At 62.7% G+C, this 57671-nt stretch carries 53 protein-coding genes and 1 pseudogene (1 of these 54 running past the window's edge); 28 read left to right on the top strand and 26 right to left on the bottom strand.

Annotation, left to right across the window (positions count from 1 at the left end; translation table 11 throughout):
* The 15 genes from WA237_RS18160 to WA237_RS18090 all read right to left on the bottom strand — a co-directional run.
* Positions 1-115 carry the start of an alpha/beta fold hydrolase gene (locus tag WA237_RS18160; RefSeq protein WP_336099381.1) on the bottom strand. It extends 701 nt beyond the left edge of the window, so 115 of the gene's 816 nt are visible here — the first part of the coding sequence; it begins with the start codon at positions 113-115; its stop codon lies off the left edge, out of view.
* Positions 108-1184 (bottom strand): ABC transporter ATP-binding protein, encoded by a 1077-nt coding sequence (locus WA237_RS18155; protein ID WP_336099380.1) that lies wholly within the window; start codon positions 1182-1184, stop codon positions 108-110. Before WA237_RS18155 ends, WA237_RS18160 begins: the two co-directional genes overlap by 8 nt.
* Before the next feature lie 11 nt (positions 1185-1195).
* Positions 1196-1999, bottom strand: coding sequence for an ABC transporter permease (locus tag WA237_RS18150; protein ID WP_336099378.1), 804 nt, complete (start codon positions 1997-1999; stop codon positions 1196-1198).
* Positions 1999-2823, bottom strand: coding sequence for an ABC transporter permease (locus tag WA237_RS18145; protein WP_336099376.1), 825 nt, complete (start codon positions 2821-2823; stop codon positions 1999-2001). The genes WA237_RS18150 and WA237_RS18145 overlap by 1 nt, the downstream gene beginning before the upstream one ends.
* A gap of 22 nt (positions 2824-2845) precedes the next feature.
* Positions 2846-3925: an ABC transporter substrate-binding protein gene (locus tag WA237_RS18140; protein ID WP_336099375.1), complete on the bottom strand. Its 1080-nt coding sequence runs from the start codon at positions 3923-3925 to the stop codon at positions 2846-2848.
* Positions 3926-3973: 48 nt separating this feature from the next.
* On the bottom strand, positions 3974-5026 hold the full coding sequence (locus WA237_RS18135) for an LLM class flavin-dependent oxidoreductase (protein ID WP_336099373.1): 1053 nt from the start codon (positions 5024-5026) through the stop codon (positions 3974-3976).
* Between the two features lie 9 nt (positions 5027-5035).
* The gene (locus tag WA237_RS18130; protein ID WP_336099372.1) at positions 5036-6544 is read right to left on the bottom strand and encodes an aldehyde dehydrogenase; all 1509 of its coding nucleotides are present in this window, start codon (positions 6542-6544) and stop codon (positions 5036-5038) included.
* On the bottom strand, positions 6544-7527 hold the full coding sequence (locus tag WA237_RS18125; protein ID WP_336099371.1) for a flavin reductase: 984 nt from the start codon (positions 7525-7527) through the stop codon (positions 6544-6546). Before WA237_RS18125 ends, WA237_RS18130 begins: the two co-directional genes overlap by 1 nt.
* 94 nt (positions 7528-7621) lie before the next feature.
* Entirely contained in the window at positions 7622-9418 is a 1797-nt protein-coding gene (locus WA237_RS18120; RefSeq protein WP_336099370.1) for a helix-turn-helix domain-containing protein, read from the bottom strand.
* A gap of 121 nt (positions 9419-9539) precedes the next feature.
* Positions 9540-10394, bottom strand: coding sequence for a phosphodiesterase (locus WA237_RS18115; protein ID WP_336099368.1), 855 nt, complete (start codon positions 10392-10394; stop codon positions 9540-9542).
* A complete protein-coding gene (locus tag WA237_RS18110) occupies positions 10391-11221 on the bottom strand; it encodes a metallophosphoesterase (protein ID WP_336099367.1) in 831 nt (276 codons plus the stop codon). The genes WA237_RS18115 and WA237_RS18110 overlap by 4 nt, the downstream gene beginning before the upstream one ends.
* 62 nt (positions 11222-11283) lie before the next feature.
* Positions 11284-12531 (bottom strand): ABC transporter substrate-binding protein, encoded by a 1248-nt coding sequence (locus tag WA237_RS18105; RefSeq protein WP_336099365.1) that lies wholly within the window; start codon positions 12529-12531, stop codon positions 11284-11286.
* A 110-nt stretch (positions 12532-12641) separates the two neighbouring features.
* Positions 12642-13604, bottom strand: a complete 963-nt coding sequence (locus WA237_RS18100) for a carbohydrate ABC transporter permease (RefSeq protein WP_336099363.1) — start codon at positions 13602-13604, stop codon at positions 12642-12644.
* On the bottom strand, positions 13604-14599 hold the full coding sequence (locus WA237_RS18095) for a carbohydrate ABC transporter permease (protein WP_442970285.1): 996 nt from the start codon (positions 14597-14599) through the stop codon (positions 13604-13606). The genes WA237_RS18100 and WA237_RS18095 overlap by 1 nt, the downstream gene beginning before the upstream one ends.
* Before the next feature lies 1 nt (position 14600).
* On the bottom strand, positions 14601-15758 hold the full coding sequence (locus tag WA237_RS18090; protein WP_336099361.1) for an ABC transporter ATP-binding protein: 1158 nt from the start codon (positions 15756-15758) through the stop codon (positions 14601-14603).
* 113 nt (positions 15759-15871) lie between these two features.
* Here WA237_RS18090 and WA237_RS18085 point away from each other — a divergent pair, with 113 nt between their 5' ends.
* Together WA237_RS18085 and WA237_RS18080 are read left to right on the top strand one after the other, a co-directional pair.
* Positions 15872-16747 (top strand): LysR family transcriptional regulator, encoded by an 876-nt coding sequence (locus tag WA237_RS18085; protein WP_336099359.1) that lies wholly within the window; start codon positions 15872-15874, stop codon positions 16745-16747.
* Between the two features lie 333 nt (positions 16748-17080).
* On the top strand, positions 17081-18682 hold the full coding sequence (locus WA237_RS18080; RefSeq protein WP_336099357.1) for an ABC transporter substrate-binding protein: 1602 nt from the start codon (positions 17081-17083) through the stop codon (positions 18680-18682).
* A gap of 57 nt (positions 18683-18739) precedes the next feature.
* On the opposite strand, the gene WA237_RS18075 is transcribed toward WA237_RS18080, so the two are convergent.
* Positions 18740-19732 carry a LysR family transcriptional regulator gene (locus tag WA237_RS18075; RefSeq protein ID WP_336099356.1) on the bottom strand — a complete coding sequence of 331 codons (993 nt, stop codon included), beginning with the start codon at positions 19730-19732 and terminating at the stop codon, positions 18740-18742.
* 28 nt (positions 19733-19760) lie between these two features.
* Here WA237_RS18075 and WA237_RS18070 point away from each other — a divergent pair, with 28 nt between their 5' ends.
* From WA237_RS18070 to WA237_RS18050, 5 genes are all read left to right on the top strand, one after another.
* The gene (locus tag WA237_RS18070) at positions 19761-21098 is read left to right on the top strand and encodes an aminotransferase (RefSeq protein ID WP_336099355.1); all 1338 of its coding nucleotides are present in this window, start codon (positions 19761-19763) and stop codon (positions 21096-21098) included.
* Positions 21095-22507, top strand: coding sequence for an amidase (locus WA237_RS18065; RefSeq protein ID WP_336099353.1), 1413 nt, complete (start codon positions 21095-21097; stop codon positions 22505-22507). Before WA237_RS18070 ends, WA237_RS18065 begins: the two co-directional genes overlap by 4 nt.
* A gap of 119 nt (positions 22508-22626) precedes the next feature.
* Complete coding sequence (locus WA237_RS18060) at positions 22627-23088, top strand: (2Fe-2S)-binding protein (RefSeq protein WP_336099351.1); 462 nt, start codon at positions 22627-22629, stop codon at positions 23086-23088.
* Positions 23089-23091: 3 nt separating this feature from the next.
* Complete coding sequence (locus WA237_RS18055) at positions 23092-25335, top strand: xanthine dehydrogenase family protein molybdopterin-binding subunit (protein ID WP_336099349.1); 2244 nt, start codon at positions 23092-23094, stop codon at positions 25333-25335.
* Between the two features lie 10 nt (positions 25336-25345).
* Entirely contained in the window at positions 25346-25981 is a 636-nt protein-coding gene (locus WA237_RS18050) for a hypothetical protein (protein ID WP_336099347.1), read from the top strand.
* 57 nt (positions 25982-26038) lie between these two features.
* On the opposite strand, the gene WA237_RS18045 is transcribed toward WA237_RS18050, so the two are convergent.
* A complete protein-coding gene (locus tag WA237_RS18045) occupies positions 26039-26722 on the bottom strand; it encodes a type 1 glutamine amidotransferase domain-containing protein (RefSeq protein ID WP_336099345.1) in 684 nt (227 codons plus the stop codon).
* Between the two features lie 131 nt (positions 26723-26853).
* On the opposite strand from WA237_RS18045, the gene WA237_RS18040 reads away from it, so the two are divergent.
* The 3 genes from WA237_RS18040 (at position 26854) to WA237_RS18030 (ending at position 29942) form a co-directional block, all read left to right on the top strand.
* On the top strand, positions 26854-27741 hold the full coding sequence (locus WA237_RS18040) for a LysR family transcriptional regulator (protein ID WP_336099343.1): 888 nt from the start codon (positions 26854-26856) through the stop codon (positions 27739-27741).
* Positions 27742-27917: 176 nt separating this feature from the next.
* Positions 27918-28907 (top strand): zinc-dependent alcohol dehydrogenase family protein, encoded by a 990-nt coding sequence (locus WA237_RS18035; RefSeq protein WP_336099341.1) that lies wholly within the window; start codon positions 27918-27920, stop codon positions 28905-28907.
* A gap of 48 nt (positions 28908-28955) precedes the next feature.
* A complete protein-coding gene (locus WA237_RS18030) occupies positions 28956-29942 on the top strand; it encodes a pyrroline-5-carboxylate reductase family protein (protein WP_336099339.1) in 987 nt (328 codons plus the stop codon).
* 16 nt (positions 29943-29958) lie between these two features.
* On the opposite strand, the gene WA237_RS18025 is transcribed toward WA237_RS18030, so the two are convergent.
* From WA237_RS18025 to ku, 4 genes are all read right to left on the bottom strand, one after another.
* On the bottom strand, positions 29959-31296 hold the full coding sequence (locus WA237_RS18025; RefSeq protein WP_336099337.1) for a sensor histidine kinase: 1338 nt from the start codon (positions 31294-31296) through the stop codon (positions 29959-29961).
* A 5-nt stretch (positions 31297-31301) separates the two neighbouring features.
* Complete coding sequence (locus tag WA237_RS18020; RefSeq protein WP_336099336.1) at positions 31302-32102, bottom strand: alpha/beta fold hydrolase; 801 nt, start codon at positions 32100-32102, stop codon at positions 31302-31304.
* Positions 32103-32261: 159 nt separating this feature from the next.
* Positions 32262-34775, bottom strand: a complete 2514-nt coding sequence (ligD, locus tag WA237_RS18015; protein ID WP_336099334.1) for a DNA ligase D — start codon at positions 34773-34775, stop codon at positions 32262-32264.
* Positions 34776-35603, bottom strand: a complete 828-nt coding sequence (ku, locus tag WA237_RS18010) for a non-homologous end joining protein Ku (protein WP_336099332.1) — start codon at positions 35601-35603, stop codon at positions 34776-34778.
* A gap of 318 nt (positions 35604-35921) precedes the next feature.
* Between ku and WA237_RS18005 the strand changes: the two genes are divergently transcribed.
* The gene (locus WA237_RS18005) at positions 35922-38033 is read left to right on the top strand and encodes a catalase (protein ID WP_336099330.1); all 2112 of its coding nucleotides are present in this window, start codon (positions 35922-35924) and stop codon (positions 38031-38033) included.
* A 138-nt stretch (positions 38034-38171) separates the two neighbouring features.
* Here WA237_RS18005 and hemN read toward each other — a convergent pair whose 3' ends face one another.
* Positions 38172-39518, bottom strand: coding sequence for an oxygen-independent coproporphyrinogen III oxidase (gene hemN, locus WA237_RS18000; RefSeq protein WP_336099328.1), 1347 nt, complete (start codon positions 39516-39518; stop codon positions 38172-38174).
* A 69-nt stretch (positions 39519-39587) separates the two neighbouring features.
* On the opposite strand from hemN, the gene fnrL reads away from it, so the two are divergent.
* The 11 genes from fnrL to WA237_RS17945 all read left to right on the top strand — a co-directional run bounded on the left by fnrL (position 39588) and on the right by WA237_RS17945 (position 49273).
* Positions 39588-40325: a transcriptional regulator FnrL gene (fnrL, locus tag WA237_RS17995; protein ID WP_442970284.1), complete on the top strand. Its 738-nt coding sequence runs from the start codon at positions 39588-39590 to the stop codon at positions 40323-40325.
* Positions 40326-40526: 201 nt separating this feature from the next.
* Positions 40527-42122: a cytochrome-c oxidase, cbb3-type subunit I gene (gene ccoN, locus WA237_RS17990; protein ID WP_336099325.1), complete on the top strand. Its 1596-nt coding sequence runs from the start codon at positions 40527-40529 to the stop codon at positions 42120-42122.
* Positions 42123-42126: 4 nt separating this feature from the next.
* On the top strand, positions 42127-42933 hold the full coding sequence (ccoO, locus tag WA237_RS17985) for a cytochrome-c oxidase, cbb3-type subunit II (protein WP_336099323.1): 807 nt from the start codon (positions 42127-42129) through the stop codon (positions 42931-42933).
* A gap of 11 nt (positions 42934-42944) precedes the next feature.
* Entirely contained in the window at positions 42945-43172 is a 228-nt protein-coding gene (locus tag WA237_RS17980) for a cbb3-type cytochrome oxidase subunit 3 (RefSeq protein WP_336099322.1), read from the top strand.
* Positions 43172-44080: a cytochrome-c oxidase, cbb3-type subunit III gene (ccoP, locus tag WA237_RS17975; protein ID WP_336099320.1), complete on the top strand. Its 909-nt coding sequence runs from the start codon at positions 43172-43174 to the stop codon at positions 44078-44080. The genes WA237_RS17980 and ccoP overlap by 1 nt, the downstream gene beginning before the upstream one ends.
* A gap of 139 nt (positions 44081-44219) precedes the next feature.
* On the top strand, positions 44220-45773 hold the full coding sequence (locus tag WA237_RS17970; RefSeq protein ID WP_336099402.1) for an RdxA/RdxB/FixG family protein: 1554 nt from the start codon (positions 44220-44222) through the stop codon (positions 45771-45773).
* On the top strand, positions 45770-46216 hold the full coding sequence (locus WA237_RS17965; protein ID WP_336099318.1) for a FixH family protein: 447 nt from the start codon (positions 45770-45772) through the stop codon (positions 46214-46216). Before WA237_RS17970 ends, WA237_RS17965 begins: the two co-directional genes overlap by 4 nt.
* Complete coding sequence (locus WA237_RS17960; RefSeq protein ID WP_336099317.1) at positions 46213-48357, top strand: heavy metal translocating P-type ATPase; 2145 nt, start codon at positions 46213-46215, stop codon at positions 48355-48357. Before WA237_RS17965 ends, WA237_RS17960 begins: the two co-directional genes overlap by 4 nt.
* Positions 48354-48512 carry a cbb3-type cytochrome oxidase assembly protein CcoS gene (gene ccoS, locus WA237_RS17955; protein ID WP_336099315.1) on the top strand — a complete coding sequence of 53 codons (159 nt, stop codon included), beginning with the start codon at positions 48354-48356 and terminating at the stop codon, positions 48510-48512. Before WA237_RS17960 ends, ccoS begins: the two co-directional genes overlap by 4 nt.
* Positions 48513-48737: 225 nt before the next feature.
* Complete coding sequence (locus WA237_RS17950) at positions 48738-48974, top strand: type II toxin-antitoxin system CcdA family antitoxin (RefSeq protein ID WP_336099313.1); 237 nt, start codon at positions 48738-48740, stop codon at positions 48972-48974.
* Complete coding sequence (locus WA237_RS17945; protein WP_336099312.1) at positions 48974-49273, top strand: CcdB family protein; 300 nt, start codon at positions 48974-48976, stop codon at positions 49271-49273. Before WA237_RS17950 ends, WA237_RS17945 begins: the two co-directional genes overlap by 1 nt.
* Before the next feature lie 185 nt (positions 49274-49458).
* Here WA237_RS17945 and WA237_RS17940 read toward each other — a convergent pair whose 3' ends face one another.
* Positions 49459-50643: a replication initiation protein gene (locus WA237_RS17940; protein ID WP_336099310.1), complete on the bottom strand. Its 1185-nt coding sequence runs from the start codon at positions 50641-50643 to the stop codon at positions 49459-49461.
* A gap of 526 nt (positions 50644-51169) precedes the next feature.
* Between WA237_RS17940 and WA237_RS17935 the strand changes: the two genes are divergently transcribed.
* From WA237_RS17935 to WA237_RS17920, 4 genes are all read left to right on the top strand, one after another.
* On the top strand, positions 51170-52582 hold the full coding sequence (locus WA237_RS17935; RefSeq protein ID WP_336099309.1) for an AAA family ATPase: 1413 nt from the start codon (positions 51170-51172) through the stop codon (positions 52580-52582).
* Positions 52575-53693 (top strand): ParB/RepB/Spo0J family partition protein, encoded by a 1119-nt coding sequence (locus tag WA237_RS17930; protein WP_336099307.1) that lies wholly within the window; start codon positions 52575-52577, stop codon positions 53691-53693. Before WA237_RS17935 ends, WA237_RS17930 begins: the two co-directional genes overlap by 8 nt.
* A gap of 115 nt (positions 53694-53808) precedes the next feature.
* Entirely contained in the window at positions 53809-54066 is a 258-nt protein-coding gene (locus WA237_RS17925; RefSeq protein ID WP_336099306.1) for a type II toxin-antitoxin system ParD family antitoxin, read from the top strand.
* On the top strand, positions 54063-54398 hold the full coding sequence (locus tag WA237_RS17920) for a type II toxin-antitoxin system RelE/ParE family toxin (protein WP_336099304.1): 336 nt from the start codon (positions 54063-54065) through the stop codon (positions 54396-54398). The genes WA237_RS17925 and WA237_RS17920 overlap by 4 nt, the downstream gene beginning before the upstream one ends.
* Before the next feature lie 9 nt (positions 54399-54407).
* Here the strand turns inward: WA237_RS17920 and WA237_RS17915 are convergent, their stop codons facing one another.
* The gene (locus WA237_RS17915; RefSeq protein ID WP_336099401.1) at positions 54408-55517 is read right to left on the bottom strand and encodes a tyrosine-type recombinase/integrase; all 1110 of its coding nucleotides are present in this window, start codon (positions 55515-55517) and stop codon (positions 54408-54410) included.
* 167 nt (positions 55518-55684) lie between these two features.
* Between WA237_RS17915 and WA237_RS17910 the strand changes: the two genes are divergently transcribed.
* Positions 55685-56578 (top strand): DUF1403 family protein, encoded by an 894-nt coding sequence (locus WA237_RS17910; RefSeq protein ID WP_336099302.1) that lies wholly within the window; start codon positions 55685-55687, stop codon positions 56576-56578.
* A gap of 3 nt (positions 56579-56581) precedes the next feature.
* Complete coding sequence (gene scpB, locus WA237_RS17905) at positions 56582-57178, top strand: SMC-Scp complex subunit ScpB (RefSeq protein WP_336099301.1); 597 nt, start codon at positions 56582-56584, stop codon at positions 57176-57178.
* A gap of 24 nt (positions 57179-57202) precedes the next feature.
* On the opposite strand, the gene WA237_RS17900 is transcribed toward scpB, so the two are convergent.
* On the bottom strand, positions 57203-57346 hold the full coding sequence (locus WA237_RS17900; RefSeq protein ID WP_336099300.1) for a hypothetical protein: 144 nt from the start codon (positions 57344-57346) through the stop codon (positions 57203-57205).
* Between the two features lie 46 nt (positions 57347-57392).
* Positions 57393-57671: pseudogene (locus WA237_RS17895) on the bottom strand (ATP-binding protein); the annotation flags it as partial.

The following is a 57671-nucleotide window of genomic DNA, read 5'->3' as shown; positions in this document are numbered from 1 at the left end:
ACAGCACACCATCCCAGCTTTCGAGATCGGCACCGACGCCGTGTATGAGCAAAACCGGCGGGCCGCTTCCTTCGTCGCGAAAGTTTAACCCCACCTCGGGTTTAGGCTCAAACATCCGCCAGAATCCTCGCGTCCTGAGTACGGAAAACGATGTCCGCTTCACTACCTATCTTAAGTTGGGTAGCCTCGGCTTGCGCGGCCTGTTCCAGAACCGTCACCTCGGTGCCATCATTCAACGCGACGATGGCTTTGCGGGATTGCCCCAGGTAGATCAACTCTTTCACCGTCCCTTGTAGTGCGTTGTCATAGGAGGTCTGGGCGTCCGCCGGCCGGACGCGCAAGCGCTCCGGGCGAATGGCTAGGACGGCTGCGGCACCGTCCGACAATCCCTCGCCAATCGCGCCCCGCAAGCCACGCACCAAAGCCGTAGCGCCGTCAGATTTTTCAATTTTTCCGCTGAGGAAGTTCGTTTCACCGATAAAGTCGGCTACAAACTTGGTCTGGGGGGCCTCATAGAGCTCGCGCGGCGTTCCGATCTGTTCGATCCGACCATTGTTGAAAACCGCGATCCGGTCGGACATCACCAAGGCTTCTTCTTGATCATGTGTGACATAGAGCACTGTCGCGCCGAGGTTCTTGTGCAGATGCATGATCTCGATTTGCATGTGCTCTCGCAATTTCTTGTCTAGTGCGCCCAGCGGCTCATCCATCAGCAAAAGCTTTGGCTTGAAAACCATCGCTCGCGCCAATGCAACACGTTGCTGTTGCCCACCGGACAGTTCCTTGGGAAGTCGCGCACCGAAACCGGCCAGGCCCACCATTTCAAGCGCCTCGTTGACCTTAGTGCGGCGGTCTGCCTTGGCGACTCCACGCATCTCGAGGGGAAAGGCCACGTTCTGTGCAACAGTCATATGAGGAAACAGAGCATAGTGTTGAAACACCATGCCAATGTCACGCTTCCACACCGGTATCGGATCAAGGGCCTTGCCCTGAAGGCTGATGTGGCCCTCGGTGGGTTCGGTAAATCCCGCCACCATCATCAGAGTCGTTGTCTTACCGGATCCAGACGGGCCGAGAAAGGTCACAAACTCGCCGGGTGCGACGTCGAGATTGATATCCTTGGCCGCATCTACGGAACCATAGGCCTTTCCGATCTGCGCAAGTTTTAGAATTGGGTCAGTCATTTAGTCAATCCTTACAGTCCGGGGGCGCGGCCGGAGCGCCGACGCGCCAAGCCATCAATCAACAGAGCCAAGAGTGAAAATGAGAACAAAACCGTTGCGATGGCAGCAATTGTCGGATCGGTATCGCCCTTGATGTTCGACCACATCTGTACGGTCACCGGTCGCACCCGCGGGGTAGACAAGAAGAGGGATACGATCAATTCGTCGAATGAAATCACCATCGCAAACAGCAATCCAGAGAGAACGGATGGTGAAATCAGCGGTAGAGTGACACGACGGAAAGCCGTCCAAGGCGGGGCACCGCAATTGGCGGCCGCATCCTCGAGCCGCTTGTCAAAAACCGCAAGGTTGGCACTGACCGTGGACAGCACGAAGGGCAGTGTCAGAATGACATGTGCGATGATGAGCCCGGGCAAGGTGCCATAAAGGCCCCAGATGCGAAACACCCCGAAGATTGCCGCAGCCGTGATGATCACCGGTATGATGAGCGGTGCCATTAGAACAGCCCGGATCGCCAACGCCCAGCGGGATTTCATTCGGCTAAGCGCGAGCGCCGCAGCTGTGCCGAAAACGGTGGCAATGATTGCAGCGGGTACAAGTATCTTGATCGAGGTCCAGAGGGCTCTTGTCCATGTTGGGTTGCTGAACATTTTCTCATACCACTGCAGCGAGAAGCCGGGGGGCGGGAACGTCAGGAAAAGAGCGGAGCTGAAGGAGATCACCAATGTCACCACCAAAGGGGCGAGCATATAGATGACCAGCAACACATTGATCACACCGCGCAGACCACCCCAGAATTTTTCAGAGTGAAACATCAGAAGCGTCCTCCGCGGAATTTGAGCAGTGCGTTGATGAAAACAAAGAGGAGCCCGGTGCCGACCAGCAGGACGATGGCAAGCGTTGAGGCCAGAGCCCAGTCGCCAAACTCGTCGATGCGTTCAAAGATCAGTTGCGCGATCATGATATCGCCCCGTCCACCCAGCAGGGCGGGTGTGATGAAATAGCCAAGCGCGATAATGAAGACGAGCATGGAGCCGGTCATGAGACCTGGCAAGCATAGCGGCAAGTACACTCGGAGGAACGCTCGGATCGGCGTTGCACCAAGGTTCGTCGCTGCGCGGAAATAAGATCCGTCAACGCGCGCCATGACAGAGAACAGCGGGAAGACCATGAAAGGCAACAGCACCTGAACCATGCCCAGCAATACCCCAAAGCGGTTATAGACAAGGTCCATGGGCTCGGCGATCAGGCCGATCCCCGTCAAAAGGTCATTGATGATACCGCCGCGTTGCAGGATCACCAGCCATGCGAAAGTGCGCACCAGAATGGAAGTCCAAAACGGGATCAGGACCGCAAAGATCAGGATCCTGCGTACGAATGGTTTAGAATGGACCATTGAATAGGCCACCGGAAAGCCGATCAATGCACAGATGATCGTTGTCGTGCCCGCGATTGCCACGGTGTTCCACAAAACCCCTAAGTAAATAGTTTTCGTAAAGATGGTCTCATAGTTCTGAAACCCCCAGACGGGTTCGGAGACGCTACGCTGTAGCAGCCAACTGACCGGATACAGAAAGCAAACCCCCACCAGAATAACTGCTGGTAGCAACAGCCAGATGTAGCGGTTTTTTAATATCATCACGCGGCGCCTCCGAAACGGTTCAGGTGAGTTTCCACTCGGTCCAGCGCTCTGTCAGCGCTTCCAGATTATCACGCCAGTAGTCGGCGCGGATCAGGAAACCCTTGGCCTGATTTTCCTCGGAAGTGGCAAGCCACGGCAAAACATCGGCGTCCACTTTGGCAAAGGCTGCGGGGTTCACCGGTGCATAGGCCAGTGTGTTGGCCATCAACGCCTGATTGTCCGCGTCGGCGGTTGCATTCATGAAATGCTGGGCGACTTCCGTGTTCGGTGCGCCCTTGGGGATCACCAGATAATCAATCGACCGGATGTTTTGGTTCCAGTTGATTTCCACCGCCGCACCTTTGCGGTTCACATCAAAGGCGCGCCCGTTGAGGATGACGCCAACCCCGACTTCTTGATCAACAAAAAGCTGCTGACTCACCGAGTTCGAGCTGTACCAGATCACGTGATCTTTGATGGTATCTAGTTTGGCGAAGGCGCGATCTATATCAAGTGGGTAGAGGTCATCAGGGGCGACGCCATCGGCCATCAGGGCGATCTCCATCATCGGATAGACCCGATCCCGTAGGGCACGTTTGCCCGGGAACTTTTCTACATCAAACACATCCGCCCAGCTTTGCGGCACGTTATCGCCGACAACCTCAGTATTGTAACCGATGTTGTAAGACCAGACGATACAACCGATCCCTTTGGGGTGCACGTAATCCTGATCCAGTTCGCTGGCATCAATGATGTCGAAGTCGAGGTCTTCAAACAGGTCCTCATTCGCAAAAAGGAAGGTGTCTGTGACATCGACAGTATCCCAGATCGGCTCGCCTGCTTCGACCATGGTACGTAGCTTTGAGCCACTCATCGGCCCGTCCTGAACAACGGTTGCGCCGGTAGCTTCCATAAACGGTGCACAATAGGCGGCCTCCTGAGCCGCCTGATAGCTGCCACCCCAGCTGGCGAAGACCATCTCACGCCCCGAAAGATCGACTGCCGCCCAGGCCGGGCGAAAACCTGCACCCAGAGCCATTAGTGAAGCAGAAGAATAAAGCCCGAATTTTAGGAAGCTGCGCCGTTTCAAGCCAGCGGTTCTATTCATGTGGTTTTTCATTTCGTTCCCCTGTTGTTATGCGTTGGATTCCTCTAGCGGCCCCTTTTATCAGGCCGCCATTTCTTTGGCCTTGAAGTGTGGAATTACCTGTTCACAGAAAAGCTCGACCGTGCGTACCGCAACGTCATGCGGCAGACCAAAGGTCGGCCCGATCATGATGTGATCAATGCCAGTTGCCTGATAGCGTTCCAGTTTTTGGATGATCTCGTCGGGGGTGCCAATCAATAGGTTTTCCTTGAGACTCTCGGCTTGATACTCGCCTCGTGCGGCCACAGTGTCGAAGTCGACCGGCTCAGGGAAACCGTCCTTAACCGTCCCCGAATTCTTGAACAGGTTTTCGAAGTTCCGCCCGAAATCCACGACAGACTTGACCGCTGTATCCAGAACTGACGGATCATCATAAACACAGCAGACCCGCAAGGTCGCATGGTGAAGGTTTCTGGGGTTTCCGGCCTCTACCTTGGCCGCCTGGAACTTGTTTTCCAGATCCTCGATCTCGGAGAAATCCTTGCGCAGTGCGGTGGACATGACATTGCAGTTGTTTTTCAATGCGAATTCGAACGTGTTCTGATCGCGCGCCGCGACCCAGATCTGCGGCGGTCTGTTCAGAGGTTTCGGGACGCAAGCGACCGAAGGAAATTGCCATATCTCGCCCTCGTGGGCATAATCCCCCTCCCAAAGGCGCTGCACCGCCGGAATGATCTCTCGCAAATAGCGACCACCCTCGCCTTGTGGCATACCATCGGCCATGCGGTCGAACTCATACTGATAAGCGCCGCGACCAAGCCCCAGCTCCAGCCGCCCGCCGGTCAGGATGTCGCACATCGCCGCCTCACCCGCTAGCCTGATCGGGTGCCAGTAGGGCGCGGCCAATACCGCTGTCCCAAGACGTGCATTTTTGGTATGGTTTCCCCAATGCGCCAGCAACTGGAACGGATTGGGCGAGATCGTCAGTTCGATCGTATGATGTTCCGCGGTCCAGATGATATCAAACCCGCCTTGGTCCGCGATTTTCACGAGATCAAGCGCCTCTACTGCGACGACATCCATGCTTTTTGACCTATCGAACCGGGCCATGTTCACAATGATGGAAAACTTCATGCTGAGATCCTACTTATTGATGCGCATCACAAAGGCGTCCTGTTGGGCGCCCGAATAATCGATGACAACGGTCTTGATGCGGCTGAATTCTTCGATGGCGGCAAAGCCGTTGTGTTTGCCGTAGCCCGATTCCTTGAACCCGCCGACGGGGGACATAACTGAAGGGCTGCGATAGGTGTTGATCCAGACCATTCCGGCCTCGATCCGGCGCATGAAGCGCAGCGCGCGATTAAGGTTCTGCGTCCAGATTCCCGAGGCCAGTGCGAAATCACTGTCATTGGCCTGCTCCAGAAGATCTTCTTCGTCCCGAAACTTAAGAACCGACAATACGGGGCCAAAGATCTCTTCACGAGCAATGCGCATGTCATTGGTCACATCCGCAAATATCGTAGGTTCGACATACCATCCGTTACCCAAGCCTGAAGGGCGTCCTCCGCCAAAGACCAACCGTGCACCCTGCTCTTTCGCGCTGTCGACGAATTCGGCTACTTTTTCCACCTGCGACCAGAGCGCCAATGGCCCCAGTTGCACGTCATCGCGCCGCGGATCGCCGATCCTGATAGCACGAGCTTTGTCGATGACCCTCGTCAAGACCTCGTCATAGACGCTCTCTTGTACAAAACAGCGTGACCCGGCCACACAGGTCTGCCCTGCCGCAGCGAAAATTCCCGCGACGACGCCATTAGCGGCGGCATCGAGATCGGCATCGTCGCATACCACATGGGGCGATTTACCACCTAGTTCCAAGGTTGCGGGTGTCAGGTTTTCTGCGGCGTTTCGGGCAATGATCCGCCCCGTGGCTGGGCCGCCGGTAAAGTCGATTTTGGCAATGCCCGGATGCGAGATCAGGGCGTTGCCCGCACTGTGACCGTATCCCGTCACGACATTGAAGACACCATCGGGGAAGCCCGCTTCGCTGAACATTTCGGCAAAGGCGATTGCTCCGGCAGAGGCATGTTCAGACGGCTTAACCACAATCGTGTTGCCACAGGCTAGTGCGGGCGCAATCGCGCGTACCATCATATAAAGCGGCGAATTCCACGGGATGATTACGCCGATCACACCTAGGGGTTCGCGCATCGTAAAGTTCAGCATATCCGGCTTGTTGACCGGAATCGTCGTGCCCTCGATCTTGTCCGCCATCCCGGCGAAATACCGTAATCCGACGGGTAGAGCCTGGGCCAGCGCACGCATCTCACGCAGTAGTTTGCCGTTATCCTTCACCTCTATTTCAGCGATGCGGTCGATATTCCGCTCGAGGATTTCAGCCAGTTTTAGCATCAGCAATCCGCGTTGACTTTGGGTTAGATCGCGCCAAGCCGGGTTGCGCATCGCGCCATTCGCGGCAGCAACAGCTGCATCCACCTCTCCGGTCGTGCAATCGGACACCCGGCACCAGGCCTGACCCGTCGTGGGATCAAAACTTTCGATCTCCGCTCCGCCGGATTGGCGATACGTGCCCCCGATGCTGATCGGTAGGCAGGTGCCTTGCATGGTTTCGACGGTGAACTCGGACATTATTGGTTTCCCTGCTCGGTCATGATTTTGCTCCACGGTGTTGCATTGCGGTCGATCGGATTAATCTGGCCGGCGCTCGTGGTGCCGTCGACATAAAGCCCGAAACGGGCTTCGCGGAATTCAGTTTGGTATCGCCGCAGCACCGATCGCACCGGTTGCGGGCTGATTTCCTGAAGAGGCAGATCCTTCACCGGGAAAAGCGCGAACTCCACACCTGCGGGGCAGAGCTCCATTTCTCCCTGAAAGATCATCCACGTGGCATTTCCCGATGGAGCGTCGAAAACCGAGTAGAGAAAGCCAAGTTCAGCGCCGACCCCCTGCATTGCCAGCAAATCCTCTAACTCCGCGCGCCCTTCGCGAAACCCGTTGCGGACGCCGCCCATCGGCAAGCACCACCCTTCCGGGGTCTTCTGCAAAAGAACCTGACCCTGATATTCAAGCAAGCAGCCCACGCGGACACCCCCATGGTGCGAGACCGACTCGGCGGTTGCCTCGACCAATCCAAGATCAAGATAGTGACCGCGCAAATAGGCCAAAGGCCGCGCTTCGATCTGATCGAACTCGGCCACCCGCCCGATCAAAATAACATGGTCACCCGCATCGACTATGTTGTCAGTTTCGCAATCGAACCAAGCAACTGAGCCGTCAATCAAGGGATTGCCTAGCCTGCTGCCACACCATGCGGTCTCGCCGAAGCGGTCTGCACTGCGGCTGGCAAACCGCGCAGAGACATCCTTTTGCACCTCACTGAGTATGTTCACAGCGAAATGGCCAGATTGCGTAAAATGCTCGAGATTTGATGAACTCTTGGCCAGACATACCAAAAGCAAGGGGGGATCGAGCGATACAGAAGTGAAAGAATTAGCAGTGAACCCGATTGGATCGCCTTGTGCAGTCGTGCTGGTAACTACGGTCACACCGGTCGCGAAGCTCCCAAAAGCTTGGCGTAAGCGAAGTAAAGCATCGTTGTCTTGGACCGCCATCTCGTGCTCTTTCCATTCCAATTCTCAATGAGACTAGGATGAAAATTATTGAGAGGGCTTCCACTTGATCGCTCTAGATCACAAATCTTATTTCCTACGATTGATAGGAATTTTTGAGCTTGAGCAAGCGTAGAGCTAGATCGAGCTCAAAACACCTATCAGAATCGTCGAAGTTGATCCCATGAAGGTCTGACAATTGCTCCAGCCGATATCGCAACGTGGTGACGTGGATCTTGAGCGCATCGGCCGTTTCTTGATGGCGCCTTCCCGACCGTAGAAATGCCGCGAGCGTCTCGCGGGCAATAACAGCCTTGCGGGTCTCGGCCTTAAGGGCTTGAGGGATCATTCGCTCAACAAAACCATTGGCCCTAGCAAGATCGGTTGACGCCATTAAGTGAGGAAATTCACCCATATTCATTGGACTAATCCAACCTTCGAGCCCCATTGACCGCGCTACATCAAGGGTGCTCAGGCAAGTCTGCCTAGCATCTGGCAAAGCTTCGAGAGATGCCACCCGTCCCGACATGACCATTTGGAATTTTGTCGGCAAAACAGGTTTGATTCGTGAGAGAAAGTCTGACTTGCGCTGCCTGGCTTCGTCTCTTTCGTCGCTCAGCAATAGAACCAAATCCCCTTCTAGAAAGCACGAAATGACCGTGCCGAACGTCGCCTGAGCACTACGTTGAATGAAACTGTGACTTCCGTCGTCGACACTTCCCGCTTGAGGAAGCCTTAGGACCAGAAGCTGCATTGGCACCTCTAGGTCAAAGTCTAAAACATGCGCTTCGTCGAAAATCTCTTCTCGATCACGCCAGTCGCCCAAAAGAAGCCGCGACATCAACCTACGGGCTGTCACCCGGCGTGATCGGAACTCGATGAAACTGCGCAAGATGTAGGAGGACAAAGCCAGCCGTCCAGCCTGCGCGGCAATGCGTTCATGATCGCTGAGCTGCTCAACCTGAAAGAAGAACAAGGCACCAACATGGCTTCCGTCGATATGCAAAGCACTCACCTCTGCGCTCACAGTGTCCCCAGAAATTTGAAGGTCAACAGCAGCTTCACTTGGATAGTTTTGCGCATCCAGAGCGGCCCGTACCAAATCATCGGGGGCGCGACGCGTCTGTGACAGCTCAAACGGCGGTGGGGCGGCGGGGTCAAAAAGCGCTCTACCCGATGTCAGGTCAACCGCCAACCACCCTGTCGGGAACAGGCTACTGAGGCCGGTCGCAAGAGCATCAGTCGCTTCTGAATCTAGGGTCTTGTTTAATGACGCGGTCATATTCTCGAGGATTGATTTCAGCCTCTGAGCCTGCTTCCGCTCTTTCTCGATCTTTCGGATTTTACGCACCGCGATACTTGTCAGTTCGGCCACGCATTGCAAAAAGCCAAGATCTTCTGAGCTCACGTCGACGACGGTTCGGGAGGCAACCGAGTAAACCATAGCTCTCTTCTGTGCGTCGCGTACATCTAGGGGAATCATCACAGTGGTATGGTAGCCGCGCCTGCGTGCATCCTCACGAAACCCGGGAAATTCATCTTGTTCAGCAGCATCTCTTATTACTAAGGGCGCCCCAAGTTCTAGCACTCGTCCGACCGGACTCAATCTCGCATCCCAGCCAGAGCCTTTCAGACTACTGCTATCTGTCTGTGGGTCGTGCCGGACGATGGGTATTGCCAAACCCGCTTCCTGATCTAGCACCTGTATGCTGCTGATATCCCATTCGGAGTGGTCACAGACGCCTTTGGTTAACAAGCTATAGGTTTGTTCGGCACTGCGGCTCTCGTCGATGACGCGAGCGAGCTTTGCGATATTCAGGAACTTTCGGTTAGCGGGGTAAGCTGACTTCGCCTGCAACGGTTTCTCCTTTGCCTTCACGAATGTAACGGCCATTCGTAGACCCTTGCTTCACCTTCGTATTGACCGAAGCAATGCAAGGCCCGAGCTCCAACATAGAGCGCACGATCAGTCAAACCTAGCATTCAATTCGACAGCTGCGCCCGCCGCTCGATGGTCACAGATCGTCAAAGCCCCGGTGGGTCATCTCCAGCTGATAGCGCCGCGTGTCCTGGCCCTCGGGCGCGTGTAGCGGAAACCGGGGTGCGGCGCTCGCGAACTCATGCAGATGCACCACGACCTGTTCCGCGTCTAGCAGCACGACGCCATAGGCCGGCGCCTCGAGCGTGCCGGGAATGGTCTCAGGCCCTGCCGTGAGATCGAGCGCCACCTGATGGTTGAGCCCGCGCATGCACGAAAAGCTCAACCCGCGCCAGTTGCCAAAGACCGCCCGGTGCAAATGGCCGAAAAAGAGGTGACGAATGCGCGGCAGATGCGGCGCGATCACCTCATAGAACGGATCGGCGTCCTGCATCCTGATCGCGTCCATCCCGGCGATTCCGACGCGAAACGGCGGGTGATGCATGAACAGCAGCACCGGCCCGTCACAGGTGGCAAGCTCGGCGGCGAGCCAGTCGCGCCGGGCGGCGCAATAGCTCCCGGCATGGCTGCCGGGGCGTTTCGTGTCGAGACAGATCGCCCGGCCTTGCGCCGTGTCGAACGCATATTGCACGAAGCCATGGCGGTCGCGCGGCAGCTCGGGAAACTGGGCCGCGAGGGCCTCGGTGTCGTCATGATTGCCGACCATGAGATGCAGCGGCACCCGCAGCCGGGCGATCTCTGCGTGAAAGGCGCGATAGGCCTCGGCATCGCCCCAATGGGTCATATCGCCGGTGAGCATGACAAAATCGGCATCCCCATGCTCGGCATTGATACTGTCCACCGCACGGGCCAGACGCCGCGCCGGATTGGCACCAAAGAGCGTCCGACCGCCGCCGATCACATGGGTGTCGGTGAGATGGATGAATTTCATTCCGCCGCCTCATGCGGTTTCGCCCAATCGTCCCACCCGGTGCCCGACAGCGTCACCGGCCCGTCCCAGTCAAAGGGCACCTGATGGATGATCGTGCTGCCGCCCTCGATCAGCACCACGCAATAGGCCGGGCTCAGCGCCGCGCTCTTGAGATACCGGGGCTCGGCAAGATCGGGGATCGACTGATTGCCGGTCGAGGGCACGCTGGCAAACTGCACACCCTGATAGCAGCCATGGATCGGCGCATGGACATGGCCAAAATGCAGATAGTCGATCTTGGCGCCATATTCGGCCAGCAACGCGGCAAAGCCGGGCCGGTCCTCAGCGACAAGCGCGATCCGGTCCTCGGCAGGCAGGCCCAGAAGCATCGGGTTGTGATGCAGGAACAGGCGCGCCCGGTCACAGCCCGCAAGCTCGGCCGCGAGCCAGTTCCGGCGGGCGGCACAGAAATGCCCGGCATGGGTGCGCTCGCCCGTGCTGTCGAGATAGAGAAACCGCGTGCCGTCGATCGTTTCGGCATGGTTCACAAAGCCGTTCTCATCGGTGGGATGGTCGGCAAACACCGCGCGGAAATTGGCGCGGTTGTCGTGGTTGCCGATCATCAGCCGCACCGGAATGGGCAAGCCCTGCAGCGCCACGCGCAGCGCCTCATAGGCCGCCGGTTCGCCCCAATGGGCGAGATCGCCGGTGATCACGATCCGCGCCGCATCGGCGTGATCGGCAAGGATATGACGCAGCGCCCGGTCAAAGCGCGCATGGGGGTCGTGGCCGCCCATCTCTTCGCCCGGAACGGTGAGATGGATGTCGGAAATATGGATGATTTTCATAACAGTGCCTGTGTGGAAAACGGCCGCGCACGGGGCTGCGCGCGGCCGGGTCAGGGGATGGCTCAGCCGTTCGGCAGAAGGTCGGAAACTTCTTCAACCAGCTCTTGCTGCAGCTCTTTCATATCGGTGGCATCGCCAGTGACGATACGTTCGATCCCGTCGTAGATCACCTGCGTGATGGCGAGACCGTTATCGCCGGGATAGGCCAGCCAGTCGCGCAGCAGCGGAAGCTGATCCACGGCGGTTTTCTTGTTCGGGTTGGCCTCGTAGAAATCGGCGAGGATCACTTCGTTGGCGGCTTTGTTGGGCGGCATGTAGCCGGTGGTCTTGGCCACTTCCGCGGCGCCTTCGCCCGAGGTGATGAACTTGATCCAGGTCCAGGCGGCCTCTTGCACCTTGGGATCGTCCGAGGTCGAGGTCAGCACCGCGGCATTGCCCCCGGCAGGCAGGCCCTTGGGGGTCTCGCCCATGCCCGGGAAGGCCCCGGTGACCAGCTCGAAATCGCCCTGGCTGCGTTCGACCGCGCCAAGCGCCGAGGTCGACCAGAACATCATGCCGATCTCACCGGCGGCAAAGGACGACAGCGCCGCTTTCCATTCGATGTTCTGCATGTCGCATTTGGTAAAGATCTCTTGCATCTGCTCGAGCGCGGCCAGCGCCTCGGGACTGTCGAGCGCCATGCGGCCATTGTCGACGATGGGCTTGTCCTGGCTCCACATCAGCGCCTGCAGGAACCAGTTGCCGGTGACGCTCCAGCCCCAGAAGATCGGGTTGTCCACGCCATTGGCCTTCATCTTTTCACAGACGGTGATCACCTCGTCCCAGGTGGTGGGCAGGCTTTCGACCCCGGCGGATTTCATCATGTCCATGTTGTAATACCCGACCGGCAGCGAGACCGAGAAGGGCAGCCCATAGACCGCGTCATCGAAGGTCGACAGCGACAGCATCGCGTCGTGATAGCCGTCCTTGGCGAAATCCGCCTCCTTGGCGATGAACGGTTCGAGCGATTTGGCGATGCCCTTCTCGACAAGGATCTGCTGACGGTTGAGGCCCTGCATGGTCACATCAGGCAAGGTGCCCGAGACCGCTTCGCGCAGGATCGTGTTGGTGCCGTCTTCGTAGGATTCGTAGGTGGCGCGGAACTTCACGTCGATGTCCGGATGCTTCTCTTTGAAGGCCGGCATCATCGCCTCATAGGTGACGTCGAACAGGTGGCTGTAAGAATAGGCGAATTCGATGGTCACGTTGTCCTGGGCCATCGCGGTGCTGGCACTCAGGGCCAACGCCATTGCGGAGATAGTGGGTTTCATGGTTGATGTCCTCTCAGTCCTGACTTGGAGCGTTTGCGTTTGGCGATGCACGCTCCGGGGAGATCCCTCGCGGGATGGTGGGCGGGTGCGGGGCAACCCGCACCCAAAACTCATTTCATGCCGTTCAGCGTGATCCCTTCGATGAACCGCTTCTGCGCCAGAAGAAAGGCGACGATCAGCGGCGTGACGATCACCGTGGCGGTGGCCATCATCGGCCCGAAATCGGAGCCGTCGCCGCCGCCCTTGAACTCGCGCAGCCCGAGCGGCGGGGTGAACAGGTCGCGATTGCCGGTGACCACGATGCGCGGCCAGAAATAATCGTTCCAATGGGCCACGACCGAAAAGATGGCGAAGGCCAGAAGCGCCGGAATCGCGGTCGGCAGCATGACGCGCCAGACGATGGCAAACTCGCCCATCCCGTCCATCCGCGCCGCATCGATGAGATCATCGGGCACGGTCATAAAGAACTGCCGCATGAGAAAGATGCCAAAGACCGAAATCGACCACGGCACCACCAGCGCCGCATAGGTGTTGGTCAGCCCGATCTTGGCGAGCAGGATATAGAGCGGCAGCGCAATGGCATGGACGGGGATCAGCAGGCAAAACAGCACCAGCCCGAACACCGCCTCGCGCCCCCAGAACCGCAGCTTGGCCAGCGCATAGGCGGCGGGCAATGCCACCACCACCTGCAACAAAAAGATCGAGGCGGTGACGATCACCCCGTTGAGCAGATAGCGCAGCAGCGGCGCTTCGGTGAAGGCCTTGGTGTAGTTGAAAACCACCGGTCGCATGGCGCACTCGGCCTCTGCCTCGGCCATGATATGATCCCGGATGTCACGGTCGCTCTGCCCGGGGAACCGCGGGGCGGCGGCGGCAATCTCGTCACGGCTCGGATCGCGCAGCTTGACGCAATGCTCATCGACCATGAGTTCCTGTCGGCCAAAGAACCCGCCTTCGCCGCGATCAATCTCGCCGGGGGATTTGAAGGAATAGCTGACCATCATGTAGAAGGGCGCGATGACGATGATCACCCCAAGGATCAGGATCAGATGTTTCCACCAGTCGCGGGTCATCAGTAATGCACCTTTCGTTCCACCAGCCAGCGCTGGATCAGGGTCAGGACCATGACGAAGAGCAGAAACAGCATGGTGATGGCCGAGCCGATGCCGATCAGGTTCTGCTGCACGCCTTTCTCGAAAATGGCGAACATCATCACATAGGTTGACTTGTTGGGGCCGCCGCCCTGCGGCCAGAAGGCCTCGATCGTGTCGAACACCTGAAACGCCCGGATGCAGGTGATGGTGACGACAAAGACCGTGGTCGGCCCGAGCGCCGGCCAGGTCACCAGCCAGAACCGCGCCCAGCCGGACCGCGCCCCGTCCATCTCGGCCGCATGGTAGAGCTCGCGATGCACGCTGGTCAGCCCGGCGAGATAGAGCACCATGTTGAACCCGAACCCCTGCCAGATGCCGATGAAGCAGATCACCCAGATCGCATAGCGCTGATCCCCGAGCCAAACGGGAAACCGCTCGGCACAGCCATGGGCCATGAAGGGCCAGATCCGTTCGAGAAACGTGCCGCAACCCATCTCCAGCGTGCGGTTGATCATCCCGATCGACGGGTGCAGCATGAATTCCCAGGCGATGGCCATGGCGAGAAGCGTCGCCATCACCGGCAGGAAATAGATCGTCTTATAGAGCTCGCGAAACCGGCCCAGCGAATTGATGAGCAAGGCCGCCCCAAGCCCGAGTCCAACCGAGATCGGTACCACCGTCACCACATAGGTCAGCGTGGCGAGGAACATCTTTTCATAGGTCGAACGGGTGAAGAGCTTCTCGTAATTGTCGAACCCGACCCAGTCGAAACCGCTGTTGCCCAAGGAATAATTGGTAAAGGACAGGAAGGCTGCGATGCCCACCGGCGCGAGCAACAGCAACACCATCAGCCCAAGCGCGGGCCCGGTCAGAATCCACGCGGCGCGGCTTTGCCGGATGGCCCGGCGCGGCGCGCGCGGGGCCCTGGTCTTGGCGGCGGTTTTGGCGGTGGTGGTGGGATCGATGGCCGCCATCTCAGGCCACCTCGGACGGGACACTGGCCGTCTGCACGACCCGCCGCAACCGAGCGCCCGCGCTGTCAAAGAGAAGCGCCTTGTCGCGGTCGAAATCGAGCGACACGGCGCTGCCGAGCGCCAGCGCGCCGCGCTGTTCGGGGCCCACCCGCAGGGTGAGACGCTGATCGAGCCCGGTGAGGGCGATCTGCACGAAAAGCTCAGAGCCGAGGTTCTCGCGATGCATCACATGGCCATGGATCGGCGCCTCCGGCCCGGCCAGCCGCAGCGCCTCGGGGCGCAGCCCGAGCGAAGCGATGCCCTTGCCGCCCCGATGCAGCATCAGGTCGAGCGGGTGATCCATCAGGATCAGCCGCCCGTCCTCGGCAATCTCGACCGGCAGGATGTTGATCTTGGGCGAGCCGATGAATTCGGCCACCTCGATCCGGTCGGGATCGTCATAGACCACATCGGGCGGCGCGCATTGCAGGATGCGACCGCCCATCATCACCGCGATCCGATCGGACATGGTCATCGCCTCGACCTGATCATGGGTGACATAGACAAAGGTGGCGGCAAGCCGGCGGTGCAGCTCGGCGATCTCGGCCCGTGTCTGCACCCGCAGCTTGGCATCGAGATTGGACAGCGGCTCGTCCAGAAGAAACGCCGTCGGCTCGCGGACAAGGGCACGGCCCAGTGCCACGCGCTGGCGCTGCCCCCCCGAGAGCTGCCCCGGCTTGCGGTCGAGAAGATGCGCGATCTCGAGCATCTCGGCGGCCTGGGCCACCTGCTGTCCGATGTCGCGGCTCTGGGCCCGCGCGCCCGGCAGCAGGCGACCGACAAACGGCAGGCGTTGCAGGCTGTTCAACCGGCGCATCCTGAGCGGGACCGCGATATTCTCGCCAACGCTGAGATGCGGGTAGAGCGCATAGGATTGGAACACCATCGACAGGTTGCGGTCGGCGGCGCGCTGGCCCGCGACCGACTGGCCACCGATGCAGATGTCGCCGCTGCTCTGGTCCTCGAGACCGGCGATGATGCGCAGCAAGGTGGATTTGCCACAGCCCGACGGGCCGACAAGCGACACGAATTCGCCATCGGCAATGTCGAGCGACACCCCCTTGAGCACCTCGGTCTCGCCAAAGCGTTTGGTCACGTTCTCGATACTCAGCCCGGCCATCTGATTCCTCCATCTGCTCCGGGCGGTGTAGGCAATCGACCTTTCACTTTTGTGACGTCATATTAGTGAAACTAATCGTCGCTAAGGCTGGCCTCCAAACTGGAGGAGCCGCGATGCGCGCCAATCATCATCAATTCGTCGCCTTCGCCTATGTGGTGCGCGAGGGCAGTTTCTCGGCCGCCGCCACCCGGCTCGGGGTGACGCAATCGGCGGTCACGCAACATGTCGCCAAGCTCGAAAAACAAGTCGGCTCGCCCTTGCTTTTTCGGAACCGCGAGGGCGTGTCGCTGACCCGGACGGGCGAGGAATTCTATGATCTCGCCGACCGGCTGGTGACGCTCGACACGGCGATCACCGAACGGCTCGAAGGGTTTGAGGCGATGGAGCGCGGCCATATCAAGATCATCGCCAACGCGCCGCTGCCTGCGCTCCGCGCGATCAGCCAGTTCCGTCAGGCCTATCCGGATGTGGAAATCGATTTCGCGCTCTATGCCTGGAGCACCGCCACGCGGCTCTTGCGCGAACGACGGGCGGATGTCGGGCTCATCACCGATCCCCCCCGCTCGGAAGACTGGGAACGGGTCTCGATCCTCAAGGCCCGCTACGTCGCCTATCTCCTGCCCTCGTCCCCGCTGGCCCACCGCGACCTGCTGCATTTCCGCGATCTGATCGACGAGACGATCATCCTGCCGGAAACCGGCTCGCTGACCGAACGGGTGGTCCGCGAGGCGCAGACCAAACATGGCATCCGCTTTCCCCGGACGATCACCATGACGACCTTTCCGCTGATGTGCGAGGCGGTGTTTCAGGGCGCGGGGATCGCGCTTTTCCTCGCCAACAGTGGCCTGATCTCGCGCGGCTTGGTCGAAGTGCCGGTGGCCGAGCTGTCGGCCAGCCATGAAACCGCCGTCATCGCCCCCAAAGACCGGGCGCGCCTGCGGCTGGTAAAAGCCTTCATCGAAATCGCCTCCTCGCTGGATTTCAGATAGCCCGGCGCTATTCGGGCCCTCGCATCTGACGCGCCAAGGCAACCGCCACGTAGCGGTTCCGCAAGGGTATCACCGGATTGAAACCCGCCGAATCACTGCTTCTCTTCTCGCAGCTCTGAGCGGCCATCCCCGACAGACGCGTCAGTGCAGCGTCGTTCAACACCTTTCCTCAGCCAAGTGCGCCTCATATAATTCCCAAATATTATCAATGTTGTTTTATTTAACAAAATAGGTGACAAAAAGTTCTCCTCTGGCTTAGCTCCTCGTTAATGCTGACACGTCCGGTGGCCCATCGCCTCTCGCCGACCGGCCTGCCCATATGGAGGAATGAAAATGAAACCTACGGCCTCTCACTTCGGTCCTCATCATTCATCGCAACCGCTCGCCTTGCCGACCCGCCGGTTCGTTCTGTCTGGGGCGGCCGGTGCCGGGCTCGTGGCCGGGGGCGTCGGGCTTTGGGGAGCGGCACAGGCCCATGCCGCGACGCCGAAACGCGGCGGGCATTATCGGGTCGGCATTCATGAGGGAAACAGCTCCGACTCCCTCGATCCGCGCCTGACCAACGGCGTCTGCATGATCCAGCTCAACCATACGATCCGCAATTATCTGACCGAGATTGCCGCCGACAATACGGTAGTTCCCGAACTGGCAGAAAGCTGGGATGTCTCCGATGATGCCACCACTTGGGTGTTCAATATTCGGCGCGGCGTAGAGTTTCACAACGGCAAAACGCTGACCGCCCGGGACGTCGTGGATTCGTTGAAATACCACCTCCAGGAAGGTTCTCAATCGCCTGGCAAACCGCTTCTCGACGGGGTGGTGTCGATCGCCGAGGATGGTGAGAACCGCGTGCGGATCGTACTTTCCGAAGGCAATGCCGATCTGCCCTATATCCTGACGGACTATCATTTCGTGATCCTGCCCTCGGATGGTGGCGGAGGCTTGGACACGTCCGGGGTCGGCACCGGCCCCTATGTGCTCAAGTCTTTCAAGCCGGGCCAGAGCATGGAGATGGAGCGCAATCCCAACTATTTCAAATCAGACCGGGCCCATTTCGACGCGGTCACGTTTCTCGTGCTCAATGACAGCAACGCCCGGACCAGCGCTCTTCTCACCGGGGAAATTGACGTCGATAGCCAGGTCGATGCGAAAACGCTCGGCTTTCTCCAGCGCGACAAGCGCGTCGTCGTGGACAATGTCCCGAGCGGTGCGCATTGCACGATCCCCATGAATGTGACCCAAGCCCCGTTTGACGACCCCGATGTCCGGCTTGCGCTCAAATATGCCATTGATCGACAGGATATCGTCGACAAGGTGATGGGCGGTGCGGCGGCCTTGGGCAATGACCATCCGATCGGGCCCTCAATGCCCTATTACACCGACATCGAACAGCGCAGCTATGACCCGGACAAGGCCCGTTTTCACCTGAAGAAAGCTGGACGGCAGGATCTCTCGATCACACTGGCAGCGAGTGACGCAGCCTTTCCCGGCGCGCTCGACATGGCCACCCTGTTCCAAGCCTCGGCCAAAGCCGCGGGCATCGACATCACGCTCGCGCGAAAGCCGGCCGATGGATACTGGTCCGAGGTATGGCTGAAAGAACCCTTTTGCGTGGCCTCCTGGGGGGCACGCCCGACGCCGCATGTCATGTTCTCACTGGGGTACAAAGGCGGATCCGAATGGAACGAAAGCAAATGGAACAACGCCACATTTAACACCTTGCTCGGTCAGGCCAAATCCGAACTGGACGATCAAAAGCGCGGCGCGCTCTATTCAGAGATGATGGGACTGTGTCGCGACGATGGCGGCACCATCGTGCCCTTCTTTACCAATCGCGTGTCGACGCGCGGCAAGCATGTCCAGCATCCCGAACAGATTTCTGGCAATTGGCAGCTCGACGGAGCGCGGTCCGCCGAGCGATGGTGGTTCGCGTAACATCAACGCCCAACATTGATCTGCCGCCGTGCTTCTGGCGGCAGATCATTAGCTGGCTCATTTATGCCTCTGGCTTTCGTGGCGCGTCCAGAAGTCTGAATACCATTCGCGATGCGCCCGCGCCTCTGCCTTGAGCCAATCAGCGAATATGGCCAGCGTGCCGTCCACCGAAAGGTTGGCCGGGAAGACAAGGTAATAGGCATACGGCGAGGCCAGCCGCGTCGCAAAGGGACAGATCAACCGACCTGTTTCCAGATAGGGCCGCGTAGAGACCTCATCGCCGATGGTGACGCCCATGCCCTGGGCGGCGGCTTCGAGACAGAAAGAGGTTTGATTATACACCCGCCCCGCCGAGGGGTCGAAATCGGTGAGCCCCTCTGCGGCGAGAAATGATGACCACAGCGATGTCGTCCGGTCATGGATCAACATGTCCTTGTTCAGATCCGACATACGGGGCGGTCGTCCGAGGTGCTCGAAGAATTCAGGCGCCGCGACCGGGAAGAGGCGGTTGGTAAACAACAGTTCGAATTTGCATCCCTGCCATCCGCCGCTGCCCCAGACCACGGCGCATTGATAATCGGTCTCGCGCGGATCGGACACTGCCACCTCCCCCGTGAGCGATATGCGCACCCCGGCATTCTCAAGCTCAAAGGCAAAGAGCCGCTGCAACAGCCAAAGCTGGATAAAATCCGCATCGGCGACAAAGGTGATCTGCTGTGGCTTGCCGGTGTTGATGCTGGTCAGACGCTGCATGAGTTGGGTAAAAGCGCCGCTTGCGGCAAGAGCGACCTCGCGACCGAATGGCGACAGAGCGATATTCTTGTGCTGGCGGATAAAGAGAGGCTGGCCCAGTGAGTCTTCCAGATGCGCAATATGTTTGCTGACCGCCGACTGGGAAATGCCCAGCTCTTCACCAGCGCGGGTAAAATTCTCATGCCGCGCGGCGACCTCGAACACGCGCAGTGCGTTCAAATTCGGCATCTTCCGTCGCATCATTCCTAAACCTCCTGCACTCGATGAGTTTTTTGAATTTGCAAGATTTTTTCTCATATGCCAACTGGAAAGAAGGAGGTCCCAAATGGCTCAGCTCTTTCCCTTTACCGATCCGCTCGCCGCCCAGGAGAAGTCTCCGCTCGAGATCGTCCGCGGCGATGGATGCACCGTGATCGATGCGCAAGGACAGACCTACCTCGACGCTGTCGCGGGTCTTTGGTGCGCGTCGCTCGGGTTTACCAACGCGCGGCTCACGGCGGCGGCTCAGCAGCAATTCGAGACGCTCGGTTACTACCATAGTTTCATGGGACGCACGCCCGCCATCGCCAACCGCCTGTCGGAAAAGCTTGCAGCCCTTCTGCCAGATCCGCTGACACATGTTCTCTATGGCTGCTCCGGATCAGACGCTGTTGAGACCGCCGCAAAGCTGGTGCGCTATTACCAAAACGCGCGCGGCTTAAGTGACAAGAAACGCATCATCGCCCGCGAAGGGGCCTATCATGGTTCAGGCAATGTCAGCGCGGCGCTAACAGCGATGTCCTACTGTCACGATGGCTTTGACACCCCGGCGTCACAGGTGCTGCGCACCGGCCGGCCGCATTACCTCCGGGATGCCGAGCCAGGCGAAACAGAAATTGCCTTCGCGAAACGGCGGGCCCGAGAGCTCAACGCGCTCATCGAACGCGAAGATGCGGGCACAATTGGCGCCTTTATTGGCGAGCCTGCCATGGGCGCGGGAGGTGTACTCCTGCCGCCCGAGGGCTATTGGGCCGAGATCCAGAACGTTCTCGCCCGGCATGACATCTTGCTCATTGCGGATGAAATCATAACGGGATTTGGCCGCACCGGGCGCTGGTTCGGCTGTCAGAGTTTTGGCATCGAACCCGATATGATGACCATGGCCAAGCAGCTGTCGGCCTCTTTCTTTCCGATCTCGGCCGTTGCCATGTCGCAAAAGGTCCATGATACAATCGCGCGTCAGGCACATGATCTTGGTCTCTTCGGACATGGGTTCACCTATGGCGGGCATCCTGTTGGGGCCGCGGTCGCTTTGGAAACGCTCGCGATCTATGAAGAGATGGATCTTGAGCAGCATGTCGGCCGACTGTCGGACATGTTGGCGGAGAGGCTCTCGGGGCTTCGCACCCATCCGCTGGTGGCCGAGATCCGGGTGAAAGGGCTCCTCGCCGCCGTCGAGCTCGGCCCCAAAGGCACAGAAGACGGGCTTGGCACACGGGTCACCGAAGAGGCCGCCGCCCGCGGTGTCTTTTTCCGGTCTATCGGCAATGTCATCGCCATCAGCCCGGCCTACACGATCTCAGGCGCCGAACTGGACCAGATAGCCACCACGCTCGCCGAGGCGGTCGAGGCCACCTATCGTGGTCAAACAAAGCAGCCCGAAAAAGAAGCGGCGCAGCCATGAGCGACGATACCTTATGTGATCTGACGGCCAGCGAGGCATCAGAGCTGTTTCGCAAACGGACGCTTTCGCCCGTCGAGTTGATGACGGCCGTGATACGGCGCGCGGAAGCAACAGAGCCCGCAATATCGGCCTTTACCTACACCCATTTCGACGCGGCGCTAGAGGCGGCGCGCGAGGCCGAAACCCGCTTCATGCGGGGCGAGGCGCGTGGCCTTGGTCCCTTGTCCGGCCTGCCTGTGGCGGTCAAGGATTCCGGCGAGATCGAAGCCATGCCCAATTCCATGGGTTCGCTGGCCTACAAGGATCACATCGCCAAACGCACGTCCCTGGCCAATGCGCGTGTCGTGGAGGCCGGTGCAATCGTTCATGCCAGAACCGCCACGCCGGAATTTTCCTGCGCCGTGACCTGCCATTCACGCCTATGGGGCGTCACCCGCAACCCGCACAACACCGAATACTCTCCCGGAGGGTCATCTGGTGGCAGCGGTGCCTGTCTGGCCGCGGGCAGCGCGATCCTGGCCACCGGCTCGGACATCGCGGGATCCATCCGCATACCTGCATCCTGTTGCGGAGTGGTCGGGTACAAGCCGCCCCATGGCCGCATCCCGATGGATGCGCCGTTCAATCTTGATCGCTACTGCCACGCCGGACCTATAGCCCGCAGTGTCGCGGACACGATCATGTTGCAAAATGTCATGGCCGGCCCTCATCCCGCGGATTGTACGAGCCTCAATGCCGCCGCCCCGATTTCCCAAGTAGGGCGCGGGCTTAATGGCCTGCGCATCGCGGCCTCATTCGACCTCGGCTTCTACGAGGTGGATCCCGATGTGCGCGCGAACATGGCCCAGGCGCTCGATCTCTTTCGGGATTTGGGATGTCAGGTCGAAGAGGTGAACCTGCCTTGGACGACCGCCCTAGAACAGGCCGCTCTCACCCATCTCACCCATATATTCGGGGCCTCCATTGCGGCCGACATGGAGGGGCGCGAGGATGTGATGACAGGCTATGCCCGCGCTTTTGCCGAGGGCTCGCGCGGCGCCTCCGCGCGGGACCATCTGCGGGGCCTCGAGGTTGAGGCCCGGAGCGGCGCGGAATTCGGTGCTCTGATGGAAAGTTTCGATCTCTTTATCTGCCCGACCACCGCCTTGCCCTCTGTGCCCGCCACATTTGATCATTCGACAGATCAGCTCACAATAAATGGCACGCAGGTGGACCCGTTCCTCGGTTGGGTCATGACCCCGGCCTTCAATATCCTGAGCGCCTGCCCAGTGCTCGCGGTGCCCTCCGGGCGCAGCCACAGCAACGTGCCAACAGGCATTCAGATCGTCGGCAAAGCGCTGCAAGAGCAACGGGTGTTCGACGCGGGCCTGGCCTATGAGCAGGCCTGCGGTGGCTTCAGGAGGGGTTAGACGGGCTAAACAGAACGGGCCAGCCCACCGGTGACCTTACGCAACGGGCGCAATTGGGCAATTTCGCTCGCCCGACAAGCCCGCTACCATGGCTGCCAGTCTGACCAGGAGGCAGCGACATGCGACTGACCGTCAACGGGACCGTGCATGAGGTGGATGTCGAACCCGACATGCCGCTTCTTTGGGTGCTGCGCGACGCGCTCAACATCACCGGTCCGAAATATGGCTGCGGCATCGCCCAATGCGGCGCCTGCACGGTGCATATCGACGGCCAGGCCGTGCGCTCCTGTCAGTCCCTGATCGGAGAGCTCGACGGCGCCGAGGTGACCACCATTGAGGGGCTGGGCCAGCCCACGAGCCTGCACGCGGTGCAACAGGCCTGGATCGAGGGGCAGGTGGCGCAATGCGGCTATTGCCAGGCCGGGCAGATCATGCAGGCCGCCTCGCTGCTCGACAGAAATCCCGCCCCGACCGATACCGACATCGATGCCGCCATGTCGGGCAATCTCTGCCGCTGCGGCACCTATCCCCGCATTCGCGCCGCCATCCATGCCGCCGCGCAAAAGCTGCGGGAGGTCTGAGCCATGGCCCGCCTCGGTAAAATCGCCCGCCGCACATTCCTCATCGGCTCTACCGCCGTCGCGGGCGGCGTGGCCTTCGGCATCTATGCCGCGCGCCAACCCTTCGACAACCCGAACCTCGACGATCTCGCCCCCGGCTCGGTCAGCTTTAACCCCTGGATCCTCATCGACCGCGACAGGATCGCCCTCATCGCGCCCCATGCCGACAAGGGACAGGGCATTTTCTCGGCGCAGGCCGCGCTCATCGCCGAAGAGCTCGACGTTGGGCTCGATCAGGTCGAGATCAGTTTCGGCAAGCCGGACAAGGCCTATTACAACCGCTCCGTCACCGAGGCGATGGCGGGCTATCCCCTCTATGATCAGAGCCCGGGCGCAGAGCGCCTGCGCGGCATCCTCGGCGGGATCGCGAAACTGGCGCTGCCGATGATGGTGACCGGGGGCTCCTCGGCCATTCCCGACAGCTATGACAAGCTGCGCGAGGCCGGGGCCGCCGCGCGCGAGACGCTGAAACTGGCCGCATCGCAGCAATCCGGCGTGCCGGTGGCCGCGCTCGCAACGGCCCGGGGCGCGGTGATCCTGCCCGACGGGACGGAAATCCCCTACACCGATCTGGCCGAACGCGCCGCGACGATTGCGCCCCCGCGTGACGTGACCCTGCGCGATCCCAAGACCTGGCAGATCCTCGGCAAGCCCATGGACCGCGCCGATATGGTGGCGAAATGCACCGGCAGCCTGCGCTATGGCATCGATTTTCGCACCGAAGGCATGCTCTATGCCACGGTCAAGGTGAACCCGCGCCAAGGCGGTGCCCTGCTCGGCTTTGACGCCTCCGCCGCCGAGACGATGCCCGGTGTCCGCAAGATCCTCGAAATCACCGGCGGTGTCGCCGTTGTGGCCGACAACACCTGGCGCGCCTTTCAGGCCGCCGAGGCCATCGACTTTACCTGGGCCGAGGCCCCCTATCCCGCCGAACAGGCGCAGCATTGGGAGCACCTCGCTGGCATCTTCGATGACGACCACCTCAACGCCGAGGCCCGCGTCGAAGGCGATGTCGACACGGCCGAGGGCGAGGCTGTCACCGGCGAATACCGGTCCCCCTATATCGCCCATGCCCCGCTCGAGCCGCTGAATGCCACTCTTCTGGTGACCGAGGACCGCGTCGATATCTGGACCGGCCATCAGATCCAGATGTTTGCCGAACAGGTGGTCGCCGAGATCACCGGCATCGATATCGACAATGTCCATCTGCACAACATGTTCATCGGCGGCAGCTTTGGCCACCGGCTCGAGTTCGATTTCATCCGGCAGGCGGCCGAGATCGCCAACCAGATGCGCGGCACGCCGGTGCAGATGACCTATTCGCGCGAAGAGGATTTTGCCCATGACTTCCCTCGCCACATCACGCTCGGGCGCGGCGTGGCCAAGCATAAGGATGGCAAGATCACCTCGCTCGACATCCAGATCGCGGGCCAGTCGGTGATGAAATCTCAGATGGGCCGCATGGGGATGACCCTGCCCGGCCCCGACACACAGCTGCACGAGGGCGCCTGGGACGCGCCGATGTTCAACCTGCCGAACCTGCGGGTGCGCTCCTACCGGACCGAGGCGCTGGCGCCGGTGTCCTCCTGGCGTGCCGTGGGCGCGGGGCCGAATGTGTTCATCTATGAAACCCTGCTCGACGAGGCCCTCCATGCCGCCGGGGCCGACCCGCTCGAGGAACGGCTGCGGCTGATGGGTCATGACGTCTCGGTCAAGGTGTTGGAGGCCGTGGGCGAGATGTGCGACTGGACCGGGCCAAAGATCGCTCCGGGGCGTGGCCGTGGGCTGGCCTATGGCTTTTCCTTCGGGGTGGCCGTGGCCACCGTGGTCGAGGTCAGCCAGACCGAGGCGGGCATCCGGCTCGATCATGTCTGGATGGCCGCCGATGTCGGCAAGGTGATCGACCCGGTGAACCTCGAAAACCTCGCGCAGGGCGGCGTGGTCTTCGGCCTCGGCCATGCGATCAACTGTGAAATCACCTATTCCGACGGCATGGCCGAACAGACCAATTACCACGCCCATGAGGGCATGCGCCTGTGGCAATGCCCGCCGATCAGCTTTCGCGCGCTGGAAAACAACCCCAAGATCCGGGGCTTTGGCGAGCCGCCAATCCCGCCGTCGGCCCCGGCGCTCGGCAATGCGATCTTTGCGGCCACGAGGCAACGCATCCGCGAAATGCCCTTCAACAAACACATCGCTTTCGTCTGAGGAGATGACGATGAACCGCAGGCTCCTTGGCGCTCTGGCCCTGACCATCCTCGCCTCCGCGCCACAGGCCCGGGCCGAAGCCGCGCCACCCGCCGTGATCAACGCCCCTGCCGAAGGCTCGGTGTCGCGACCCGATGGCCTGCGCGCCTTTGACCGGATCTACGAGGTCGTGAGCCACCCGCGCTGTGCCAATTGCCACACCGGGCCAGAGAACATCCCGATGTGGTACGGCGGCAGCGCCGGCCCGTCCCAGCCGCATGGCATGAATATCACCGCAGGCCAGAGCCGCAGCGGCGCAGAGACGCTGCCCTGTTCCACCTGCCATATGACCACCAAGGATCTGGGCGGCGACCGGCCCGCCCCGCCCCGCGCCGGGCTCGATTGGCGGCTGGCCCCGGTGGCCTTCGAATGGTTCGGCAAGAGCCCTGCCGAGATCTGCGCCCAACTGTCGGATCCCGACCGCACTGGCGGGCGCGACTGGCGCGGGTTGGCCGAACATCTGGTCGAGGATGCGGGCCATCACGGCTTTGTCCTCTGGGGCTGGTCCCCCGGCGACGGGCGCGACCCCGCGCCCTATTCGCTTCAGGCGCATGTGAATGACGTGCTCGCCTGGGGGGCTGCGGGCATGCCCTGCCCCACACCCTGACGCAGGGCCCCGCCTCTGTGCCAAGGGCGCCACCTAGTCAGGCAGCGCCCGAAGCCTTTACCCAAGCAGGTCGAGAACCTTTGCCGCCGCAGCCTCTGACGAGGCAGGGTTCTGACCCGTCACCAACCGGCCATCGGCCACGGCATGAGGCTGCCAATCGGCCACCGCCTCAAACTCAGCCCCAAGTTCGCGCAAACGGGTTTCCAGCAGGAAGGGCACCGCCTCTGCCAGACCCACGGCCCGCTCTTCGCTATCGGTAAAGGCGGAAACTTTTCGCCCCTTCACGATCGGCGCGCCGGCCGCATCCACCGCCTTCACAAAGGCCGCAGGCCCATGGCAGACCGACGCAACCACCGCGCCCGCATCCCAGGCCTGGCCAATGGCACCGGCCACAAGGTCACTCTCGGCGAGATCATACATCGCCCCATGCCCGCCCGGGATATAGAGCGCGTCATAGCGCGTCATATCCTCCTCTTCGGGACGGCCGGGGTTCGCCAAAAGCGCCAGGGCCACCGTGTCGGACCGGAACCGGGTGACCGAGGCCGGCGCCTCCTCTCCCACCACGTCCGAGCCGGGATCGATGGGAACGGCCTTGCCGCCAAGGGTCACGAGCTTGATATCGTGGCCCGCGTCGAGAAAGGCGTAATAGGGGGTCGCCAGCTCTTCATACCAGACGCCGGTGGGTTTGCCGGTCTCGCCCAACATGTCGGTTGCGGTGGAAAGAATGAGAATACGTGCCATCTGTCTGATCTCCTTGCAAGCATGTGACAGCCCGATGCCGGATTACTGGCAGGGCGTTGAGTGGGATATAGGTCGCGGTGGAGGATCAAGAAATTGATGCAGACCACTTCAGAAATCGATATTCCGGAGATATGAAAGCCGATATTTCCCTTCTGCGCGTGTTCCATGCCGTCATGGAGGAACGCAATGTCACCGCCGCGGCCCAACGGCTGGGCCAGTCCCAAAGCACGGTGAGCGCCGCCCTTGCCCGGCTGCGCGAGGCCCTCGGGGACGAGCTCTTCCTGCGCGCACGCTACGGGGTGGAGCCGACCGAAAAGGCGCTGGACATGGCCCCCGACATCGCCGCCGGGCTGGAGCGGCTCGAACAGGCCTTCCGGGCCGCCGAACCCTTTGATCCCGCAACCACCAAACGCCGCTTTCGGCTGTTGCTCGGCCCCTTTGCCGAGGTTGTTCTGGTGCCCGATCTCACGGCCGCCCTCGCGCGTCAGGCCCCTATGGCCCTGCTGGAAACCGCCCCCATCGGCCCCGATCTGGACCCGCGTCATCTCGCCGGGCGGGCCTTTGATCTGGCGATCGGGCGGTTTGCCGCCCCGTCAGAGGATCTCGTGGTCTCCGAACTCTTCCAAGACGGGTTCCGCTGCCTTGTCGCGCCCCAGGCCTTGCCGGATGGGGCGACGCTCGACCGTGATCTCTATGAAACCCTGCCCCATGTCGTCGTGGCGCCGCCCGGAAAATGGCGCACCGGGCTGCATCGGCGGATGGAAACCAAGGGTCTGCGCCGCAACACTGCGATCACCGTCTCGCATTTCCTGACCGCCGCCTCAACCGTCGCCCGATTGCAGGGCATCGCCACGGTCCCCGCCAGGGTGGCTGCCCTGACAGCAGGCCCTTACGGGCTGCTCAATCTGCCCGTCCCGCTGGACCTCGGCACCTTCCCGACCGAGCTCGCCTGGCACCCCCATCTGCGCCGCGATCAGGGCCACAGCTGGCTGCGCGGCCTGATCAGGGACATCACCTGACATCGCAGCGGGCGGACCCCGGTCTGCCCGAGCAAGCGACGCCCATTGGTGCGGCACCGCTCTTTATATACGAAATCCATAAACTGATGATCCAGATTGCTGGATTAACTCCGTTCTTGGGGTGGGTTAGGTGGAGGTCAAGCCAACACCCCTATACCCCTCTCAGGAGTTTCCCGATGAAAGCCATGACCCTCACCTCCTACGGCCCCGATGCAGCCTTTGAACTGACCGACCTTGACCGCCCCCAGGTTACGCCGGGTCATGTCGTGCTGCGGGTCCATGCCACGAGCATCAACACCGTCGATACGATGATCAAGAATATGGGCAGCGACCTGCCGCTGTCGCCTGCCCTGCCCGCCGTCCTTGGCATGGATTTCGCCGGTGTGATCGAAGAGCTGGGCGAAGGCGTCACAGGCTTTGCCGTTGGCGATGAGGTCTATGGCTGCGCAGGCGGTCTTGCCGATCTGCAAGGCGCGCTGGCCGACTACATGCTCGCCGACGCCCGGTTGATCGCGCATAAACCCAAATGCCTGTCGATGCGCGACGCCGCCGCCATGCCGCTGGTTGGCATCACCGCCTACGAAGGCCTGCAACGCGCCGGTGTTACGGCCGGGCAAAAGGTTCTGGTGCAGGGCGGCGCCGGCGGTGTCGGCCATCTGGCGGTCCAGATCGCCAAGCATCTGGGCGCCGAAGTCTCCGCCACCGGGACGGGCGATGCGCAAATGGATGTCATCGCGGGCTATGGTGCCACCCCCATCGACTTCATGAAGGAAAAGATCGCCGATTACGTCGCCAAGCAGACCGGCGGCGCGGGCTTCGACATGATCTTTGACGCCGTGGGCGGGGCCAACATGACCAACTCGTTCGGGGCCGCCGCGCTCAATGCTCAGGTCGTCTCGACCGTGGGCCTGTTGGAAATCGACCTGTCGCCCGCGCATTTCAAAGGCCTGTCGTTGCACATCGTCTTTATGCTGCTGCCGATGCTCCACAACGTAAACCGTCAGGTGCATGGCGACATCCTCGCCAAACTGGCCGATCTGGTGGACAGCGGCGCCGTAAAACCCCTGCTGGATGACCAGCGCTTTGGCTTTGAAGAGGTCGGCGCCGCCTACGCGCGCCTTGGCAGCGGTCAGGCCATCGGCAAAGTGGTCGTCGAGCTTCAGTAAGCCACGACTATCGCATCTGGGCGGGGTCCACCGGGCCCCGCCCCACGCATGCCCGACAGAGGTTGCGATCCTTTCAAGACCGACGCCTCAGACCTCTCTTCGCTGAAGGAAAGACATGGCCAGACCCGAGGCAATGATCACAACAATTCCGGCCCAGACGAGGCTGCCGGCGGCCATGCCCCAGAGGAGGAAACTCCACAGGCACGCGAAGATGAGGAAGGAATACTCAAAGACCGAAACGAAGGCCGGCGTGCCGATCCGGTAGGCCTGCGCGATGAGCGAGACGGCGACCACCGCCCCGGAGGCCTGAAACAAGGTAAACCCCAAAAAGCGCGGGGCCTCTCCGAGGCCGGCGGCGCGCCGGACACCCGGCTGTCCTATGTGCAGGACAGCTTGGCCCTGAACCGGGACTTTACGCCCGATGTCATCGTTCTCGCCACCAAACCGCAATTGGTGGAAGACGTGGTCAAGACGCTGCAAGGGCATATCGGGCCCGAGACGACGCTGATCTCGGTCGCCGCCGGTGTCCATTGCGCCACCCTCAAAGCGGCCGCGCCCCTTGGGACGGCGGTGGTCCGGGTCATGCCCAACATCGGTGCGCTCGTCGGCCATTGCGTCAGCGCCGCCTATGCCTGCGCCGACACATCAGAGCCCCAAAAGGCGCAGGTCAGCCAATTGTTCGAAGCCATCGGCCGCCTGACCTGGCTCGACGATGAGGATGACCTTCATCTCGCAACCGCCATTTCGGGCAGCGGCCCGGCCTATTACTTTGCTTTCTGCGAAGCCATGATTTCTGCGGCGCAAGACAGCGGCCTGCCGCCCGAAGTGGCGCGGGTGCTGGCGATCGAAACTGTCACCGCCGCAGGGCAGCTGCTCGCCCAAGATCCCGATCCCACAAAACTGCGGGACATGGTGACAAGCCCGAACGGCACCACGGCGGCAGGGCTCACCGCTTTGAGGGCGGGTGGAACCCTGACTCAAATCGCGCGCACCACCCTCGATGCCGCCGCCAAACGGTCGCGAGAGCTCGGCTGATCACGTCGCTGCCCTATCACCCCTCTTCCTCAGGCCGGAAGATGACAACACAGCACAGCCCCTCGGGGCGGTAATCGACCTCCACCTCGCCGCCCAGATCGGACCTCAGGACGGTGTGGATCATCTTGCTGCCAAACCCTTTGTGCGTGGGGGCCACCACCGGCGGGCCATCGCGCTCCTGCCACACCAGCCGGAGCATACCCTCCCCCTGGTCCAGCGGCTCACAGGTGACCTCGACATAGCCATCCGGCTCCGACAGCGCGCCATACTTGAGCGCATTGGTCGTCAGCTCGTGCAGCGCCATCGACAGGCTCGTCGCCTGTTTCGACGGCAGGGTCGCGGAAACCCCCGAAATGCGAAGGCGCGCGCCGCCCCCGGCCTCTTCGGCGGTCAGCGTGAGCAGATCCATGAGATCGGCGGTCTTCTGGTCCTCGCTGGCCAGGATGTCATGCGCTTTCGACATGGCCTGCAGACGACCGATGAACAGCGGACGGTGCTCCGCCGGCAGGGTTTGCTTGGCGATCCCGCCCACCACGGTGAGGGTGTTCTTGATGCGATGTTTCATTTCATTCATCGCGACCTTGAGACGAAGCTCGGCCTTCTTGCGGTCCGATATGTCGCGCAGCACGATCGAGAAATTCCGCTTATACCCGATTTCCGGCTCTGCGATCGGCACCACGGTGATCTCGAAATGCTGGCCTTTGTCATCCATCGTCTCAAACACGGCCTCCCGCGCGCTTGTGCAGGTGGCGAGGGCCCGCGGGAACCAATCGGGCTGATCCGCGAACCGGATCAAATCCTGCACGCAAAGCCCCTGAACCGCATCAAAACTCCGCCCCAAGAGCCGCTCGGCCCCGGCGTTCCAATTGAGGATCACACCATCCGCATCGACCCGCAGGATCGCGTTCGGAGAGGTGCGGACAATGGCGGCCAACTCATCCGCCTTGCGCCGGGCCGCGCGCAGATTGTCCTCATACATGCGCCGTTCGCGCGCGTCGAAAATTGTGAAATCGAACCGGGTCGGCTGCCCCTTGGAATCATGCCGCGCCACACCGCTGAGCAGCACCGGAAGCGGCGGACCATGCGTCACGTTCAGCGAACAGGAAATCTCGCGGGCAAACCCCTGCAGCCGCAACATCGGCGCCAGATGCGTCTCATAGTAGAGCTTGCCGGGGCCGGTCATGAGGTCGGGCATCCGTTGCGGCCGCTCAGAGCCGGTGGGCAGGTTCAACCAACGCTTCAGCGTCTCATTGACATAATGCAGCCGCCCATCCGGGTTCGTCATGACGATCCCGCAGGGCGCATCCTCCAGGAGTTCCGCAAAGGTGGATCGAAGCTCGTCTCTGCTGCCCATCGCCCTCACCCATCCCCGAGATAGCTGCGAATCGCGGCGATCACATCGGCGGGCACGGTCATATGCGGGCAATGACCGGTGGCCTGCAACACCTGCAGCGTCGCCCCCGGCATCCGGTCCCGCATCCACTCGGCAACCGCCATCGGCACGAGCGCATCATCGTTGCAATGCAGGATCAAGGCCGGGCGCGACACCTGGGCAAAGGCCGGGCGTTCATCCGCGAAAAAGGTCACCCGCCCGAAATGCTGGGCAATGGCCGGATCGGTGCGGCAAAACCCTTGGGTAAGCTCGTCCGCCGCAGGTGCGCCCGGCGGCTGCCCGGCGATGGTCGGAGCCATCTGGGCAGACCAGCCAAGATGGTTTTCATCGAGAAGGGCAATCAGCTCTTCAATCTCGCCTCGCGCGAAACCGCCGTGATACCCCGCCGCCGTATCGTTCAGGAAACTCGGGGTCGGCGAAACAAGAACCAGCCGCGACACCTTTTCCGGCGCCTGATTGGCGGCGCGCAGCGCAATACTGGCCCCGATCGAATGCCCGACGAGCACCACCTCGTCGAGGCCGAGCTCTTCGATGATCGCCAGCAGGTCTTCGGCATGGGCCCGGAGATCGGCATAGCGCTGCGGCTCATAGGCGGACAGATCCGATTGCCCCATGCCGGTCAGGTCATAGGTAACGATCTGAAACTCTTCGGCAAGGTCAGGCACGACCTGCCGCCACATCGACTGATCACAGCCAAAGCCATGGATGAATATGAGCGCCGTACCACTGGCCAAACCGGAAACAACCACCTTGTTCCGCGTCAACATGCCCAATGTCCCTAGAGTGTGCTGCGTCCTTGTGACTGTCGCGATAAAGTCTACCACACAACCCGGATTGATGCAGTATCCCAAGCGCTTGTCGCGGTGCAAAGGCTGCAGGCGCAGCCGATGGGGCGGCGGGCGAGAGACCCCAAGGCATGCAGGCCGCTAGTCCGGCTCGGACCCCGCGCCCTCATCCACCTGTTCCGACCAGTCTTGCAAGGCCTCGATCACATCCGCGTTCAGGCTCTGCAATTCGCTCTGAACCCGGGCGGCAGGACAGTCTTTCTGCAGCCTTGCCGTCATGTCCCCCATCGAAAAACGCGCGCCGCTCTCGATCTTTTTCAGCTCGTCCCAGGTCACCGGCACCGCCACCGGGGCCCCGTCTCTGGCACGCAGGGAATAGGGGGCGATGGCGGTCGCGCCCCGTTGGTTGCGCAGCCAGTCGATAAAGATGCGCCCCCGGCGTTTCGATTTCGACATCACGGCGGTAAAGCGGTCGGGCTCCCGCGCCGCCATCACATGGGCAAAGGTCTTGGCAAAGAGCTTGACCGTCTCCCAGCTGTGGCTGCGGCGCAGCGCCAGCCAGACATGCACCCCCTTGCCCCCGGTGACGATGGCACCGCTGTGCAACCCGAGCGTGGCGAGGGCGTCGCGCATGTCAAACGCCGCCCTGCGAACCGCCTCCCAGCCGAGCCCCTCATCGGGATCGAGGTCAAAGACCAACCTGTCGGGCCGCTCGAGACGATCCGTGCGCGTCCCCCAGATATGGAACTCGATGCTGCCCATCTGCGCCGCCGCGATCAGGCTTTCGGGACGGGTGGCATAGAGATACTCCGCCTTGTCGCCATCGCTTTCCGCGATCTGAATACGCGACAGCTCGCGGGGCATGCCGCCGCCATCATGTTTCTGGAAAAAGCAGGGATCGGTGATGCCAGACGGGCAACGATAGAGCGACAGGGGCCTCCGCCCCGCCAGCGCGATTAGCCGCTCGCCCACACGGTCATAATGCCGCGCCACATCGCCCTTGCTGCACCCCGCCTTGGGAAACACGGGGCGGTCGGCGCTGCTGATCCGGATGCCGCGCAATGTGATCTCTGCATCGCTCTCTGAATCACTCTCTTTCGGGTTCTCCATCGGCGCCTCCACACGAACCTCTGCCGCGTCTTCGTCACCCCGCAGCCCGAGAAAACTGGCATGGCGGAGATAGCCATCCGCGGTGAACTCGGCGAATGCGACCTCCGCCACGAGATCGGCCCGCACCCATCTCGCATCCCGCGCCACCTCTGGCGGCACCTCGGCGCAGGGCGGTGTCTTGCGCGGCGTCATCGCGGCTGTGACCTCTCGCATCACCGCCTCTGAAAACCCGGTGCCAACCCGGCCCTTATAGCGCAGCCGCTCGCCCTCGTGACTGGCCAGCAAGAGCGAGGCAAAGGCGCGCCCCGGCTTGTCCGAGGGCGCATAGCCGACGATGACAAACTCCTGTCGGCGCGTGCATTTGATCTTGCGCCACGCCTTGCTGCGGCGGCTGCGATAGGGGGCATCGATGCGTTTGCTGATGATCCCCTCGGCCCCGGCCTTGCAGGCCTCGGCAAAGACCTCCGGCCCGCCGCCAATGATATGCTCGCTGAGCCGCAGCGCACCGTCAGCCGCCACCCCCGACAACAGACGCTCCAACCGCTCGCGCCGCGCGATCTGCGGCGATGTGCGCAGGTCTTCGCCATCAAGTCGCAGCAGGTCAAAGGCAAAGAAAACCAGCGGACCGCCCTCTTTCATCGCCTTCTGCAGCGACGAGAACGCCGATCCCCTTATCTGCGCGGCCATGATCTCGCCATCGATCAACGCGGCCTCGCAGGGCAGACCGTCAAAGGCACCGTCCAGCGCGTGAAACCTGTCGGTCCAATCATGCCCCGACCGCGTATAGAGCCGCGTCCCCCCCTTGCCGAGCGCCGCAAGACAGCGATAGCCGTCAAACTTGGTCTCATGCAGCCAGTCATCGCCCTCCGGCGCGGCATCGACCAATGTGGCGAGCTGCGGCTTCACAAACTCCGGGCGTTTGCGCTTGCGTTCCGGCCCCAGATCGGGCGGCGCTTTGGCCGGTGCGCCCTTGGCAATCTGCGCCATGCTGCGCCCGGTCTGGATCGACACGGCATTTCCCTTGGTAAACCCGTCCGGCGCGTCGCTGGCATGATCGTCGCGCTCCTTGATCAGCAGCCAGTTTTCGCGCGTCTCGCCCGACCTGCCGCGCATCCGCACCAGCGCCCAGCCCCCTTTCATCCGCCCGCCTTGCAAGGTGAATTTGAGCTTGCCCTCCGACAGCCCCGTCTCGACATCCTCCTGCGGCACCCAGCTCCCGCTATCCCAGAGCATCACCGTGCCGCCGCCATATTGACCCTTGGGGATCGTGCCCTCGAAACCGGCATAGTCCAGCGGATGATCCTCGGTCCGCACGGCGAGGCGTTTCTCGCCCGGATCGGGCGACGGCCCCTTGGTGACCGCCCAGCTCAGCAGCACACCGTTCCATTCCAGCCTGAAATCATAATGAAGCCGCCGCGCCGCATGTTTCTGCACGACAAAGCGCCGCTGAGACCGCCCATCCCCCAACTGCCCCCGCGGCTCCCCCGTGCGAGAGAAATCCCGCTTGGCGTTATAACTGGCCAAGGGATCGAGGGGTTTGGACACCTAAGACGCCTTCTTGGTTGCTGGTTTCTTCGGCTTCTTGCCGGCCTCCTTGAGGCTCTTTTTCAGCGCACTCATGAGATCAACCACATTGTCGCCCCCGCCGCCATCATCATCCGACGCCCGCACCCGCGGGCTTTTCTTGTTCTTGATCTTGGCGTCAAGAAGATCCTGCATCGCTTCGGCATATTGGTCACGATAGGCCGCCGCATCAAAGGGCGCGCTCTTGCGGTCGATCAGCGACCGGGCCACTTCGAGCAATTCCTTGTCGACCTTCTCATCCTTGATATCGGTAAAGATCTCCTCGGCTTCGCGCAGCTCGTCCTCATAATGCAGCGTCTCCATCAAGAGACCATCGCCACAGGGCTTCACCGCCGCGAGATACTCCTTGCCGCGCATCGTGACCTGCCCAAGCCCCACCTTGTTGGCCTCCCGCAAGGCATCGCGCACCACCCGATAGGCATCCTGGGCCAGATCATCAGAGGTGGTGATGTAATAGGGTTTGTCAAAATAGAGCGGCGAAATCTCACAGGCATCCACGAATTGCACCAGCTCAAAGGTCTTCTTCGTCTCGAGCTTGATCGCGTCGATCTCGTCAGGGTCCAGCAGGATATATTCATCCTCCTCCACCTCATAGCCCTTGACGATGTCCTCGGTCTTGACCGGGCCGATGCCGGGCACGGTTTTCTCATAGCGGATGCGCTTGCCGGACGGTTTGTGGATCTGGCGAAACGACACCCGCGACGCGGATTTCGTGGCCGAGAAAATCTCGACCGGAATAGAAACAAGCGACAGTCGAAGCTGCCCTTTCCAGAGTGCACGCGGGGCCATGTCCCAGCCTTCCCTTGATGGTTTCGTGAACCAAATGCCCAGATCACCTTTGCTTTGCGAACGCAGCCAGGGCTCTGCCGGTTCCCCTCCGCCGCCGCGCCGGATGAGAGGAATACCGCCAAACCGACCCGCGCCCCGGGAACCCAACGCCCGCGCCGGGGTTGCCCTTGCTGACATCCCCACCCCGAAGTCAGGCGCGCGGGGGGTCACGCGTTTGGGGCGATCCACTGCGACCGAGTGCGACCGAGGTCGATCTTCCCCCCGACGCTGGCGGCCCCGACAGCCTGAGAATTTTTGCCTCGTCCAAGGATTTTCATCATGCCAAGCAAATCGTCAGAGTTTCACCCCTCGATCAAAACGCAAAACACCAACGAGACCACGGATCGCAAGACCGATGTCGGACAGGGCGGCGAAACGCATCAGCGTGCCGCGGACGGCCAGCGCCTGACCACCGCCCAGGGCGTGCCGGTCGCCGACAACCAAAACTCGCTCAAGGCCGGGGCGCGCGGCCCGACGCTGATGGAAGATTTCCATTTTCGCGAAAAGCTCTTTCACTTCGACCACGAACGCATCCCCGAACGGGTGGTCCATGCGCAGGGCTACGGCGCCCGGGGCTATTTTGAAACCACCGATCCCATCCCTGATCTGACCTCGGCGCATCTGCTGCAGGAAAAGGGCCGCAAGGTCCCGGCCTTCGTCCGCTTTTCCACCGTTGCGGGCAACAAGGGCTCGATGGATCTCGCCCGCGACGTGCGTGGCTTTGCGGTCAAGCTCTACACCGAAGAGGGCAATTGGGACATCGTCGGCAACAACATCCCGGTCTTCTTCATCCAGGACGCGATGAAATTCCCCGACCTGGTCCATTCGGTCAAGCAAGCCCCGGATCGCGCCTTCCCGCAGGCGCAATCGGCGCATGACAATTTCTGGGATTTCATCTCGCTGATGCCCGAGGCGATGCACATGATCATGTGGACCATGTCGGATCGGGCGATCCCGCGTTCCTTCCGCTTCATGGAAGGGTTCGGCGTCCACACCTTCCGCTTTGTGAATGCCCAAGGCGACAGCAATTTCGTCAAATTCCACTGGAAGCCGAAACAAGGCCTGCAATCGGTGGTCTGGGACGAGGCGGTCAAGATCAACGGCGCCGACCCAGATTTTCACCGGCGCGATCTCTGGCACGCGATCCAAAGCGGCGATTACCCGGAATGGGAATTGGGTGTGCAAGTCTTTGATGACGCTTTCGCCGACAGGTTCGATTTCGACATTCTCGACCCGACCAAGCTCATCCCCGAAGAGGACGTGCCGGTGCGCATCATCGGCCGTCTTGTCCTCGACAGCGTGGTCGACAATTTCTTTGCCGAAACCGAACAGGTGGCCTTCTGCACCCAGAACATCGTGCCCGGCATCGACTTCACCAATGACCCGCTCCTGCAGGGCCGAAACTTTTCCTATCTCGACACCCAGATCAAACGTCTCGGCGGCCCGAATTTCACCCATATCCCGGTGAACGCGCCGAAATGCCCTTTTGCCCATTTCCAACAAGATGGCCATATGGCGATGCACAACCCCACCGGCCGCGCCAATTACGAGCCCAACAGCTGGACCGAAGGCGGCCCGCGGGCCGAGCCAGAGACAGGGTTCACCTCCTATCCCGAGGCGATAGAGGGCGAAAAGCGCAAGATCCGCGCCGATCTCTTTGCCGATCATTACAGCCAGGCCCGGCAATTCTATCGCAGCCAGACCAAGGTCGAGCAGGATCATATCGCCGACGCGCTGGTGTTTGAGTTGTCGAAATGCGAGGTGCCGGCCATTCGCGAGCGGCTCGTGGCGCATCTGCCCAATATCGACGCCGATCTGGCGCAGAAGGTGGCGGACGGGCTGGGGCTGGCCTCGGTGCCCCAAGCGCATGAACCCCGCCGCAAGGTCATCGAGGATCTGCCCGCCTCCGACGCCCTGTCGATCCTCAAGAACGGCCCCGGCGACTTCAAGGGGCGCAAGCTCGGCATTCTCGTCACCGATGGCATCGACGGCGGGATGCTGACCGCCTTGCGCGACGCGGTCGAAGAGGTCGGCGGCATGGTCGAGATCATCGCCCCCACCGTCGGCGGCATCACCACCGCCAAGGGCGCAGAGGTCGCCGCCGATCAGAAAATCGATGGCGGGCCGTCGGTTCTTTACGATGCGGTGGCCGTGCTCGCCTCGCCCGAGGGGGTCGAAAAGCTCAAGGGGATGCACCCGGCCAAATGCTTCGCGGCCGATGCCTTCGCCCATGCGAAATTCATCGCACTCGGCGGCGAGGCGAAATCCCTCTTCACCGCGGCGGGCGTCAGCGAATTTGACGATGGCGTGTTCGAGCTTGCCAAGAAAGAAGACTGCGCCGGATTTGTCGAGGCCTGCGGCCAGCTCCGCTTCTGGGAACGTCAGGCCTAAGCGTCACCCCAATGCGCGGGCGTCGAGCATCCCTTCGACGCCCGCCCCCCGATTTTTGCCCCCGATTTGCACACTGTCGTAATACCGACGTATTACCGACGCGCTGCCGACAGGCCATTTTTTTCGCGCATTTTGGCCCTAGCTCGCCTGGCTATAGGCGTCGGTCCCGAACTCGAACCCGGGGTCGAAACAGGCACAGATGAGCCGCACCGTCGCACTGTCCGAGGCACAGAGCGTCGCCCCCTCAAGCCGCCCGATCCCCGGCATATCCCGCAGGATTTTCCGCGCCCGCCGCAGCAGGCTGTCGAGCGATGTGTCATGCCGCGCCGACACTTCGGCAAGGTCCACCTCCCCCTGACACATGAGCCGCTCGATCACGCAAGCCACGAGCCTATCGGTCGCCGAATAGCAATGCCCCCGCGACGTCGCCGGCCCGCCCGCCGCCACCCGTGCCTGCCACAGCCCGGTGGCCGCGATATTCTGTGCAATCCCTTGCGGCAGAGACGAGATGGCCGAGGGCCCAAGACCGATCAAATATTCCGTGTTATCCGTGGTATAGCCCTGAAAATTGCGCCGCAAATGACCGGTTTTCGCGGCCCGCGCCAACGCATCCTGAGGCCGCGCAAAATGGTCGATCCCGACCGGCACATAGCCCGCCTCGATCAGCACCTCCCGCGCTCGCGCCGCCAGCGCCAGCCGCGCCTCCGGCCCCGGCAGCGCCGCCTCGGGAATGATCCGCTGACGCCGCGCCATCTGCGGCACATGCGCATAACCATAGAGCGCCAGACGGTCCGGGCCGAGCCCGATCACCGTCTCCAGCGTGGCGAGCAACGTGGCCTCGCTCTGATAGGGCAGCCCATAGACCAGATCGAAATTGACGCTGCGCACACCGCGCTTGCGCACGCTCTCGACCAGCGCCCTGGTCGCCGCAATGCTCTGCTCCCGCCCAATCGCCGCCTGCACCCTGGGGTCGAAATCCTGCACCCCGATCGACACCCGGTTCATCCCCAGATCCCGCAGCGCCTCAACCCGCGCATCGTCGCAATCGCAGGGGTCGATCTCGACCGAAATCTCCGCCCCCGCCGGGATCGCAAACGCCTTGTGCAGCTGGTCCGACAGCCGCCCGATCCGGTCCGGCGACAGGATCGTCGGCGTGCCGCCGCCAAGGTGCAACCGCTCGACCCTTTGGCCCTCTCCAAGCCGCCCGCGCAGCTGCGCAATCTCGAGGGCAATATGCTCCAGATACCGGTCAATCGGCGCATCGCCCTTGGTGCCTTGGGTCCGACAGGCGCAGAACCAGCACAGGCGGCGGCAGAACGGCACATGGATATAGAGCGACAGCGCCGCACCCGCAGGGATCTCGGAGATCCACTGACTGGCCAGGGCGCCATCCACCGCCGGGGTGAACCGGTTGGCCGGGGGATAGCTTGTGTAACGCGGCACGCGCGCATGGCGAAGGGCGGAGGCAAGAGCAAACTGTGTCATGCGCCCACCCTGCCCGCCGCGTGCCCTTGTCGCATTGATGCAGATCAACAAAGGCCATATGACTGTGTCATGAACATGCGACTCTCCAAAACGGCCTGTAGCGACTGTCCGATCCGGCATCGGGCGGTCTGTGCCGAATGCGATACGGACGAGCTCTCGATCCTTGAAGGCATCAAGAGCTACGTGACCATTCCGAGCGGCGGCACCATCGCCTTCGCAGGCGAGCCGCTGCATTATCTCTCCTCGGTCGTGACCGGCTGCGCCACCATCTCCAAGACGCTCGAAGACGGGCGGCGGCAATTGGTCGGCCTCTTGCTGCCCTCCGATTTCATCGGTCGCCCCGGCCGCGCGACCCAGGCTTTCGACGTCGAAGCGGTGAGCGACGTGACGCTCTGCCGGTTCGAGCGCAAGGCGTTCGAGGGCATCGTCCGCTCCTCGCCCAATGTCGCGCGCCGCCTGCTCACCATGACGCTGGACGAGCTCGACGTCGCCCGCGACTGGCAGGTGCTCTTGGGCCGGCTGAGCGCCCGCGAACGGGTGGCGCATTTCCTGCTGAGCCTGGTGCGCCGCGAAGCAAGCCACAGCGGCGCCGATCTGGTCTCGGGCGCGATCACCCTGCAGCTGCCGCTCTCGCGCGAAATGATCGCGGATTACCTCGGCCTGACGATCGAGACCACCAGCCGCCAGTTCACCGCCCTGCGCCGCGACGGTCTGATCGAGAGCGCTTCGGCGCGCCAGATCTTCGTGCCCGACCTCGCGCGCCTGATGCTCGAAACCATGGATGACGACGGCGGCACCATCGCCTGATCCGGGCCACGCCCCCCTAAAAGATTGAACGCCGCACCTGATCTGCACCCGCCCCCCCGCGGGCCGCAAATCCGCGCGCTCACCCCCCGTCAGTGATTTTCCCCCGATTGATCCAAGTCAAAGCGGGCCGCGCCGCGCCATGCGACATAGCGGCCAAAAGGCATGTCCGTTGGGTCGACATGTTTCAACCAAGAGGGCTCCATGGCTGTCTTTCGAATGTCCCTTCTGGCCGTTGTTACCCTTCTCGCCGCCATCGCGGCGGATTGGGGGCGCGACCTGGCCTATTCCTTTCACGCGCTGCTGATCATGGCTCTTGCGGCGGGTCTCTTCATCTGGGAACTGCGCCGTTATGACGAACCCGCGCCGGTGGTCGACCGCTCCGGCTATATGGATGGCCCGATCCGCGCCGGCGTCATCGCCACCGCCTTCTGGGGGCTCGCGGGCTTTCTCGTGGGCACCTTCATCGCGTTTCAGCTCGCCTTCCCCGAGCTCAATTTCGACTGGTCCGAGGGGCTCGCCAATTTCGGCAGGTTACGGCCGCTGCACACCTCGGCGGTGATCTTCGCCTTTGGCGGCAACGCCCTGATCGCCACCTCCTTCTACGTGGTTCAGCGCACCTGCGCCGCCCGGCTCTGGGGCGGCAATCTCGCGTGGTTCGTGTTCTGGGGCTATCAGCTCTTCATCGCGATGGCCGCCACCGGCTATCTGCTCGGCTCGACCCAATCCAAGGAATATGCCGAACCCGAATGGTACACCGACATCTGGCTGACCATCGTCTGGCTCGCCTATCTCGCGATCTTCCTCGGCACGCTCATCAAGCGCCGCGAGCCGCATATCTATGTGGCCAACTGGTTCTACCTCGCCTTCATCGTGACCGTCGCCCTGCTGCATGTGGTCAACAACCTGTCGATCCCGGTGTCGATCCTCGGCTCCAAATCGGTGCAGGTCTTTGCCGGGGTGCAGGATGCGATGACGCAATGGTGGTACGGCCATAACGCCGTCGGCTTCTTTCTCACCGCCGGGTTTCTGGGGATGATGTATTACTTCGTCCCGAAACAGGCGGGGCGCCCGATCTACAGCTACAAGCTCAGCATCATCCACTTCTGGGCGCTGATCTTTCTCTATATCTGGGCCGGTCCCCACCATCTCCATTACACCGCGCTACCGGATTGGGCGGCGACGCTCGGCATGGTGTTTTCGATCATCCTCTGGATGCCCTCCTGGGGCGGCATGATCAACGGGCTGATGACGCTCGAAGGGGCCTGGGACAAGATCCGCACAGACCCGATCATCCGCATGTTCGTGGCCTCGCTCGCCTTCTACGGGATGAGCACCTTTGAAGGCCCGATGATGTCGATCCGCGCGGTCAACAGCCTGAGCCATTATACCGACTGGACCATCGGCCATGTGCATTCCGGTGCGCTCGGCTGGAACGGGCTGATCACCTTTGGCTGCCTCTATTTCCTGACGCCGCGCCTCTGGGGACGTGCGCAGATGTATTCGGTCGCCGCGATCAACTGGCACTTCTGGCTCGCGACCATCGGCATCGTGCTCTACGCCGCCTCGATGTGGGTCACCGGCATCATGGAAGGGCTGATGTGGCGCGAGGTCGACGCCCAGGGCTTTCTCGTCAACTCCTTCGCCGACACGGTCGCCGCCAAGTTCCCGATGTATGTGGTGCGCGCCACCGGCGGCCTCTTCTACCTCCTCGGCGGCGTGCTGATGATCTGGAACATGTGGATGACCATCCGCTCTCCGAAATCCCACGCCGTCACGACCCCGGTTCCAGCGGAGTAAGCCGATGAACACGACCCCCAACAGCCCCGACCACGCCACTGATGCCGGGCCAGCAAAGCCCCGGCCACAGCCCCGACCCAGGCGGCGGCCCCTGCTCGACCGGCACGCCGTGCTGGAGAAAAACGCCTCGCTCCTGCTGGTCTTTTCCTTCCTCGTGGTGACCATCGGCGGCATCGTCGAGATCGCGCCGCTCTTTTGGCTCGAGAACACCATCGAAGAGGTCGAGGGCGTCCGCCCCTATAGCCCGCTCGAACTCACCGGGCGCGACATCTACATCCGCGAAGGCTGCTACACCTGCCACAGCCAGATGATCCGCCCGATGCGCGACGAGGTGGAGCGCTATGGCCATTACTCGCTGGCGGCTGAATCGATGTATGACCACCCGTTCCAATGGGGCTCGAAACGGACCGGGCCGGATCTGGCGCGGGTCGGCGGGCGCTATTCCGACGAATGGCATGTCGACCATTTCGCCAATCCGCAATCCGTGGTGCCCGAGAGCATCATGCCCAAATACGACTATCTCCTGCGGGCCGAGATCAGACCCACGCATATCGAGGATCTGCTGCGCACCCACGCCTTTGTCGGCGTGCCCTATAGCGAGGAAATGATCGCCGCCGCCGCCGCCGATTTCCGGGTGCAGGTCGATCCCTATGGCGACAGTGACGGGCTGCTCGAACGCTATCCCGGCGCGCAGGTGCGCAATTTCGACGGCCAGCCCGCGCTCACCGAAATGGATGCGCTGATCGCCTATCTGCAAATGCTCGGCACGACGGTCGATTTCTCGACCTTCATCGCCGATGCCAGCCGCTAAGGAGCCCGGCCATGACCGATGTCTATTCCCTCCTGCGCGAATTCGCCGACAGCTGGGCGCTGCTGGTGCTCTTTCTCTTCTTTGTCGGGGCCTTCGCCTGGGTCTGGCGTCCCGGCAGCCGGGCGCTCCATGACGATGCGGCCCGGTCGATCTTTGACGACCCGGCCTCGCCCGAACCCGCGCTCACGCCCACCATCCGCCGCCTCCCCCCCAGCTGCGCCACAGGAGATCACCGATAATGTCCGAGAAACACGCGAAAAAGCCAGAGATCGAGACCACCGGGCATAGCTGGGACGGGATCGAGGAATACAACAACCCGCTGCCCCGCTGGTGGCTCTGGACCTTCTACGCCACGATCCTCTGGGGGCTGGTCTACACCATCCTCTACCCCGCCTGGCCGCTGGTCGACCGTGCCACGAGCGGCGTTCTCGGCTGGTCGCAACGCGCCGTCGTCGCCGCCGACATCGCCCAGATGGAGGCGAGCCATGCCGATCTGCGCGCCGCCCTCATCGCCACCGATCTCGAGGCCCTGCCCAAGGACGCCGCGCTCCATCACTACGCGGTACAGGCCGGGGCCGCGCTCTACCGCACCAATTGCGCGCAATGCCATGGTTCGGGCGCGGCGGGGGCCGATGGCTATCCCAACCTGCTCGACGATGACTGGCTCTGGGGCGGCAGCAAGGAGGAGATCGCCTATACGATCCGCCACGGCATCCGCAACGAAGAGGACCCCGACGCGCGGTTCAGCCAGATGCCGGGCTTTGGCGAATTCCTGTCGCCCGAGGACATCACCACCCTCGTCACCCATGTGCAGGCCCTGCCCGGCGGTCTCGATCCCACGACCGGCCCCGGCGGTCCGCTCTTTGCCCAGCATTGCGCCTCCTGCCATGGCACGGACGGGCGCGGCGACCGGGCGCAGGGCGCGCCAAACCTGACCGATGCGATCTGGCTCAACAGCTCGGATGACGCGAGCCTGCATCGCCTCATCTCGCAAGGCCCCTTTGGCGTGATGCCCGCCTGGGGGGATCGGCTCGGCGAACATGGGGTGCGGGCACTCACCGCCTATCTGCACCAGCTCGGCGGCGGCGAAGACGCGGCGCCACAGGACGGAGTGCAGGACGCAATGCAGGACGGGGTGCAGGACTGACCCCAGACCGCCACCCGCGCAACCGGAGGGGCGCGGCGCGTGCCCCGCCCCTCTTGCCGCCCGCTTGATCCAGATCAACGCGCCGCCGCGCCGCATCGGGCAGAAGGGACTGAGCGATAGGACCATCCCCATGAGTGATATGAGCGACAGCCCCCCCTCCCTCTACGCCGCCCGCGACCCGATCTTCCCCCGCCGCGTGCAGGGCGTCTTTCGGCGGCTCAAATGGCAAATCATGGCGCTGACCCTTGGCATTTACTATGTGACGCCGTGGCTGCGATGGGATCGCGGCCTCGCCCTGCCCGATCAGGCGGTTCTCGTCGATCTTGCCCATCGCCGGTTCTATTTCCTCTGGATCGAAATCTGGCCGCATGAGTTCTACTTCGTCGCAGGCCTGCTGATCATGGCCGGGCTTGGGCTCTTTCTCTTCACCGCCGTGCTGGGCCGGGTCTGGTGCGGCTATACCTGCCCCCAGACCGTCTGGACCGATCTCTTTCTCTTGGTCGAACGCTGGGTCGAGGGCGATCGCAACGCGCGGCTGCGGCTGCACAAATCGTCCTGGTCGTGGCGCAAGTCCCGGCTGCGGCTGACCAAATGGGCACTCTGGCTGATGATCGCGCTGGCCACAGGCGGCGCTTGGGTCTTCTACTTCGCCGATGCGCCCACGCTCTTGCGCGACCTCCTGACAGGCGAAGCGCCGCCCGTGGCGTGGATTTCCATCGCCATCCTGACCTGCACCACCTTCGTCTTTGGCGGCTTCATGCGTGAACAGGTCTGCATCTACATGTGCCCCTGGCCCCGCATCCAGGGCGCGATGATGGATGACGGCACGCTCACCGTGGCCTATCGCACCTGGCGTGGCGAACCGCGCGGCAAAGGGCTCAAACGTCACGCCCAGAGCACCACCCCCGAGGCCGAGATTTCCCGCGCCGCAGGCCCCCAGCTCGGTGGCCGCTCGCCCGCCCTGCCGATGCAGCGCCGCGACAGCGCCGCCGTGCTGCAGCCAAAGCCAGCCACCGCCACCCCCACGGCCGAGCCCGGCGATTGCATCGACTGCAACGCCTGCGTCAATGTCTGCCCGATGGGCATCGACATCCGCGACGGCCAGCAGATGGCCTGCATCACCTGCGCGCTCTGCATCGACGCCTGCGACGAGGTGATGGGCAAGCTCGGCCGCCCGCGCGGGCTCATCGACTATATCGCCCTGTCGGACGCGCCCCGCGAAATGGCCGGGGCCGCGCCGCGACCGCTCTGGCATCATGTGCTGCGCCCCCGCAACGTCATCTATTTCGCGCTCTGGGCCGCCATCGGTCTGGCGCTGCTGATCGCCCTCTACCTGCGCCCCACGCTCGAGTTGACCGTCTCGCCGGTGCGCAACCCGACCTATGTCACCCTCTCCGACGGCAGCATCCGCAACGCCTATGATCTGCGCCTACGCAACCGCGAGGGCCAGACGCAGGAGGTGACGCTCCGCCTCACCGGCCCCGAGGGGCTCGAACTCGCCATCGAGGGCGCAGAGGGCGCGATGATCCCCGTCGCCGCCGACAGCCAGCGCCAGATCCGCGCCTATGTCACCGCCACCCCCGAGGCGCACGCCGCCCGCCACGACCGCAGCGCCATCAGTTTCACCGTCGAGGATCTCGCAACCGGCGAAACCGCCGAAGTCGCATCCAGTTTCAATGGAGACCCGAAATGACCGACCGCAGGCTCACCGGCCGCCACGTGCTCGCCATCTTCACCCTCGGCTTTGGCACGATCATCGCCGTCAACCTGACCCTCGCCGTCAAGGCGGTGCAGACCTTCCCCGGTCTCGAGGTCGCCAATTCCTATGTCGCCAGCCAGAGCTTTGACGCCCGCCGCGCGGCCCAGGACGCGCTCGGCTGGCAGGTCACCGCACGCTATGACGCGGGCCAGCTGCTGCTGCGCGTCACCGACCGCGACGGCACGCTGATTGCCCCCGCCCGCTATGCCGCCACCATCGGGCGCAGCACCACCCGCGCCGCCGATCACCCGCTCGCCTTTGATGCCACGGGCCGCGCCGCCATCGATCTCGCCCCCGGCAGATGGCGCATCGATCTAGAGAGCACCCCCGGCGCGCCCCCCTTCACCCGCGCGCTGCATCTCGAGGTCGCGCCATGACCGCCGCCTGCCCGGGCTGTGCCGCCACCGCGGGCCTCGCCCAAGATCGCGCCCCCGCCCCGAGCAGCGCCGACCTGCTTTTGCACCTGCCCGACATCACCTGCGCCGCCTGTATCGCCTCGGTCGAAACCACGCTCGCCGCCCTGCCCGGGGTGCGCGATGCGCGGGTGAACCTGTCGCGCAAACAGGTCCGGATCAGCGGCCCGAGGCTCGATCCCGAGACGCTGATCGACGCGCTGGCCCGCGCCGGGCACCGCGCCCAAGAGCTCCATGACGGCCTCCTTGCCGGTCAGGGCGACGAGATGCGCAACCTCCTGCTGCGCACCGGCGTCGCGGGATTTGCGATGATGAATGTGATGCTGCTCTCGGTCGCGGTCTGGTCCGGGGCCGCCGAGACGACCGAGCAGATGTTCCACCTGATCTCTGCCGCCATCGCGCTGCCCGCCGTGGGCTTTGCCGCGCGCCCCTTCTTTGCCTCGGCGGCGACCGCGCTGCGCGCCGGGCGGCTCAACATGGATGTGCCGATTTCCCTCGCCATCCTGCTCGCCGCCCTCGTCTCGCTCATCGGTGCGCTGCAGGGCGCCGACCGGCACAGCTGGTTCGACGCCGCGCTGGCCCTCACCTTCTTTCTGCTGATCGGGCGCACGCTCGATCACGCCGGGCGCAGCGCCGCCCGCTCTGCCGCGGCCGAGCTTGCCGCGCTGCGCGTACCGCAGGCGCTGCGCCTCGGCCCCGACGGCCCCACCGTGGTGCGCGCCGACAGCCTTGTTGCAGGCGACATCATCCAATTGCGCCCCGGTGACCGCCTGCCCGCCGATGGCGTGGTCGAGGCGGGCCAGAGCGATCTCGACCGCGCCGCCCTCACCGGCGAATCCCTCCCCCACCCTGTCGCCCCCGGCTCAGATGTCGCGGCGGGCGAGGTCAACCTCTCCGGCCCACTCAAGGTCCGGGTGACCCGCGCCGGTCAGAACACGATGCTGAGCCAGCTGCAGGAGCTCGTCGCCACCGCCGAGATGCAGCGCTCGCGCTATGCCGGGCTCGCCGACCGCGCCGCGCGGGCCTATGCGCCGCTGGTGCATCTGCTCGGGCTGGCGGCGTTTCTGGGCTGGTGGCAGATGACCGGCGATGCCTGGCGCGCGGTGGATGTCGCCATCGCGGTGCTCGTCATCACCTGCCCCTGTGCCCTCGGCCTCGCGGTGCCTGCGGTCTCGGTCGTGGCCACCGGGCGGCTCTTTCGCAAAGGGCTCTTGGTCAAATCCCGCAGCGCGCTCGAACGGCTGACCGAGATCGACCTCGTCGCCTTCGACAAGACCGGCACGCTGACCAGCGGCGTGCCAAGCCTCGCCAGCGCCCCGACGGATGCGGCGCTCAGCCTCGCGGCCTCTCTGGCCGCCGCCTCGTCCCACCCCTATTCCCGCGCGCTCGTGGCCGCCGCCGAGGCGCGCAACCTCCCCCTCCTGCCGCTCACCGATCTGCGCGAACGCCCCGGCCTCGGGATCGAGGCCATGCACGACGGGCGCCTCCTGCGCCTCGGCCGCCCCGGCTGGATCGGGGTGGAGGGCGACGGCGTGGCGCTCGACCCCGGTCAAGGCGCGCCGATGCTCTTTCGCTTTCAGGAGACCCTGCGCCCCGACGCCGCCGAGGCCATCGCCGCCCTGCAGCGCGCCGGGCTCTCGGTGGCGCTTCTCTCCGGCGACACCCACGCCCCCTGCCAGCATGTCGCCCGCGCCCTCGGCATCGCGCAGGTCCAGAGCGCCATGACCCCCGAGGCCAAGGCCGCCTGGATCACCGCGCAAACCCAGGCCGGGCATCGCGTGCTGATGGTGGGCGACGGGCTCAACGACACTGGCGCGCTCTCGGTGGCCCATGGCTCGCTGGCGCTGGGCTCGGGCCTCGACGCGCCGCAGAGCGCCGCCGATGTGGTGCTCCTCTCGGGCCGGCTGACCGAAATCCCCGCCCTGCTCGCCAGCGCCCAAAGCGCCACCGCCCGGATGCGCCAGAACATCCTACTGTCGCTCGGCTACAATCTCATCGCCGTGCCGGTGGCGCTGGCCGGTCTCGCCACGCCCTTCCTCGCCGCGCTGGCCATGTCGCTTTCGTCGCTCACCGTCTCCCTCAACGCGCTGAGAAACCTCCGATGAACGTGCTCGCCATCCTCATCCCCGTCTCTGTCGGTCTCGGCCTTCTGGGGCTCGCAGGTTTCATCTGGACCCTGCGCAGCGCCCAATATGACGACGCCGACGGCAGCCGCCAAAGGCTCCTTGACGAGAGATGGGATAATTCTCCCAAATCGTAACTCCCCTTATTCTCTTCGCAATCGTTGCGGAACGACCGCTATATCATCGCGAAATTTCGGGGGATTACCGCCTCGAAGACGCGATCGATACCACATCCCCCGCCATCCTAGACAGGCGCGCTTACGGCGTCATTCTGCCCCCAGCCAGAACAGACCCCTTCTGGAAAGCGGGGATTGATCCAAGAGGCCATGCGCATATATGATGGGCATGAAAGGGGTAATTCGATGCGCACACGATCCGTTCCCAAGAAACCCACCAATCTGTCACTGGATCAGGGACTTTTGTCCGAGGCGCGGTCCTTTGGTGTAAATCTCTCGCAAGCCGCAGAGGCCGGGTTACGCCGGGCTGTGAAGGACGCCAAGGCCGAGGCGTGGAAGCGTGAGAATGCCAAGGCGCTTGAGGCCTCCAACCGTTGGGTTGAGGAAAACGGCCTGCCGCTGGACATCTACCGGCCCTTCTGATGGCGCGTTTTGATATCTATCCCAATCCGGTCGGAGCGGGCTATCTGCTCGATATTCAGGCCGATCTTCTGAGCGGCCTGAACACGCGCGTTGTCGTGCCTCTGATGCTCGCAGACACCGCCCCGGCTCCGGCCAAACGGCTCAATCCAGTGTTTGACATCCATTCGGAACAGCATGTGATGGTCACGCAGTTCCTGTCAGCGGTTCCGGTATCCATCCTGAGAACGCCCGTTGCGAGCCTAGCGCAGCACGACACCGAGATCACCGGCGCGCTCGATATACTTATGACCGGCGTCTGAAAACCCCTTCTTCTGTATCTGCCAAATGCTGACCGCGACCTGAAGAGCGGCATTCGGGTCTATGACAGACCTCATGACCTATAGGCTTCAAGTTCAGGGGTTCATGGGTTGAGCCACTTCGCCATTGAGGGCATCCAGACCGCATTCGCCCTGAGGCTGCGAGATGCCGCCGCCGATCAGGCCCCCTACTCGGCCCCGCTGTCTTCCAGGATGCCGGGGCTGACCTCTTCCCAAAATGCCGCGATGTCGTCGGCATTGAGCGGCGACATCCAGCCAAAGCGCTCGAAATCCGCGCGTTTGACTGGATCGCTGAGCTGATTGAGGAAAAGCCGCTTGTCCGCGTCGCGCTGCGTCGGCGTGCGCGCGGCAATCGCCTCTCGCAGCCGCTGCAGCCGCCGCGCCCGCGGGCTCTTTGGCTCGGGCGCGGCCGTCTCCCCTGCCCCGCCGAAATCCCCGGCCAGCGCGGCGCTGAGATAGCCGACCATGCTTTCGACATTCTTGCGATTGCCGACATATTCCAACTTCGCCGCCACCTGCTCTTCGCCATGGGTCGACAGCCATTGCCGCGCCAGCCGGTCGCTCACCCCCATGTCGCGCAGCCGCGCATAGACCGGCCCGTGCCGCGCCCCGGCCCCGTCATCGAGATCGAGAATGGCGAGCTGCGGGTTCTCGCTGATCTTGAACCGGATCTCCGTCACCACCCTGCCCCGTTTGCGGGTCTCGGGCACGATCACGATATTGCTGGTCTTGTTGACCTCGGCCACCGCCGGTTTGATCACCTTCGCGTTGAGATGCTTGTAGCTCTCATAATAGGCCGAGCCGTCGAGCCCCATCAGCCGCCGGAAAAGATCGAGCGACCACCAGCCCGACGACCCGGTCCGCACAAAGCGGTAACAGTTCTCATAGAGCGCCAGCGCGTGCCCGCTGGTGAACCGCCGCTGGATGTTGAGGTTGATCAACGCAAAGACCTTGGGATCGTGCAGCTTCTCGGCCAGCGCCGAGGAATAGGCATATTCGCAGACGCCACCCTTGAGCTTGGCATAGCTCAAGAGGCTCGACACGCCCCATTCCTGCTTGCCATCGGCATCGAGCATGTCCCATTCCGCCACCGTCTCGGCCAGCCCGCGCAGCGATTGCTTGAGCGTCTCAAAATCGTTGGAATTGTAGCCGATCATCATGCAGAGCGTGCGCGCGTCGATTTGGTGACTGGTCTGGCTGGTCAGCGTGTCATACGCATTGAGCAAGAGCACATTGGACAGTTTACGCTGTAATAGGGTCAATTTTCCCGACACATGGATCGCCGCCACATGTTTCTTCACCGCCGCCCGCCGCAGCGATCCGCTCAATTTATCGCGTGGAATATCCTCCATCGCCCTGCCCTCTCTTTTTTTGTTGTAGTATGCCTGTTCAGGCACCCGCTGACAATCACTGATCGGGTGCTTGAACCCTGCCTGACAGGGTCCCGTAAACGGGTTCCTATGCGATCGACCGCCGGATTTACGAGGCCAAAGAGCACCCGTTTACAGGACGTCCCCTGCCGCTATGCTGTCCCGATTCGGGGCAATCCGCATTTATTAGGGTCTAACCGTGGCTTGGTGCCTGTAATCCTGCGAATCGGGCCCGCTGCGCCTGTATCCGGGCACCGCTCATCCTGCATATGGGGCCCATTGGTCCCGTATCCGGGTGCCTGACCACATATAAGACATTGAATAAAAACGATTTTTTCACCGCAAAGATTCTAAAATCCTAAAAGACTCTACAACTTTGCCGCTGCTTTTTTTCATCAGATTGATGAAATCAGGGCGAATTTCGAGCTTCCCGATTCACTCGCGGCCTTTCATGTGCGATAGATAGCGAAAAGTCTCGCAATGTAGCGCACATCTGGAAAGAAGCAGGATGACAGCAGGCAAAGACCCCACCCCGCCCTATTTCAACATCGACCCGGCCGCCGCCGCCGCCAAGCTCTCCGAGCCTATCTCGACGGCCCGATTCGCAAAAGCCGCGGCCTTCGCCACCCGTGGCCGCGAAGATCTGGCCAAGCGCGGCTATGCCCCCGATGGCAAGAAACGCCTGCGCCGCTTTTCCACCTGGGAGATCTGCAAATACCTGATCCCCGTGGCCCCCGCCCATTTCCGCCGGGTGCTCAAGAAACATCCCGACCTGCCGCAGGGCACTGGCGAGGGCAATTCGAAATGGTTCACCCTCGAGGACGTGCTGCGCCTGCGCCAGCATTTCGCCGCTGAAGGGGCCGCCGATCGCGAATATCTGCCGTGGCGGCCCAAGGGCCTGCCGGCCAAGATCATCGCCGTGTCGAACTTCAAGGGCGGCACCTCCAAGACCACGACCACCGCCCATCTGGCGATGTCCGCCGCGCTTGACGGCTACAAGGTGCTGGTGATCGATCTCGACAGCCAGGGCTCGCTCACCTCGATCATGGGCGGCGACGTACCCGATGAATGGTCCACCGCCTTCCCGCTGCTGGCCAAGGATTACGCCCAGACGGTGCAGGCCGAAAACACCGTCCGCGCCGCCGCCGGCCAGCCCCCCCTGCCCTTCGACGAGACCCTGACCGAGGCGCTGACGGTTTCGGCGCGCGACATCATCCAGCCGACCCATTGGCCCAATATCGACCTGCTCGGCGCCCAGCTCAATCTCTACTGGGCCGAGTTTCAGATCCCGGTCTGGCGCATGGGCCTGCGCAGCTGGTCGCTCTGGGATGCCTTGACCAATGCCTTGACCGACGAACGCATCGTTGACGATTACGACATCATCTTTCTCGACACTCCCCCGGCGCTTGGCTACCTGACGATCAACGCGCTGGCCGCCGCCGACATCCTTCTGGTCCCGCTCGGCGCGTCCTTTCTGGAATTCGATTCAACGGGGCGGTTTTTCGACATGCTCTATTCGACCTTTGCCAGCGTGGAAGACGGCGAAAACGCCGTGCGCCGCCGCGATGGGCTGCCTGAGGTCAAGTTCGAATGGGATGCGGTCCGCGCTCTGATCACCCGGTTCGACGCCGGGCAACAGACCGATCTCGCCAATGTCATTCAGGCCTATTTCGGCGATTTCATGACGACCTACCGGCAGGAACTGACCGCGATGGTCGGCCAGGCCGGCGAACAGGTGAACGGCATCTACGAGGCCGATTACCGCGAGTTTAACCGCGACACCTATGTGCGTGGCCGGGAAACATTCGACCGCACCTGGGCCGAGGTCAAGGAGCTGATCCTTGGCACCTGGTATCGCGATCAACAATCGGCAGAGGCGGCCCAACAGGGCGCCGGTGAGGAGGTATCGAACGATGGCTAAGCGCAGAAAACTTGAAACCCCGAGCGCCGAGGATCTGACCCGGATCGAAGAGGAGTTTCGCCGCGAAACCTCCGCCCGCCCCGGGCTGAGCCCCGGCGGCGCCGTAGCACCCATCGCCCAGGTCGCCGCCGACAGCGCCGCCCAGGTCGAAACCGGCAGCCCCGAGATCCGCGCCCAGCACGCCCATAACGCCGCCGAGGCACAGCGCCTGCAAGAGGCCCGAGCCGAGGGTCTTCTGATGGCAGAGCTACCGCTCAACCAGATCGACCCGCATGCGATGATTCGCGACCGGATCGATCTGGCCGAAGACGAGATGATGGAGCTGCGCCAATCCATCGCCGCCAGCGGCCTGCGCCTGCCCATCGAGGTCTTTGAACTGGCGAGCCCCCGCGATGATGGTGTGCGCTATGGGCTGGTCTCGGGCTATCGACGCTTTAAGGCAGTGCAGGAGCTGCGCGATCTCACCGAGGCCGTGAAATACGCCAAGATCCGCGCCATCATCCGCCCCCGGACCGAGGCCGACGCGGCCTTTGTCTCGATGGTCGAGGAGAACGAAGTCCGCTCCGAGCTGAGCCATTTCGAACGCGGCCGCATCGCGGTGATCGCCGCGCAGCAGGGCGCCTTCGTCAATGTCGAAGAGGCGGTCAATCGGCTCTATGCCACCGCGTCCAAGGCCAAACGCTCCAAGGTCCGCTCCTTCGCGATGATCTTTGAAGAGCTGGGCGATATGCTGGCCTTCCCCGAGGCCCTGACCGAAAAGCGCGGGTTGAGCCTTGCCCAAGGCCTGCGCGCCGGGGCCGAGGCGCGGCTGCGCGCCGCTCTCGATCTGCACCCGCCCGCCGATGCCGAGGCCGAATGGGCCCAGATCGACGCCGTCCTCGGCGCGCTCGACGCGCCCGCACGCGACAGCCGCCGTGGCGGACGTCCCCGCAGCAGCGCGGCGGCCTCGGGCTGGCACGGGGCCGACACGCTCCACACCTCGGCCGGGATCACCATCCGCCGGATGCAGGATGACAAGGGCATTCTGCTGCGCTTCGAGGGCAGGGGGCTCGACAGTGATCTGATGGATTCGCTGATGCAGGAAATCCGCGCGCTCCTCGAAAAAGCCTGACAGGTTTCGCCGCGAAACCCCCTTGGGGCGCGGCGAAACCTTCCTCTCCCAAGTTCCCGACACCATTGCCCGACATCCGCCATTGGCATATATTGCCAGCGAGGAGGCCGATGCCATGGTGACACGCAATGTCGTATTGACGGAAAGTCAGGACCAGCTGGTTCAGGCTCTGGTAGCCTCCGGACGCTATCAGAACGTGAGCGAAGCCATGCGGGCCGGGCTGCGGTTGCTTGAGCAAGAAGAAAGCCAGATCGCCGACCTTCGCCAAGACCTGCTCGACGGGCTGGCCCAGGCCAAGGCGGGCGATCTTGCCGAGGGCAGCGGCGACGACGCGATCCGACGGGCCTTTCGAAACGCACGCAGCCGCGCATGAGCCGAAGCTTTCGGCTGACCCGCCGCGCCGAGGCGAGGCTCGTCGAGATTGCCGAATGGACCATCGCCACATTCGGCGCGCGGCAGGCCGATCTTTATGAGGCAGAGCTTCTTGATCGTTGTCTGGCGATCCTCAACGGGCAGGCGCATAGCCGGAGCTGTTCGATCCTCGTCGATGATGCCGAAGACCTGCGCTATGCGCGGGCAGGCGAGCATTTTCTCGTCTATCTGGATCAGCCAGAGCAGGTGATCATCGTCGACATCCTACATTCCCAGAGCGATCTTCCCCGCCATGTCGCCGCGCTCACGGCGCTTCGGTCCGACACCCTATAGGCCGACCCACTAGAGCCCTGCGGCCTTGGTCAGGTTCACCCGGAAACGGTCGCGACGGCGCTGGTAGCGGCGGGTCATTTCGGCCGAGGCATGGCCGAGCTGTTTTTGCACATAGCGCTCATCCACCTCCGCCGAACTGGCAAGACCAGCACGCAGGGAGTGACCGGAAAAAAGCGCCAGCCGCTCTTTTTCGGGCAGATCAGACCGCAGACCCGCCGCGCGCACCGTCCGTTTGATCAGCCGCGCCACATGCTTGTCGCTGAGCCGCCGGTCGAGGGCGCGCTTGCCATCCCGTGAAGTGCTGACAAAGACCGGGCCAAAGTCGATCTTGGCAAAATGCAGCCATTGCGCCAGCGCATGCACGGGACAGCTCTGCTCGCTTGATCCGCGGCCGATTTCGACCTCGCGCCAGCCGGTCTTGGCATTCAATGTCAGCAGCGCGCCTTTCTCTAGGATCCCGATCCAGCCGCCCGAATCCGGCGTGTCATCCTTGCCGCAATCGAGGCTCACGATCTCCGAGCGCCGCAGACCCCCGGCATAGCCCAAAAGCAGCATCGCCCGATCCCGGAGCCCGCGCAGATCAGGGGGCAGGGTGGCCACCATCGCGAGAATGTCCTCGGGCAGGATGGCCTCCTTCTGTACCGGCGGCCGGGCGTGTTTGCGCCGGATGCCCGCCAGCACAGAGGCGATGTGCCGCTCCCTGCGATCCAATGTGATCCCCCGCTGCGCATAGTTCCAGGCGAGGCCCGAGAGACGCCGCTCGATGGTGCTGACCGAGAGGGGTCGGGACGCCGACTGCGGTCCGAACGCGGACTGCGATGAGGAGGCGCTCGACCCGGCCGCCAGATCGGCGAGATAGAGCGCGATCATCTCAGGCGAGGGGGGCAGGGGGTCGGCCCCGCCCTGGTCGTACCAGCCTTTCATCCGGCACCAGCGCGTGAAGTGTTTCCAATCGGCGGCATAGGCGCGGTTGGTGTTCTCGGCGGTTGAGGCCTTGGCATAGTCGCGGGCGGTGTCGACCAGCCGGTCAAGCGCCCCGGAGCCCGCCACAAAGGAGGGAAGTGTCAGAGCCTCGCCAGACGCGGTGCCGCTGGCCTCCTCTGGCTGGGCCGAGGTCATTTCCGGGGCCTCTGGGCCTGATTTATCGTCCATTTTTGACATAAAGCGGAGCCTAGTCCAAAACGTCCGATAATGCAAATGTATTGGACATAACGACGCCCAACAGGCTGGGGCGGTTTCTACAGTATATTGTGGCATAAAGCGCCGCCGTGGGATAGTCTTGTGGCATGACATTTGCCCGACACGATCCAACCAGCGACCTGCCAAGCCTACCCCGGATGCCCGAATGGGTCACCTCCGCGCGGGCGGAAACCCTTGCAGATGTGGCGTTTTTGTCGGGTGCCGCGCTGGGCCAGCTGCAACTGGCCCTTGGGGAAGAGGCCGTACCGCAGGCCTTGTGGCGGGACCGGCTGGCGCTGCGGGCGGCGGAGGCTTGTGTCACATTCTCCGGCCGGTCCGAGAGGGCAGGGGAGCTGCGTGACGCGCTCCACCTCTTGCGCCCCGGCGATCTGCCCGGCCCGGCGGGCGAGATCTATCTGGCCTGGCAGCGGGCAGCGGAGCGGCCCCTGTCGATCAGGGCGCTGCACCGGGCGTTGCCCAGGCTCGCGCCTGAGAGGATCGCGGCGTGGCTCGACGCAGGCAGCGCGGGGCAGGGGGGTCCGGTGGCCCGTGCCGCGATGGTGCTGGAGACGGTCCTGACGGACGCACCACGGGCGGAGGCCCCGGGCCTGATCCTCGCCGATGCGGCGCTTGGGCAAGCGCTCGGTTGGGAGCACTGCCTGCCGCTCTTGGCCGCGGGCCTCAAACGCGCCGATCTGCGCCGGAGCGGCGAGGATCTGCATCTGGCCTGTCACCGCGCGGCACTCCGGTCGGCCAGTGAGGCCCTGCGCCTTGCCGGTGATCTTGCGCGTCGGGCGGCGCAGGTGAAGGCCGTGGCACCGAAACTGCGCGCCAAGGGGGCCGGGGCGGCGGTCGAGATCTTCCTGACCCGTGATGCCGTGACGCCGGGGGCCTTGCCCCTGCCGGATCGCGCCGCGCGGCGGCTCTGCGATCGGCTGGTCGATCTCGGCGCAGTGCGCGAGCTGACCGGGCGCGAGAGCTTTCGGCTGTATGGGATCTGAGTGATGGCAAAGGACAGGCCCGAACCCGAGCTAGACCGCGAGTTATCCGATCTGCCGTCTGAGCTGCGCTGGCGGGAATGGATGCGGCGGATCGAGGCGGTGCTCTTTGCCTCCGCCACGCCGGTGCCGCGCGAGGATCTGGCGCGGGTGGTGGGGCAGGGGGCGTCGGTCGATCTGCTCATCGGAGATCTGGCGGAGGTATTGACCGATCGTCCTTATGAAATTGCCTGCGTCGCTGACGCCTGGATGTTGCGGACGCGCCCGGCCTATGCGCCAGCGATCCGCGCGGCGGCGGATGTGGGCGATCAGCGCGTCGATCTGAACGCCTTTGACCTCGCCGTTCTGGCCGCCATCGCTTACCACCAGCCAATCACGCGCGATGGGCTCAGGGACATTTTCGGTAAGGAGATCAGCCGCGAGCTGATCGGCCGGCTGCACGCGCGAGAGCTGATCGGCACCGGACCACGATCCCCCCGCCGCGGCGCGCCCTATACGTTTGTGACGACCGAGCAGTTCCTCGTGGCGTTTGGGTTGGAGACACTGGCCGATCTGCCGGATCGCGAGCAATTGGCGGATGCGGGGGTGGTGGGCGCAGAGTAAAGGCCGGGCTTGTTTAGAGATCGCCTAAAGATAGAGCTGACGCACGGTGTCGTCCGCCAAGAGCTCGGCGCTGGTGCCGCTTGCAACGATCTGGCCACGGACCAGAAGGTAGCCACGATCTGAGACCGATAGCGCCGTTTCGGCGTTCTGCTCCGAGCCGCGCAACATCGTGATCGGTGATGGAATAGGGGACCAGCAGGCCGCGTCTCGGCGGTCATGATGCGGTCAATACTGACCTCTTCTTTCTTGTTTTCTTTGCGGTCTCGGAGCTGGCCTTGAAGCGGTAGCTGTCATTGCCGGTTTCTAGGATGGCAGCGATGTGTGAGGCGGTCGAGCAGAACGGTGGTCATTTTGGCATCGCCGAAGACCTGTGGCCATTCGCTGAAACTGAGGTTGGTGATGATGCTCACACTGGTGGGCTCTGTTGCACAATTCGGCTGATGGCCCAGGCTCCCCTTTCCCCGGACGGACTTATCCCGCGGCTTCTGTGACG

This window comes from Roseovarius sp. CH_XMU1461, from assembly GCF_037027165.1.
Classification (GTDB): domain Bacteria; phylum Pseudomonadota; class Alphaproteobacteria; order Rhodobacterales; family Rhodobacteraceae; genus Roseovarius; species Roseovarius nubinhibens.
Note: the sequence above shows the minus strand (reverse complement) of the source record. Positions and strands in the feature narration are given on the sequence as shown.

Bases quoted from the DNA above. Each gene is read 5' to 3' on its own strand.
- WA237_RS18100 (WP_336099363.1), bottom strand. From the start codon at position 13,604: ATGACCCGCGACTGGTGGAAACATCTGATCCTGATCCTTGGGGTGATC.
- ccoO (WP_336099323.1), top strand. From the start codon at position 42,127: ATGAACACGACCCCCAACAGCCCCGACCACGCCACTGATGCCGGGCCA.
- WA237_RS18095 (WP_442970285.1), bottom strand. From the start codon at position 14,599: ATGGCGGCCATCGATCCCACCACCACCGCCAAAACCGCCGCCAAGACC.
- WA237_RS18085 (WP_336099359.1), top strand. From the start codon at position 15,872: ATGCGCGCCAATCATCATCAATTCGTCGCCTTCGCCTATGTGGTGCGC.
- WA237_RS18155 (WP_336099380.1), bottom strand. From the start codon at position 1,184: ATGACTGACCCAATTCTAAAACTTGCGCAGATCGGAAAGGCCTATGGT.
- WA237_RS17945 (WP_336099312.1), top strand. From the start codon at position 48,974: ATGGCGCGTTTTGATATCTATCCCAATCCGGTCGGAGCGGGCTATCTG.
- WA237_RS18150 (WP_336099378.1), bottom strand. From the start codon at position 1,999: ATGTTTCACTCTGAAAAATTCTGGGGTGGTCTGCGCGGTGTGATCAAT.
- hemN (WP_336099328.1), bottom strand. From the start codon at position 39,518: ATGACACAGTTTGCTCTTGCCTCCGCCCTTCGCCATGCGCGCGTGCCG.
- ccoS (WP_336099315.1), top strand. From the start codon at position 48,354: ATGAACGTGCTCGCCATCCTCATCCCCGTCTCTGTCGGTCTCGGCCTT.
- WA237_RS17910 (WP_336099302.1), top strand. From the start codon at position 55,685: ATGACATTTGCCCGACACGATCCAACCAGCGACCTGCCAAGCCTACCC.
- WA237_RS17970 (WP_336099402.1), top strand. From the start codon at position 44,220: ATGAGCGACAGCCCCCCCTCCCTCTACGCCGCCCGCGACCCGATCTTC.
- WA237_RS18135 (WP_336099373.1), bottom strand. From the start codon at position 5,026: ATGAAGTTTTCCATCATTGTGAACATGGCCCGGTTCGATAGGTCAAAA.
- WA237_RS17920 (WP_336099304.1), top strand. From the start codon at position 54,063: ATGAGCCGAAGCTTTCGGCTGACCCGCCGCGCCGAGGCGAGGCTCGTC.
- fnrL (WP_442970284.1), top strand. From the start codon at position 39,588: ATGAACATGCGACTCTCCAAAACGGCCTGTAGCGACTGTCCGATCCGG.
- WA237_RS17960 (WP_336099317.1), top strand. From the start codon at position 46,213: ATGACCGCCGCCTGCCCGGGCTGTGCCGCCACCGCGGGCCTCGCCCAA.
- WA237_RS18020 (WP_336099336.1), bottom strand. From the start codon at position 32,102: ATGTTGACGCGGAACAAGGTGGTTGTTTCCGGTTTGGCCAGTGGTACG.
- WA237_RS17930 (WP_336099307.1), top strand. From the start codon at position 52,575: ATGGCTAAGCGCAGAAAACTTGAAACCCCGAGCGCCGAGGATCTGACC.
- scpB (WP_336099301.1), top strand. From the start codon at position 56,582: ATGGCAAAGGACAGGCCCGAACCCGAGCTAGACCGCGAGTTATCCGAT.
- WA237_RS18065 (WP_336099353.1), top strand. From the start codon at position 21,095: ATGAGCGACGATACCTTATGTGATCTGACGGCCAGCGAGGCATCAGAG.
- WA237_RS18005 (WP_336099330.1), top strand. From the start codon at position 35,922: ATGCCAAGCAAATCGTCAGAGTTTCACCCCTCGATCAAAACGCAAAAC.
- WA237_RS17965 (WP_336099318.1), top strand. From the start codon at position 45,770: ATGACCGACCGCAGGCTCACCGGCCGCCACGTGCTCGCCATCTTCACC.
- WA237_RS17950 (WP_336099313.1), top strand. From the start codon at position 48,738: ATGCGCACACGATCCGTTCCCAAGAAACCCACCAATCTGTCACTGGAT.
- WA237_RS18040 (WP_336099343.1), top strand. From the start codon at position 26,854: ATGAAAGCCGATATTTCCCTTCTGCGCGTGTTCCATGCCGTCATGGAG.
- WA237_RS18070 (WP_336099355.1), top strand. From the start codon at position 19,761: ATGGCTCAGCTCTTTCCCTTTACCGATCCGCTCGCCGCCCAGGAGAAG.
- ccoP (WP_336099320.1), top strand. From the start codon at position 43,172: ATGTCCGAGAAACACGCGAAAAAGCCAGAGATCGAGACCACCGGGCAT.
- WA237_RS18050 (WP_336099347.1), top strand. From the start codon at position 25,346: ATGAACCGCAGGCTCCTTGGCGCTCTGGCCCTGACCATCCTCGCCTCC.
- WA237_RS18045 (WP_336099345.1), bottom strand. From the start codon at position 26,722: ATGGCACGTATTCTCATTCTTTCCACCGCAACCGACATGTTGGGCGAG.
- WA237_RS18140 (WP_336099375.1), bottom strand. From the start codon at position 3,925: ATGAAAAACCACATGAATAGAACCGCTGGCTTGAAACGGCGCAGCTTC.
- WA237_RS18035 (WP_336099341.1), top strand. From the start codon at position 27,918: ATGAAAGCCATGACCCTCACCTCCTACGGCCCCGATGCAGCCTTTGAA.
- WA237_RS18125 (WP_336099371.1), bottom strand. From the start codon at position 7,527: ATGGCGGTCCAAGACAACGATGCTTTACTTCGCTTACGCCAAGCTTTT.
- WA237_RS17980 (WP_336099322.1), top strand. From the start codon at position 42,945: ATGACCGATGTCTATTCCCTCCTGCGCGAATTCGCCGACAGCTGGGCG.
- WA237_RS18075 (WP_336099356.1), bottom strand. From the start codon at position 19,732: ATGAGAAAAAATCTTGCAAATTCAAAAAACTCATCGAGTGCAGGAGGT.
- WA237_RS18080 (WP_336099357.1), top strand. From the start codon at position 17,081: ATGAAACCTACGGCCTCTCACTTCGGTCCTCATCATTCATCGCAACCG.
- WA237_RS17925 (WP_336099306.1), top strand. From the start codon at position 53,809: ATGGTGACACGCAATGTCGTATTGACGGAAAGTCAGGACCAGCTGGTT.
- WA237_RS18120 (WP_336099370.1), bottom strand. From the start codon at position 9,418: ATGGCCGTTACATTCGTGAAGGCAAAGGAGAAACCGTTGCAGGCGAAG.
- ccoN (WP_336099325.1), top strand. From the start codon at position 40,527: ATGGCTGTCTTTCGAATGTCCCTTCTGGCCGTTGTTACCCTTCTCGCC.
- WA237_RS18025 (WP_336099337.1), bottom strand. From the start codon at position 31,296: ATGGGCAGCAGAGACGAGCTTCGATCCACCTTTGCGGAACTCCTGGAG.
- WA237_RS18115 (WP_336099368.1), bottom strand. From the start codon at position 10,394: ATGAAATTCATCCATCTCACCGACACCCATGTGATCGGCGGCGGTCGG.
- WA237_RS18030 (WP_336099339.1), top strand. From the start codon at position 28,956: ATGCCCGACAGAGGTTGCGATCCTTTCAAGACCGACGCCTCAGACCTC.
- WA237_RS17935 (WP_336099309.1), top strand. From the start codon at position 51,170: ATGACAGCAGGCAAAGACCCCACCCCGCCCTATTTCAACATCGACCCG.
- WA237_RS18145 (WP_336099376.1), bottom strand. From the start codon at position 2,823: ATGATATTAAAAAACCGCTACATCTGGCTGTTGCTACCAGCAGTTATT.
- WA237_RS18105 (WP_336099365.1), bottom strand. From the start codon at position 12,531: ATGAAACCCACTATCTCCGCAATGGCGTTGGCCCTGAGTGCCAGCACC.
- WA237_RS17900 (WP_336099300.1), bottom strand. From the start codon at position 57,346: ATGTTGCGCGGCTCGGAGCAGAACGCCGAAACGGCGCTATCGGTCTCA.
- WA237_RS17915 (WP_336099401.1), bottom strand. From the start codon at position 55,517: ATGACCTCGGCCCAGCCAGAGGAGGCCAGCGGCACCGCGTCTGGCGAG.
- WA237_RS18060 (WP_336099351.1), top strand. From the start codon at position 22,627: ATGCGACTGACCGTCAACGGGACCGTGCATGAGGTGGATGTCGAACCC.
- WA237_RS18130 (WP_336099372.1), bottom strand. From the start codon at position 6,544: ATGTCCGAGTTCACCGTCGAAACCATGCAAGGCACCTGCCTACCGATC.
- WA237_RS18055 (WP_336099349.1), top strand. From the start codon at position 23,092: ATGGCCCGCCTCGGTAAAATCGCCCGCCGCACATTCCTCATCGGCTCT.
- ku (WP_336099332.1), bottom strand. From the start codon at position 35,603: ATGGCCCCGCGTGCACTCTGGAAAGGGCAGCTTCGACTGTCGCTTGTT.
- WA237_RS18090 (WP_336099361.1), bottom strand. From the start codon at position 15,758: ATGGCCGGGCTGAGTATCGAGAACGTGACCAAACGCTTTGGCGAGACC.
- WA237_RS18110 (WP_336099367.1), bottom strand. From the start codon at position 11,221: ATGAAAATCATCCATATTTCCGACATCCATCTCACCGTTCCGGGCGAA.
- WA237_RS17940 (WP_336099310.1), bottom strand. From the start codon at position 50,643: ATGGAGGATATTCCACGCGATAAATTGAGCGGATCGCTGCGGCGGGCG.